Consider the following 57,671-nt stretch of genomic DNA (forward strand, 5'->3'; position numbering starts at 1 on the left):
CACGAATATCCGCGCTCTCTTCCTGCAATGATTTCACTTTTCGGCAAGCGTGCAAGACCGTTGTATGGTCACGTCCGCCAAAGGCATCGCCAATCTCCGGCAAGCTGTGATTGGTTAGCTCCTTAGCAAGCGCCATCGCCACCTGACGAGGCCGAGCAACTGAGCGTGAGCGGCGCTTGGAAAGCAGATCCGCCACCTTGATCTTGTAATATTCGGCCACCGTGCGCTGAATATTATCAACCCCTACCTGCTTATCCTGAAGCGCTAACAGGTCTTTCAGCGATTCACGAATAAAGTCTTGGGTAATGGTTTTACCCATGAAGTGCGAATCAGCGATGACTTTTTTCAATGCGCCTTCCAATTCGCGCACGTTGGAGCGAATTTTCTGAGCAATAAAGAACGCCGCGTCGTGAGGTAAATCGACCTTAGCTTGGTCGGCCTTTTTCATCAAGATAGCCACGCGGGTTTCAAGCTCCGGCGGTTCAATCGCTACCGTGAGGCCCCAACCAAAGCGTGATTTAAGACGCTCCTCTACCCCACTGATCTCTTTTGGATAGCGATCAGAGGTGAGGATCATTTGTTGCCCCCCCTCCAAGAGCGCATTGAACGTATGAAAAAACTCTTCTTGCGAACGCTCTTTTCCAGCAAAGAACTGAATATCATCAATGAGTAACGCGTCGACACTACGATAAAAACGCTTAAAATCGTTTATCGCATTAAGCTGTAGCGCTTTGACCATATCGGCGACAAACCGCTCTGAATGCAAGTACACCACCCGGGCATTTTCACGCCGAGTTGCCAAAGCATTCCCTACCGCATGCATTAAGTGGGTTTTACCAAGACCTACACCACCGTATAAAAACAAAGGGTTATAGGCGCCGCCAGGGTTTTCAGAGACCTGGCGGGAGGCAGCCCGGGCCAATTGGTTCGATTTACCTTCCACGAACGTATCGAAAGTAAAATTAGGGTTTAGCCCACTGCCATGCTTCAAGCTACCCTCTACCTGTACCTGACGTTCGTTATTACGCCGACTCGGCGCCTCATCGCGCAGCCTATCTATTTCGCGCTCATCGGCAATATCACCGCGTGGCGGTGTGTGTACCGCAGGCGATGCTGGTCGCGAAGGTGAAGCCGATACAGGATTGCCCAAATCACGGTGCTGAGGGGCCTGGGTTGCCAAGCGGCGACTTCCCACCGTCAGGCTGACTTTAGGTGGCTTGGCCGGTGCGAGTTCACGCATCAGCTCACTAATCCGCTTGGCATACTTATCGCTCACCCAATCGCGCACAAAGMGATTCGGCGCCAATAAGCGCAGCTCGTTGGACTCTCCTTCTTCTGCCTGCAGCGGGCGTATCCAGGTATTGAACTGCTGTGAATTCAGCTCATCCTGCAGGTTGTCCAGGCACTGTTGCCAAAGCGTCAGTGACACTCATCTCACCATCGGTTGAAAACGGCCGACCATTGTAGCGCCCAAAGCCGCGGTTATCCACACGGGTTTCACCCTCAATATTGGCCTGTGGACAACTTGCAATGAGCCTATGGGAAAACCTTGTGGAGGGATGGGGATAATCGTTAAAAATACACCTTACACAACGCTTAATCACATCTAACCAACACCTTGTTGACCGCTTATACGGGACTTACACACAGATTTTTTATTGTTATATCCTATTGAAAAATCATCAATAAAACTACTTATCCACAAATAGTATCCCCACTATTAATAACAACAGGTTTAGAACTACCTATTAGTAATAATAGTGACTTCATTGATGGCTACCCTGGCTGTATCGAACAAGCTGTAGGTGGTGTGATAAGGCTTTTTATGCAAGGAAAAATTGCACCCAGCAGAGGAAGTCTCTACAATTTCCGGTCTTGAATTGAATCTCCCCGGCTAGTTCCTCACTGGACCGGGCTTTTTGGAATTCACTTTCCGTCCTAAACCACGTGGGAATAACGAGTTATGAAACGCACTTTTCAACCTAGCGTTCTCAAGCGCAAGCGCGCGCATGGCTTCCGTGCTCGTATGGCAACCAAAAACGGTCGCGCCGTCCTCGCACGTCGCCGTGCCAAGGGCCGCAAGCGTCTGAGCGCCTGATCTCGGATTGCGTGTGCCGCAGCAAGGCTTTCCCCGGCAATTACGGTTACTAAATGCTGGGGATTTTAGTCACGTGTTTGAGCAAGCCGACCTGAAAGTGCATGGCAAAGGTATGATGGCGTTAGTCCGCTTGAGTACTCGGGGACATCCCCGCCTTGGACTGGTGGTCAGCAAAAAAAATGTTAAACGCGCCGTAGATCGCAACCGTTTCAAGCGTCTGGTTCGAGAATCCGTTCGCCTTCGTCAACATCACTTACCCTCTGTGGATATAGTGGTGCTTGCTCGACGCGGCGTTCAGGATATCGACAACGACACCTTGCATCGCCAGTTATACGGCATGTGGAAGCGACTTCAGCGTGACGCACAGGCGGTGATCGCAGCACCAACGCCTAAGCGTGACACGTGACCTTTGGTGCACCTCTCGCCGCTCGACCTCGGCCTGCCAACTGGCAGGCTTTCGTGTGTCAAGAGTCGAGTAAATGACACTGCGCCATTAGCATGTTCACCACCCAGCGGGCAGAACCCTCATGGACGTAAAACGACTTTTATTACTGATTCCACTAGCCGTACTCGCCTACTTGCTAGTCGTCCAGTGGAATCAGGATTACGGGCAACCGAATTACGATTCAGTGCCTGAAACAACCCAMCGCAGCAATTCAGCGTCTCCTAGCAATGGTGAAGATCAAGAGGGCGGCTTAGCGGTTCCGAGCACGTCATCACCGCAAAACGCCGTTGATGAAGGTATCCCTGATACCGAAAGCGAGACGTCAAGCCGCGACTTCATTGCGGTTACAACCGATGTTCTCGATGTACGCATTGATCCACACGGGGGCGATATTGTTTATGCAGCGTTACCGCAGCACAAACTATCCCTCGATTCAGACCGTAACTATGTCCTGCTGTCCGATAATAGCAGCCGCAGCTACGTGGCTCGTTCCGGCCTCCAGCTCGACGGTCAAGCCAGTCGTATCACCTTTACGCCAGAAAACTCCGAGTATCGTTTAGGCGATAATGATGACGAGCTAAGCGTTGACCTAACCGCCGATGTTAACGGCGTAGAGGTCATTAAACGGCTTACTTTTGAGCGCGGTAGCTATGCGGTCAACGTCAATCACTACCTGGCCAATAATACCGACGCACCCGTCAGCGCGCGCTTTATTGGCCAGKTGGCACGCGACAATAGCCCTGATCCGTCAAGCGGTGTCTCGATGGGGATGAAATCCTATTTGGGCGCCGCTTACTCAACGCCTGATGCGCGCTATGAGAAGATCGACTTTGAAGATATTCAAGGTAGCAACTTTGAAAATCGTGAAGCACAAGGTGGCTGGATAGCGATTATTCAACACTACTTTGTGTCAGCGTGGGCGCCCCAGCAGGATCAACAAAATCTTTACTACGTCACCACAGACTCCAGTAACCGTAACGTCGTCGCCTTTGCTGGCCCCACAAGTACGGTTGCAGCCGATAGTGAAGCGACGCTGGGCGCTACCCTCTATATGGGGCCAAAAGTGCAGGATTACCTGGAGCAGGTCGCTCCCAATCTGCGCTTAACCGTTGATTACGGTTGGTTATGGTTCATTGCTAACCCGCTGTTTTGGCTGCTGGATCACATCCATGAAATCGTCGGCAACTGGGGTTGGTCGATTGTCCTATTGACCGTACTGGTCAAGACGGTGCTTTTCCCGCTTTCCGCCAAAGCTTACAAATCCATGGGTCGGATGCGTAAACTCGGCCCGGAAATGCAGCGCCTGAAAGAGATGTATGGCGACGATCGGCAAAAAATGTCCCAAGAGATGATGAAGTTCTACCAGAAGGAGAAGATTAATCCACTGGGGGGCTGTTTGCCTATTGTGATCCAGATGCCCGTTTTCATCGCGCTCTACTGGATGCTGCTGGAGTCGGTTGAACTTCGCCACGCACCGTTTATTTTCTGGATTCAGGATCTATCGGTGAAGGATCCCTACTTCATTCTGCCGATTCTGATGGGCATTTCGATGTTCGTTCAGCAGATGCTCAACCCGMCGCCTCCCGATCCTATGCAGGCGAAGATCATGAAGATGCTACCCATCATCTTTACGTTCTTCTTCCTGTGGTTCCCAGCGGGTCTGGTTATCTACTGGGTGGTTAACAACATCATTTCGGTGGCGCAGCAGTACTACATTACGCGCAAAATCGAAAACGACCCAAGCATCGGCAAAGGCATGAAAACCAAATAAGTCCGCCGTTTGAGTAACACCTTCAGACCCCCGCCCTGTGCGGGGGTCTGGCGTTTTAAGGTCGACAAACTCACACTATGACGACTATTCAACTGATACTTCAGCCAATTAACAAAGAGATTCACCATGGCCGAACGCCTTTACACCCCTGACACCATTACGGCACTGGCAACCCCTCCTGGGCGCGGCGGGGTAGGCATTATACGCGTTTCAGGCCCTGCCTGCCGCGAGATCGCTGAAGCCATGGTTGGGCACTGCCCTAACCCGCGATTCGCTCACTACGGCCCTTTTCAGGGCACTGAAGGCAGCATTGATGAAGGTATCGCGCTGTTCTTTAATGGCCCTCACTCGTTTACCGGTGAAGACGTACTGGAACTCCAGGGGCATGGCGGCCCGATTATCATGGACATGCTGCTGGAGCGCTGTGTGGCTCTGGGTGCCCGTTTGGCACGGCCAGGGGAGTTTTCCGAGCGGGCGTTTTTAAACGATAAGCTCGACCTGGCCCAGGCGGAAGCAATTGCCGATCTCATCGATGCCACCTCACGCTCAGCAGCAGAAAACGCCGTACGCTCATTACAGGGCGAATTCTCGAAGCGCGTCTCTGCGCTGGTGGAGCGGCTGATCGAACTACGCGTCTACGTAGAAGCGGCAATCGACTTCCCCGAAGAGGAGATCGACTTTCTAGCCGACGGCCATGTGGCTCAGCATTTAAGCAGCGTCCAGCAAGCGCTGAGTGACGTACGCCAGGCCGCAGGCCAAGGCGCACTGCTTCGTGAAGGGATGAGCGTGGTCATCGCAGGAAGACCTAATGCGGGTAAGTCGAGCCTGCTTAATGCGCTGACCGAACAAGATACCGCCATTGTCACGGATATCGCTGGCACGACCCGGGATGTACTCCGCGAACATATCCATATCGACGGTATGCCGCTGCATATTATCGATACTGCTGGGCTGCGCGATACGCCCGATGCAGTTGAGAAAATAGGTGTCGCCCGGGCATGGGCCGAGATAGAGAAAGCCGATCGGGTACTGCTACTGGTAGATGCCAGCACCACTGCCTCCACCGACCCGATGGCCATCTGGCCAGAGTTCGTTGCTCGCTTGCCTGACCAGGCACGTTTAACCCTGGTGCGGAATAAAATCGATACCAGTGCCGAACCGGCGGGCATTGATTTATCCACAACTCCGCCAACGCTACGCTTATCCGCCAAAACCGGGGTGGGTGTGGATAACTTAAAAACTCACCTGAAAGACGTGATGGGCTTTGCCACCACCACTGAGGGCCGCTTCTCAGCCCGCCGACGGCATCTGGACGCCCTAGATCGCGCCATGGCAGCCCTTGATACCGGTCGTGCTCAGCTCGACGGCTATGGCGCGGGCGAACTGCTCGCGGAGGATTTACGCGACGCACAACAGGCTTTAGGCGAGATCACCGGCGAATTCAGTGCCGATGATTTATTGGGTGAGATCTTTGGCAGTTTTTGTATCGGTAAATAATAGAGCGGCTCAATATCTCTCTACTCCCCCACCCACCAATCCGCCTGGTAGCGGCTATCGGCGCCAAGCAGTGGACAAATCTCCGCCATCGCAGTTGCCAAACGTTGATCCAACCCCCATGGCGGATTAACCACCAGCATACCGCTACCGAACATGCCGTGAGCCTGCTCTCCAGGTTCACGCAACAGCAACTCGCTGCGCCATATCTTACGTATTCCGCTCTCTTTGAGGCTGGTTAATAAGGTGTGATGATGGCCGGCTGGCAACAGCGGATACCAAATCAATACCACTCCGTGGCGCGCTTTCTCCAGCGTATAAGCCACTGTCTCGGCAACTTCCTGATACTCCACTTTCCGCTCGTAACTGGGGTCGATCAGGACACATAGCCGCGGCGATGTAACGGGCAGCATCCCCATTAGCCCCATCAGCCCATCGCCAAACACGCGCTGCGCTTGAGGCGATAACCCTTGACCACTTAGCTGCTCATGCTCACCGGGATGCAGTTCAAATAGCCGCAGATGATCCTGCTCACGCAATGAATGACTGAGCCACCAGGGAGACCCTGGGTAGTGGGTCAGTGTCTCTGGCGTAGGTTGAGCGCTTGTTAGCACTGCTTGCCACCCGCTTAGCAGCCCGTCACTAAACCCCGTGTGGGCTTGCCAGAGCGGCCATACACCCTGTCGATACTCTTGCAAGCGCTGAGTCTCTTGAGCATTCAGAGGATAGAGGCCTCGCCCCGCATGAGTATCGACATATGTAATAGCTGTTTTTTTACGTAATAAGTAATCAATCACCGCGTAAAGCGTTAGATGTTTATGTACATCGGCAAAATTACCGGCATGATAAGCATGTTGATAAGACAGCATGGAAACTCATCGGCAAATGAATGAAAAAAAGCCCGCTACATGAGCATAGCGGGCTTTGAGCAGCAATAGCCAGATTAGTTAGCTTTAGCGCGAATCTTAACCTTGGCCATTGCCAGTGGGGGTTAGGGTAATTTCTACCCGGCGGTTCTGAGCGCGTCCCTGTTCATTATCGTTGCTGGCGACTGGCTGAGTGGCGCCATACCCAGAGGTGTTAAGTCGCGAAGATGAAACTCCATTTTGGGTTAAGTAGTTACCCACGGATTGAGCACGACGCTCAGACAATCGCTGGTTATAGCTCGCATCCCCGGTGCTATCGGTGTGGCCGGCAATATTGACGCGAGTGTCTTGGTACTCGGTGAGTACATTAGCGACTTCGTTAAGAGAGCTGCGTGCTTCGCTGGTAAGATCGGCAGAATCAAAGCCAAAGGTCACGCCGCTGGGCATGTTGAGCACAATATCGTCGCCACGGCGGTCAATTTCAATGCGTGAACCTTGCAGGTTGTCTCGCAGTTGCTGCTCTTGGCGATCCATATAGACACCAATGCCAGCACCCGCTGCTGCGCCCACGGCAGCACCAATTAGTGCACGGTCACGGCGGCTGGTGCTGCCATCACCAGACAGAGCACCTGCAGCAGCCCCCACGGCGGCACCAATCCCGGTGCCCATAGCGGTGCTAGAGCGCTGCGTTTGGCCACCGTAAGGATCCGATGTAGCGCAACCGGCCAGTAGAATAGCAGCCGCCAACGGTGTCAGTAGTCGAGAAATACGCATCACTCACTCCTTGTAAGTCGTCAAGCTTGATGGTTCAAGTCTGTTATTTCAGAAAAAAGAATTTCTGTAGATTGCTGGTCAATCATCGCTGATCAAAGCTAGCAACTCATTCAAGAATAATAGACCTTGAGGCGATGCACGCAGTTTTTCAGGCATTTGCATCAAAAGTCCTTTTTTCTCGGCAGATTGTAAATGCGTGAGTAACATTGCAGGCGCTTCACCGGAGTTAGCACTCCATGTCTCAAGCGACACCCCGTCGGTGAGCCGTAAAGCGTTCATGGCAAACTCCAACGGTAGCTCATCCGATTTTATCGGCTGTTTACCGGCTATAAAGCCACGCAGATCATCTACGCGCTTTAGATAGGCGTCTGGCTGGCGAGTTTTCCAGCGCCGTTCAATGTGCCACTCCCCATTTGAGTCAATACGGCTAAGCTTGCCATGGGCACCAGCGCCAATCCCCAGGTAGTCACCAAACTGCCAGTAGTTAAGGTTATGCCTACTCTGATGATCAACACGGGCGTAAGCCGAAATTTCATAACGCATGAACCCGGCATCTTCCAGGAGTTGATGACCATTGTCCTGGATATCCCAAAGTGCCTCTTCTTCAGGCAACGTGGGTGGGTGGGAGTGAAAGGCCGTATTCGGCTCAAGGGTCAACTGATACCAAGAGAGGTGTTCAGGCGCTAATGCCAGCGCTTGGGCAATATCATCCATCGCTAACTGAGGCGTTTGGCCGGGCAAACCGTGCATAAGGTCAATGTTGATATTGGTAAATCCCGCCTGGCGTGCTTGCGCTACCGCAGTGATCGCTTCATCTCCGCTATGAATACGCCCCAGGGCATGCAGCTGTGCAGGCTGAAAACTTTGAATCCCCAAAGAGAGACGGTTAATGCCCGCGTTGCGGTAACCAATAAAACGCGCTTGCTCAGTGGTACCTGGATTCGCTTCTAAGGTAATTTCTATATCATTCGCAAAGGGTAACCGGGCTTTGATCGCTTTCAATAATTGGTCATAAAACGCGGGCGAGAGCAAGCTAGGTGTCCCACCGCCTATAAAGATAGTCTGGATTTCTCGCCCAGCCGATAAGGCAAGATCTCCATCCAGGTCTTGTAACAACGCATCAAGATAAGCGGCTTCAGGTAAATCCCGTGGCGTAAAACCGTGCGTCCCCGGCTCATGAGAATTGAAATCACAGTACGGGCATTTACGTACACACCACGGCGTGTGGATATAGAGAGATAGCGGCGGCAGCGTATCAGCCATGTGCCMCCTTCAGTAGCTCCACCAAGCCTTGCAGCGCACGTCCACGATGGCTAAGGCGATTTTTACTTTCGCTGGGTAGCTCGGCAACGCTCATGCCCTGATCGGGTAACCAAAAAAGCGGATCATAGCCAAATCCCTCCTTACCCCGAGGATGAGCTAGAATCTCGCCTTCCCAACTGCGTTGCACAATGACCGGCACCGGATCTTTCGGGTGGCGCAAATAAACCAGCACGCACCAGTAACGGCCACTACGTTGCCCCTCAGCACAGTCGCTTAATGCGGCTAACAGCGTCTGATTGTTTTTCTCATCGCTTCTGGGCTCACCGCCATACCGAGCGGAATAGATACCGGGCGCTCCGTTCAGTGCGTCCACTTCAAGCCCAGAATCGTCAGCTAATGCCGGTAATCCACTGACGCGACTCGCTTCACGCGCTTTTAATAGCGCATTTTCAACGAAGGTGAGCCCCGTTTCTTCCACATCAGTGACGCCAAAATCTGCCTGTGGGCGCACATCGAACCCCAAAGGTGAAAGTAATTGGTTGAATTCTCTTAATTTTCCTGTGTTGCCACTGGCAAGAACAAGGGTATTGACGGCGGCCATAGTACGCACTCCAAACAGTAGAGCTGCAGTTTACGCGCTCACTGCTGGTATCAAAAGCCATCAAAATGTTACATAACGTATCTAATGATTAGGTAATTAATTTATTACTTAAATAACAATAAACATTTGTTAAATAACAATATTTTTAATATTAATGAAAATTTTGAAGGGATGAAAAATATTTTTACCATATATTTAATAACAAAACTTTACGAAACGTATCTTATGGTCAACACTTCAGTGGTTACCTGCTCACTCTTTCTTTCCACGAGGGCCACCCAATGTCGCAGGAAAAGTCTACCGGAACGGTGTATGTCGTTACCGAAAAAAGTCCCCAGGTTCAGTTGTTCGCTGAGTACTTGAACAAACACACCGGCTGTCAAATTAGTATCCATTCTCCTCATACAGCGTTACCTATTTCCGCATCGGGCAACTTGCTGATTCTCATTGACAGCGATCATATTGGCATTGATGCACTGCCAGAGTGGCAAGATAAGTTACCCGACACGTTAACTAAAACTCCCCTAGCGGCCTTCAATATTCATGATATGGATCACGCCCTTGAAGCACTTTCGTGCGCTCAGTTAAAAGGCGTTTTTTATCGCAATGAAAGCCTTGAGGTAATTTGTAAAGGCATCCACTCGCTGCTTGAAGGGGAGCTGTGGATGTCACGAGATTTAATGGCGCGTTTGATTCTGTTTTATCGCAAATACCAAAGTAATGCTTTCCGCCCAGCCTGTGGACTGACTAACAGGGAGATGGAGATTATTTCACTGCTTAGTGCAGGCTCTTCTAATCAACAAATTGCCGAAAAGCTGTTTGTTAGTGAACACACCGTTAAGTCTCACCTTTACAACATTTTTCGCAAAATTAACGTCCACAACCGCATTCAGGCCCTCAACTGGATTCATCAAAACTTGGGGCCAATTCTGCCCAATATTGAAACCGCGCGTAGCCTGCAACGCCACCGTTAAAGCCAAAACGCAAGGGTAGCTGTCATGCCATCAATACGCCGTTTGACCATCGGCTCTTTAACCATAGCGATGTGGATCATGTCGTCTTTAGTACTGGCCAACGAGCCAGTTCCTTCGGACGAAGCGTTGCCCGCTAACGAACAAGCGGCCATCGACGCGATTAATCAGCTCTCAAGCCCTGATGGGCCTGAAGTGCGCGGCAACGCTAACGGGGGAAGTGAGCTGACTGGCGTCATGGTAGACCGCACGATCACCATGGCCGGTAAAACCTTTTATCGTGCCTTTAGCCAACGGGCGATGGATAACCTGATTATTGGCAATGCCACCATCACCATTAAAGAGCGCCCAGATGCCCGCTGGGGTAGCCAAATATGGGTAATGGAAGGCAATCGTATGTATTTCCGCACACAGCTCTCCCCAAGAATAAATGAAGCCGATAGGGCGGCTGGGGAAGCCGTGCAGACCGTCGAAAGAGCACTGATTGAACGGCAAATATCCGCAGCGGTGTCTTCCGACAAAGACTTGGGAAAAGAGGAGATTTTCTAATGCAACCCATAAACAGAAATGGCTTAGTCGTAATGGGATTGGCCTTGGTGCTATCCGCAACAGTTCAAGCGGGTGATTTGATATACAAGCCACTGAACCCATCGTTTGGGGGTGATCCCTTTGTGGGCAGCTATCTATTAGGCAAAGCTCAAGCGCAGGATACAAATACCGATTCCAGAAATAGCCGAGCAACGCCCACTTCCGCTACCGAAAGATTACTACAAAGTTTAGAGAGTCGGCTCATCTCTCAATTAATAGCGGATGTCAGTTCGGGCGATGTTAGCGAAGGAAGKTTTGATAGTGATGAGTTCGGCGTGGTGGTTAGCGACAATGGCGGACAATTAGTAGTGAGGGTAGTCGATAAGTTAACAGGGGATGTAACCGAAATAAGCGTGGGTGGCCTGTTCAACCCTTAAAACAAAAAAATAACTCACAAAATATTTTTCGTCATCTCAGGGGAACACCATGAAAATTATCGCATCACTTATCGTCGCTAGTTTACTAAGCGGCTGCGCCGGCATGGKCGCTACATCGGAAAATTTAGAAGGTGCAGACGCAACGCTTACCCCCCGTGGAGCTACCTACCAAGATTTAATTTCACTCCCCCCCACAGCTGGGCAAATTTTTGTGTCTGTTTATGACTTTCGCGATCAAACAGGCCAATACCGCCCTGCGCCTGCAAGTACTTTTTCAACCGCTGTCACCCAAGGTGCGGCAGCAATGCTGACCGGTGCGCTGGCGGATTCAGGCTGGTTTATACCGCTTGAGCGTGTCGGTTTACAAAACCTGCTTACCGAAAGACGCATTATACGCGCTGAATTTGAACGCTTTGGCCAGCCCGATACGTTGCCATCGCTGCGTGCTGCCTCGGTGATGCTGGAAGGCGGTATTATCGCCTACGAATCCAACGTGCGCACTGGCGGCGCTGGCGCTGAGTATTTTGGTATTGGTGCTTCAGGGCAGTACCAAGTTGACCAGGTAACGGTCAATTTACGCGCGGTTGAAATATCCACCGGCGAAGTACTGGCTAACGTAACCACAACGAAAACGATCTACTCGAAAGAGATGCGAGCGGGTGTCTATCGTTTTATTGATTTTCGTCGTTTGCTAGAGGCCGAAGTAGGTCTTACCACGAATGAGCCTGTACAGTTGGCGGTCATGTCAGCGATTGAGTCGGCGGTTATTCATCTTATCGCCAGAGGCGTTGAAAACCGACTGTGGAACCTCGCACCAGGTACGAATATTCAAGATACTGTACTTAATGACTACCTAAATTCCCCAACACCCATGCTTTAATATTTCTTATATAAAAAAGTAACAACGGCCACATTAAAAGTGGCCGTTGCATACGTAAGCAATACCTAAAGTGACTAAAAAACTAATTCTCTTATGGCGATTTTAATAGTTATTATTGTTTTAATAATTGTTAAAAAAACAATAGTCATCTCAAAAAAATTCGCTATGGTTAATTTCTAAAAACAAGCCAAACTCAACGCATGAATACAAACTGATACGAAAAGTTTCAAAAGGCAAAATATGAAAACGTTCAGTTACCATAAGCACATGCGAATCTATTTTACTGCGTTAGTGGCCGCTATTTCTTTAACCAACGCTTCCACCTTATTAGCCGCTGGTAATGACTTTACACGTTTGTCTGAAGAAAACGCACGAATAACTCAATATGCAGCAGGTACATACCATAACAATCTATTAAAAAGTAACGTTAGCATTATTAGTCAAAATGGCAATGACAACCAAGCTAATGTTACACAGTCTCGCTCAGCGAGTTATCAAATGGGTAACATCGCCTATATCTATCAAAATGGATATAACAATCAAGCCAGTATTTCTCAAAATAATGGCGCTAACATTGGTTTAGTGAAACAGGTAGGTTCAAATCACGTCGCGAATATAAGTCAAACTGGCGGCCAATTTGAAATTAAAGCGCAAGTAACTCAATTTGGACAAAATAGTGATATTGCTCTTTCTCAATCGGGCAGTGGCCTTCGCAGCATAAGTGTCGAACAACAAAATTATTCGGGCTATGCGCGGCCGGTCACTATCGATACCAACTGAGTCGCATCCAGCTTCTCAGTTAAAACCAAAGCAAGTAGATCGAAACCAAGGGGAAACACCATGAAAACTCAAATTACTACTATCGCTGCCGCCATTGCTCTAGTCAGCGCGTTCTCAGCTTCTGCTGATCCACGAGACTACCAAGACTCAACTACAACGCCTAATGCGAACACTACGACTGAGCCCGTGTTCGATGCGCAATTGGATATTCGCTCTGGATTAAATGGGTTTGACCGTGATCAGACACGTACCTCATTAATCGTTCAAGCTGGTAATGATAACGCAGCTGAAACTACCCAAGGCGGTAGCCAACAATACTCACGTGTTGGACAGGTGGGTGATGATAACACTTCGTCGGTATACCAAACCGGTGCACAGCATGAATCAATTGTTTACCAAATTGGTACTGGCAATGATGCATCTGTCACCCAATTAAGAGGGGAGTTAAATGATTCTTATATTTCTCAAGAAGGCCATAACAATAGCGCTAAAGTGCTGCAAGTAAAGAACTCCAATTTCAGCGACTCTATCATTGAGCAAACTGGTGATGGCAACTCAGCTGATGTTTACCAAGCATTTAGCACCGATGAAACCTGGAGTTTAGTAAGCCAAAACGGATATGACAACGAGGCGAATGTAATCCAGCTCAATGCTGACCTAAGCGCATCTTACATTTATCAAGAAGACGATGGCCATGTGGCTACTGTGGGTCAGTATGGTATGGAGAACGTATCTACTATCCGTCAAAATGCGAGTGCCGCATCAGCAACACATCTGCAATATGGCAACGGCAACTCTGCTATCTCCACTCAGTGGTAACTCACTGAGTACAAGCAAACCGCCCCAACGGGGGCGGTTTTTTATTGCTGAAAGAGAGCAAAAAATTAACGAATCATCAACGTCAGTGTTCCCCCTGCCCCCTGAGTCGATGAACGCGACCGGTTACTGCCTTTTTGAATATCGACTTCCAGCCGCTCATCATCACTTAACAGTTTTACCGTGCCTTCCAGCTCCGTGCCAGTAAAGGTGTACTCAGCAGGTACTGTTCCGCTCTCTTCAACGTGCTCGGTGGTTTCTCCTTCGTGGGTAATCCGCCAGTGGGCGGAAAACTCAGCGCCCGGTGAACCGCTCATAGTGATGTGGATCTGAGTCATGTCCTGCTCCTGAGGCGACTGTGCAGCCAGCGGGAAGCAGGTTAGCAGCCCCGCTGCGCAGATCACGTATCGCCAAGCCGTTGGTCGTGTCATGAGTGTAGCTCTCTAACATAAGAGCCGCTCAAGGTGAGCGGCTCTTGCAGTATAGCGGGCTTTTAGTTACTTGCCGTTACATAACGGCAAAGGCTTTTTCTGCAGCGTCCAGGGTGAACTGAATATCTTCTGGAGTGTGGGCGCTGGACATAAAACCTGCCTCGTAGGCAGAAGGCGCCAAGTAAACGCCATGATCAAGCATCGCACCAAAAAAGCGCCGGAAGGCATCCGGGTTACAGGCGGTGGCTTGAGCAAAGTTATCCACACGGCTTTGCGAAGTAAAGAAGAGCCCAAACATGCCACCTGCCGACTGCGTCATCATCGGCACCCGTGCCGCATTGGCTCGCTCCTGAAGCCCCGTACACAGGGTGTTAACCCGCTGGGTGAGCGCATCGTGGAAGCCTGGTACCTGCAGTTTGGTCAGCAGCGCCACACCCGCCGCCATGGCCAGCGGATTACCCGACAATGTGCCCGCTTGATAAACCGGTCCCAGGGGCGAAATATTTTGCATTATCTCGCGCTTGCCGCCGAAGGCGCCCACGGGCATGCCACCGCCAACTATTTTTCCCAAGCAGGTTAGGTCGGGCACTATGCCGTAGTGGGCCTGGGCACCGCCCAATGCCACGCGAAAACCGGTCATCACTTCGTCAAAAATCAGCACGCTACCGTGCTCGTTACATACCCGGCGCAGGGTTTCCAAAAAGCCCGGCTGAGGCGGAATACAGTTCATATTGCCAGCAACGGGTTCAACGATAATGCAGGCAATTTGATCGCCAATCTCGCTAAAACACGCTTCTACCCCTTCAGGGTCGTTAAACGACAGGGTAATGGTGTGTTCAGCCAGCGAGGCGGGTACACCCGGTGAGCTGGGCTCGCCGTGGGTGAGGGCGCCAGACCCCGCTTTTACCAGCAATGAATCGGAGTGGCCGTGGTAGTTGCCTTCAAATTTAACGATCTTATCCCGGCCGGTGGTACCCCGTGCCAGGCGTATCGCCGACATGGTGGCTTCGGTGCCAGAACTGGTCATGCGCACCATATCCATGGAGGGGATCATCTCGCAGATCAAATCCGCCATGGTGGTTTCGACAGCGGTAGGGGTACCAAAAGACAAGCCGTTATCTAATCGCGCACGCACGGCTGCCAGTACGTCCTGATCAGCATGCCCGGTGATCATTGGCCCCCAGGAGCCGACATAATCCACGTAACGATTGCCTTCCACGTCAAACAGAAAGGCACCCTGGGCGCGCTCCATAAAGACCGGCGGACGGTGTAACCCTTTAAACGCTCGGACAGGTGAGTTCACCCCGCCCGGTATATGGCGACTGGCAAGATCAAACAGTTCAGCTGATGTAGTCATGGCATCCTCTCGGTCAATGGCATACAGAAGATAGGATTAAAAACGGACAGCCCGTGATAAACGATGCGGCAAACACTGTCCACTGGGCGGTTGAAAGCCGTGAGACAAACTTTGCCAAGTAAAGTGCTGCGCCTGCTCACAAGCAGTTGGTAAGCGCTCACCAACTGCAAGACGTGCAGTAAGCGCCGATGCCAGCGTGCAGCCAGAACCATGAAAGCGTTCAGGCAAACGTGGCCACTGCCACTGGCGAGTGGTATCGGGCGAGTGCAGGGTGTGCACTACCTGCTGATCGTTACCGGGCAGCGGCTCATCTGTAGCGGTTACCAGGATTGCTTGGCACCCCTGTGACATCAGTACCACCGCGCGCGCGGTATCATCAAAAGGAGTAATGATATCGGGGGTAAGTTGGGCCAACTCAGCGCGATTGGGGGTTAAGATATCCACAAGCGGTAGCAAGCGATCAATAAACAATTGACGCAAAGCGGGTGTGGATAACTCAGTTCCGCCACCGGCCTTAAAGACCGGATCGGCCACCACGGGAATACCTGGAAAACGGCGAATGATTTGCTCCGCAGCGCGCAGAGTATCTTCGTCAGCGAGTAGACCAATCTTAATCGCCGCGATCTGCATCTCGCTAATTGCCTCGGCCATTTGGCGCATCGCGGTCGGCTCAGCAGGAATCACGCGGGTCACATTATGACAATTCTGTACCGTCAGCGCAGTGGGAATTGTTACCGCCCAACCACCACAGGCCGCAATGGCTTCACTGTCGGCAATTAACCCTGCGCCACCAGTCGGGTCATGCCCGGCAAGTACCAACACCACGGGAGGAAGCGGTTGGCGCATCAAAAGGGCTTCACAACGGCAAGCAGAATAATTGCCACCAGCGCAATCACCGGCGCTTCGTTAAACCAGCGGAAAAACACATGGCCTTTGGTACAGCGATCCTGGGCAAACTGCTTCAAATAGATCAAACAAACGTGATGATAGGCGATCAGCAACACCACTAACGCCAGCTTGGCGTGCATCCAACCCTGGCTAAACCATTCGGGCACCAGATAGAGCATCCAGCCACCAAAAATAAGCACCGCTATCATCGACGGCGTCATGATGCCACGGTAAAGCTTACGCTCCATGGTTTTGAAATAGCTAATGGCCTGTTCGTCGCCGTTATCCCGCGCAGTGGCGTGATACACATACAGCCTTGGTAAATAGAACAACGCGGCAAACCAGGTCACTACGGCCATTAAGTGAATAGCCTTCACCCATAGATACATTGTCGCTCCTTAATGTGATGAATCCTTCTCACGTGCATCATTCTCTTGCAGATCATTGTCAGGAAGGTCGGCGCTACGGGGATCTGTGTAATGATAATAACGCTCAATGGCGCCACGGGTGATAATACCTGAAATACGCCGCTGCTTCGGGCGATAACCGTGCACAACGTAGAGCGCTCCCAGGGCGCCATCCTGAAGTTTTAGAAACGCTTCGGAAAGCGTCGCCTGTAAACCAATCGGCGCCAGCTCCAAACGCTGCCCAGGGATTTCCAGTAGGTCAATCAGCTCATCCGCAGGCGGCTCTTCTCCCTCTAGCGCCTCATCGTGTTCCAGCAGCCAGCGCGCCAACTCAGCAGCTTTGAGCCCCAGCACCGGTTTTTGTTCGCTCGAGCGTTCAATCACCAGCCAGACAGGGTTAGTTTCGAGTAGCTGCCGGGCCTTTTCAGGGGTAATCATTCGCTCAGTACGCACCAGTTGCCGCTCCATCACCGCCGGCACCGAAACCCGTGAGAGTGCCTGCATCAACGGTTGTTGAAGCGGATGCAGCCCGTAGCGTACCGTGCTGATAAAAAACCCTTCACAGCCGGTCAATTGACGCGAGGTCAAACACGCCACCACCACCGCCAACATTCCAGGCAGCATGATACTCGGCGTGTGGGTTAACTCCAAAAGCGCCATTAGCGCAGCCAGAGGCGCTTGTAGCACCGCCCCCATCATCGCGGCCATACCTAGCATTGCGTATATACCTGGGTCGGCGGCTTTAGCTGGCCAAAGCCACCCCCCCAGCAAACCAAACAGCGCGCCCGTGGCAGCCCCCACTACCAGTACCGGGCCAATAATACCGATGGGAACGCCCCCGGCAACGGTCAACGCGGTAATCAGCAGTTTGGCAATCATCAGCGCCAGCAGTACTTTAATTTCCAACTGATTATTGAGTGCCGCCGCCACGCTGTCATAGCCGATGCCTTGAATCTGAGGGAACCACCAGGCCACCGCGCCCGTTGCCACGCCCACTAATCCAAGCCGCACCCAAAGCGGCCACTGAATAATCCGCTGACTGCGTGAAATATGGATAAACAGACCGGCGAGTAAGCCAATTACCAGCCCTGTGACCACAATCCAGGGCAAGTTAACAAGCGAGCCAAGCGCTATCTCAGGAATGCGGAAGGCAGGTTCATTACCGTAGGCCAACTGCGCCACCAGCGCCCCCATGGTCGAGGCCAAGATGACAGGCATAAAGCTCATCAAGGTGTACTCCATCATCACCACTTCCATGGCGAAGATCACCCCCGCAATAGGCGTATTAAAGGAGGCAGAAATGCCCGCTGCGGTACCGCACGCCACGAGAACTCTCAGGCTATTATTAGGTAACCGCATTTGCTGGCCGAGTCCGCTGGACGCCGCTGCTCCCAAGTGAATCGCCGGACCTTCACGACCCGCGGAGAGACCACCTAGCACCACGAGCACCCCAACCCACCACTGATTTAGCCAGTTGCGTAACGGAAAACGGCCTTGATGGTAGGTCAGCCGCTCAATGACATGGCCAACCCCCAGCTTGCGCGCTGCCGGTTTTTGCCGGTAAAGCAGTACACCCACTAACGTAACCGCCAATATGGGTAGCAGCGCGCGCAGCCAAGGCGCCATACTTTCAAACGCCTCGGGGTCACCATTCGTCATATAGAGGGCGGCGCCCGCTTCCAGCAGTAGTCGAAACGCCACCATCACAGCACCGGTAATAATCCCCGAGACAAGGCCCAGCAAACAAAGTTGCGGCAAGGCGTCGACGTTGGCCAACTGGCGACGAAAACTCTCTAAGGWAAAATCCGATCGGGAAAAACGCGCCACAGCGACCTTCCTGGTTATCAGTTCTAGTGTTCTTATCTCTACACTCCCTTGTGTATCATAGACCGCTAAGCTTCGACAGCGCGCAGCAATCCGCTTAGGCTGTAATAACTGAAGCTAATGTGAAAACCGTTCTGCGGAACCCGCAAGGAGTGATTTGTGATTAAGGTCGGCATTGTTGGCGGTACCGGTTACACCGGCGTTGAATTACTGCGGCTACTCGCCCAACACCCCCACGTCAACGTCGCCATGATTACCTCGCGCTCGGAAACGGGCGTCAAAGTGTGCGATATGTACCCCAACCTACGCGGCCATTACGACACCCTGGCGTTTAGCGAGCCGGATGCAAAACAGCTAGGCGCCATGGACGCGGTATTTTTTGCCACCCCCCACGGCGTTGCCCACGCTCTGGCGGGGGAGCTACTCGAAAATGGCACTCGGGTGATTGATCTATCGGCCGACTTCCGGCTACGCGATGCCGACGAGTGGAGCCGCTGGTACGGTCAGGCCCATGGCGCCCCGGAATTGTTGCAAGAGGCGGTCTACGGGCTGCCGGAAATGCACCGGGAGAAAATCAAAAACGCACGTTTAATTGCGGTTCCCGGTTGCTACCCCACCAGCGTTCAGTTGGGCTACCTGCCGCTTCTGGAAGCGGGTTTGATCGACCCAAGCCAACTCATTGCTGACTGTAAATCCGGCGTTACCGGCGCAGGCCGCGGCGCTAAAGTGGGTTCACTGCTTGCCGAAGCCAGCGAGTCGATGAAGGCCTACGGCGCCTCGGGCCACCGCCACCTGCCGGAAATTAGCCAGGGGCTTAGGGATATCCAGCAATCTGCGGTTGGTTTAACCTTTGTGCCCCACTTAACGCCGATGATTCGCGGTATTCACTCCACCCTTTACGGCCAGCTAACTGCTGACCCCGGTGATCTGCAGGCACTCTTTGAGCAGCGCTATGCCAACGAACCCTTTGTCGATGTAATGCCTGCGGGAAGCCACCCTGAAACGCGCAGTGTCAAAGGCATCAACACCTGCCGCTTGGCAGTGCACCGACCTAACAATGGCAACACGGTTGTCGTGCTATCGGTGATTGATAACCTAGTCAAAGGCGCTTCCGGCCAGGCGATTCAAAACCTCAACCTGATGTTCGGTTTTGACGAGAACACCGGCCTAACTGCACCGGCCCTGATGCCTTAGGAGGATGTGCTTAAGCCAATCACATGGTGCGAGGACAGGTTGAAGCGAGGGTCTTTTTCCAGGGCCGGAATAATGTTCCCGGCATTTCCGCCATCCATGGCGGTCAGATGTCGAAAGTAGCGCCCATGGACGGGTTCACAGCGCCCTCGCGCAAACCTGTCCTCGCCACCGAGGGGATCGGTAGTTAACCTAGACATTCCTAACTAATTCCCAGCAATAGTTGACCAATTTGCTGGGAATTACCCATAATCACCCCCCAATGCCGATTTATTCGTTCTTTAAGCTCGCGGGAGGTACCCATGAGCGGTGCAGAAGCCTTTATTCCTACCCCACTACTGCTCTCTGATAGCGCACGTAAACGTATTAATGCGCTGATTGCAGAAGAAAATAATCCATCCCTTAAATTACGGGTCTACGTGACCGGTGGTGGCTGTTCAGGTTTTCAGTACGGTTTCGACTTTGCTGATAACGTCGCCGACGACGACACCGTGATTGAGTTCGGCAACGCTGCCTTAGTGGTGGATCCGCTCTCTTACCAATATTTAGTAGGTTCCACCGTCGACTACGAAGAGGGCCTGGCGGGCGCGCGTTTTCGCGTGCAAAACCCCAATGCCACCACCACCTGCGGCTGCGGCGCCTCCTTTATGGTCTAAACAGCGTTGGCCCGCAGCGCTCCCCGTGACTTGACGCCCTGACGGTTTCTCGCCAAGGTTAATAGGTCAACAACGGCTTAAATAACGGTTTATAAAGAGCATCAAACGGTAAAAACCGCTTTGTAACCCGCCATTAGCCACATAAAGCACGGGGAAACTTATGAAAGTAGTACTACCACTCAGCCTTACTAAAACCACGCTGGCTCTCGCACTGGGATTGGGCAGCGCCACTGCCGCCATGGCACAGACGCCATCGGTGAACGTGGCCACTGACCCAAGCTTTGTGCCGTTTGAAATGATGGATCAGGAGACCGGCGAAATGGTCGGCTTCGATATGGATATCATTAACGAAGTCGCCGAACGCGCAGGTTTTGAAGTCAACCTCACCACCATGGAGTTCTCCGGCATTATTCCCGCCGTGCAAACCGGCAGCCAAGAGATTGCCATCGCCGGTACCACCATTACCGAAGAGCGTGCCGAAATTGTCGATTTTTCTGACCCCTACTACGATTCAGGTCTGCGCATTATTGTCCGCGCCGATAATGACAGCGTCGAAACACTAGAAGATCTTCAAGACCTCGCCGTCGGCACCAAAATTGGTTCCACCAGCTATGACTACCTACAGCAAGAACTCGGCGAAGATGCAGAAATTACCCCCTTCCCGGGCACTGCTGATATGTACATGGCGCTGTTAGGCCGCAACGTCGACGCCGTGCTCTACGACGCACCCAACGTTTCCTATTTCTCGCAAACCCGCGGTGAAGGCCGTACTAAGGTTGTCGGGCCCCTGTATGAAGGCCAGCAGTATGGCATCGTGTTCCATAAGGGCAGTGAGTGGGTAGAACCCACCAACGAAGCACTGGCTGCGATGAAGGAAGACGGCACTTACGATGAGATCTACACCAAGTGGTTTGGTGAAGCGCCTAGCGAAGAGTGAGTGTAAACACTCAATAATAGCGTAACGCCGTTACAGGGCCGGGTGGCCACAACCCCCGGCCCTGCTGCGTTTCTTATCTACTTTTTGTCAGCTGTTTGCTGTTTCAGGAGTCTACGCGTGGACGTCAATTTTCAGTTTGATTGGTCGGCGGCGTTTGGGTCTATCCCTTACCTGCTGCCGGGTATTCCCTGGACGCTACTTATTTCGTTTGGCGGCTTGGCTATCGGTTTTTTTATCGGCATATTCTTTGGTCTGTTACGCATTAGCCGTCTGCGTTGGCTACGCTGGCCAGCCATCGTTTACGTTGAGGTGTTTCGCGGCACACCTATTCTGGTGCAAGTGCTGTTTATCTTTTACGGCTTACCGCAGCTCTTAGGTAGCCCAATTAACGCTCTGGTTGCCGGTATTGCCGCCATTGCGGTCAACTCCGGCGCCTACATCTCAGAAATCGTCCGCGGCGGCGTACAGTCCATTGAACGCGGCCAAGGTGAAGCTTCCCTCTCCCTGGGGCTCTCGCGCACCCAGGCGTTTCGCTACGTTATCTGGCCCCAGGCGTTTCGGCGCATGATTCCACCTCTCGGCAACCAGGGTATTATCAGTATCAAAGACACCTCCTTATTCTCAGTGATTGGCGTCGGCGAACTGGTGCGCCAGGGGCAAATCTATATCGCCACCACCTTCACGGCTCTTGAGGTCTACTTTATGGTCGCGCTGATGTATCTAGCGATCACCTGGACCCTATCCATCATCCTACGCCAGCTTGAGATCAGAGGTTTGGCCGGACAATAAGGACACGCGCAATGAACAACACAACGCAACCAATTGTGCGTATGCAGCAGCTCAATAAACACTTTGGCAGCCTGCACGTGCTCAACAGTATTGACCTCGAAATAGTGCCCGGTGAAGTGGTGGTGATTATAGGTGCCAGTGGCTCAGGAAAATCGACGCTGATTCGCTGTATTAACGGCTTGGAAGAGTTCCAATCGGGTAGCTTGGTGGTCGACAGCAACGAGCTTCTGCCCCATGGCAAGAGCCCCCAAGCGCTGCAAACTATCCGCACCGAAGTCGGCATGGTATTTCAGCAGTTCAATCTTTTTCCCCATCTCAGCGTCATCGATAACGTCACCCTGGCGCCGATGAAAGTGCGCGGTTTAAGCCGTGACGACGCGGTCAGCAATGCCAAACGTTTGCTTGACCGGGTGGGWATCGCCGACCAGGCCGATAAGTACCCCAGCCAGCTCTCAGGCGGCCAGCAGCAGCGTGTGGCGCTCGCTCGTGCCTTGGCCATGGAACCCCGGCTGATGCTATTTGACGAGCCCACATCGGCGCTTGACCCGGAAATGATCGGTGAAGTGCTCGATGCCATGCGTGAACTGGCCAAAGAGGGCATGACCATGGTGATTGTGACCCATGAAATGGGCTTTGCCCGTGAGGTTGCCGACCGGGTGATTTTTATCCATAAAGGCGAGATTACCGAGCAGGGACACCCGGAAAAACTGTTTGATTCACCGCAGCATGAACGTACTCAATCCTTCCTTGCGAGGGTGCTTAAACACTAGATGTGATCACTCAATTCCCTCGCGTAGACCTGCGCTTGGCACCTAAATAACTCGTTCGCTAATGCGAAATAGCGCTTTTTTTACCGGCCTGTCGMCACGACAGGCCATTTTTTTGCCTGTGGATAAACTTTTTTTTACATTGATCGTTTTTATCTCCGCAAGGCCTACCATGGGCATCTTTCAGCGTTAGCTCCACACCCAACGGTGGTTGTTCACAGCTGCGGTAACAACCCAGGTACTGGCCGGTGGATAAGCCGTGGCCAATTACATCGGTGGATAAGGCGCTATTTCATCCACAGGCTTAACACCCTTTCTGCCCAGGCACTCCCGCCTTCAAGCATGTAGAAGTCAACAATATAAGCTGATGAAATAATTAATGATTAATCGCTTATGCACAGAAATTGTCCACACTAGTAGTTACAACATTTACAGAACTTCTCTTATTTTATATTTATGTTGTTATTAATAGAGGCTGTTTGGCGATTTGGGGTGTGGAAAAACCTGACGGTTACCCACAGGGGGTTTATACTTGCCGCCTCATTGATCTAAGGTGGCTGCGTCTAGAATCGACTGCACTGGCCACATCATCCGTGCCAATAGGCACAAGACGAGGTGTCTCTTGAATTACCCCGACCGCTTTGACGTGATTGTCATCGGCGGTGGCCATGCGGGAACTGAAGCCGCATTGGCCTCTGCTCGCATGGGCTGTCAGACCCTGCTGCTCACCCACAACATCGAAACCCTGGGCCAAATGTCGTGTAATCCCGCCATTGGCGGCATCGGCAAAAGTCACTTGGTCAAGGAAATTGATGCACTGGGCGGCGCCATGGGGCTTGCCACGGACTTGGGTGGTATCCAGTTTCGCGTGCTCAATGCCAGCAAAGGGCCTGCGGTTCGGGCCACCCGTGCCCAGGCTGATCGCATCCGCTATAAATCAGCGATCCGCGGAATGCTGGAAAACCAGCCCAACTTGACGATTTTCCAGCAAGCCGCTGGCGATCTGATTGTGGATAACGACACCGTCCGCGGAGTCGTCACTGAAACCGGTATCCGTTTTCATGCCGAAAGCGTCGTGCTGTGTACAGGAACGTTTTTGGGTGGCGTAATCCACATTGGTTTGGATCAAAGCAAGGGCGGCCGCGCCGGTGATCCGCCTTCCAATGCGCTGGCCGAACGGCTACGCGCACTGCCATTTCGCGTTGATCGTCTGAAAACCGGCACTCCACCGCGGATTGATGCCAAAACAGTGGATTTTTCTCAGCTGGAAGAGCAACCCGGTGACAGCCCGACGCCAGTGATGTCTTACCTGGGGTCACGGGAAATGCACCCGCAGCAGGTGAGCTGCCACATTGCCCACACCAATCAGCAGACTCACGATCTGATTCTGGCCAATCTTGATCGCTCGCCGATGTACTCTGGCGTGATCGAAGGTATTGGGCCGCGTTACTGCCCATCGATCGAAGACAAGGTTCATCGCTTTGCTGATAAATCCAGCCATCAGGTGTTTATCGAACCCGAAGGCTTGGATACCCACGAGCTGTATCCCAACGGTATTTCGACCTCGCTGCCGTTTGACGTACAGATTCAGGTGGTGCGTTCGATCAAAGGCCTGGAAAACGCCCATATCACAAGGCCTGGCTACGCCATTGAGTATGATTTTTTTGATCCACGGGACTTAAAACACTCGTTGGAAACCAAATTTATCCACAACCTGTTTTTTGCCGGTCAAATTAACGGCACTACCGGCTACGAAGAAGCCGGTGCTCAAGGTTTGCTAGCAGGCTTGAATGCCGCTCGCCGYGCCCAGGAGCTGGACGCCTGGTATCCCCGCCGCGATGAAGCCTATCTCGGTGTACTAGTCGACGACCTGATTACCATGGGTACCAAAGAGCCTTACCGCATGTTTACTTCCCGTGCGGAGTACCGCTTGCTGCTACGGGAAGACAACGCCGATTTGCGCTTGACCGAAACCGGTCGTGAACTGGGTCTGGTTAACGACACCCGCTGGGCCGCGTTTAGTCAAAAACGCGAAGCCATTGAGCAAGAAACCGCAAGGCTGAGCACACTTTGGATTCAGCCGGGCAGCCCGGCGGCTAAACAAGTAGCCGAAAAAACCGGTGCTCCGCTGTCGCGAGAATATTGCCTGAGTGATCTACTTAAACGGCCCGAGCTGAACTATAGCGATTTAGCTAATCTGCCTGGTATCGAGGGTACTCTGGTTACCGATCCCGCGGTGGCTGAGCAGGTGCAAATTCAGGCCAAGTACCAAGGCTATATTGACCGCCAGCAACATGAGATTGACAAGCTCAAACGCCACGAAGCCACGCCACTGCCAGCGGAGTTGGATTATTTAAAAGTGGAAGGTCTGTCTAACGAAATTCGCCAAAAGCTGGCTGAAGCGCGGCCAGAAACGCTTGCCCATGCGGCGCGAATTTCAGGCGTCACCCCGGCGGCCGTCTCTATTTTGCTGGTGCATCTGAAAAAGCGCCGGTTGGTAGCCGCAGCAGAGGTGGTTAACGGATGAGTTCGTTGAACCCACTGTTGAAAACGTTACCTGCAAGCGTTGCGCCGCGGCTCGATCAAGGGCTTAGCCAGCTATCCATCGTCGTTGACGAACATCAACGCGAACAGCTGCTAGGCTTATTGGCACTATTGCACAAGTGGAACCGGGCTTATAACCTCACAGCGGTACGCGAGGTGGATGACATGGTGTCGCGCCACCTGTTGGATAGCGCCGCTGTGTTGCCCTATGTCCAGGGACCGCGGCTACTGGATGTAGGCGCGGGCCCCGGGCTTCCTGGCATCGTTTTAGCGATATTAGCCCCCCAGCTTGATGTGACACTGCTGGATAGCAATGGCAAAAAGGTGCGCTTTCAGCGCCAGGCGGTAATGGAGCTAGGGCTAGAAAACGTAACTCCCGTACAGGCGCGGGTGGAACAGTTTGAAGCCGCCGCTTTTGATCAGGTGATTTCCCGAGCATTTGCCAGCTTGGTCGATTTTGTCACCTTGACCCGCMAGCTACCCAGCGCCGMCGGCCAGTGGTTAGCCATGAAAGGCCCGGGGGCGGATGATGAACTGCGCGACCTGCCCGCCGGTATACGTTTACACCAGCGTCATTTGTTGGAAGTCCCCTTTGAAGCAGCCCAGCGGCAGCTGCTGATCTTGAATGTTGATTGAAAGCTGAACGTTGATTCTGACCCCCAGAAGGAGTTGAGTAAGTGAGCCAGATCATTGCCCTGACCAACCAAAAAGGCGGCGTGGGCAAGACCACCTCGGCCGTTAACCTGGCGGCCAGTCTCGCTGCGCTCGACCGTCGCGTACTGCTGGTGGATCTTGACCCCCAAGGCCATGCCAGCATGGGCAGCGGCATCGATAAATACGAGCTCGATAAAAGCGTGCTTGACGTTCTGCTGGGTGAAGCAACGGCCGCTGAAGCAATTGTCAAAAAGCTGGCGGTCAAATACGACGTACTGCCGGGTAACGGTGATCTCACCGCCGCCGAAGTCGAGCTGCTGGATCGCGATAAAAGCGAGAGCTGCTTAACCACCGCGCTTGCTTCGGTTTCGGATGCGTATGACGTAGTGCTGATCGACTGTCCGCCCTCTTTGAACATGCTGACGGTCAATGCGTTAACCGCTTCCGATAGCGTGCTGATCCCTCTACAGTGTGAGTTTTACGCGCTAGAAGGGTTATCGGCACTGCTCGATACGGTTGAGCAGATTAAGCAAAATGTGAATCCTGATCTGGCAATTGCGGGCATTTTGCGCACCATGTACGACAAGCGCACCAGCTTAACCCGGGAAGTAGACAAACAGCTGCGTGACTATTTTGGCGACATGCTGTTAAAAACGACCATTCCGCGCAACGTAAAAGTCGCCGAAGCGCCGAGCCACGGATTACCCGTGACTCAATATGCCCGGTTCTCCCGGGGTAGCCAGGCCTATCGTGTGTTGGCGAAAGAGATGATTCGTCGCCTAGCGTTATAAAATGAGGAAAAGCGAATGACGCGTAAACCCGCGCTGGGACGTGGCCTGGATGCCCTGATTGGTGCCGGTGCCCGTCGCCGTGACAGCTTAGAACTTGCCGGTAGCGGCACGCCTTTGGAGCTTACTGACGCAGCGCGTAGTGCCGCGGCCGATGAAGTGACCGAGGATCGCCTTGAACGCCTGCCGTTAGGGCAACTCACTCGAGGTAAATATCAGCCGCGCCGGGATATTCAACCCGAAGCATTAGAGGAGTTGGCGGACTCCATTCGCGCCCAGGGCGTGATGCAGCCCATCGTTGTGCGCCCCATTGGCGTAGATCGCTACGAAATCATTGCTGGTGAGCGCCGCTGGCGGGCCGCTCAGCTTGCTGAGCTGGACGTCATTCCGGCAGTGATCCGCGAAGTCAGCGATGAAGTCGCCTTGGCACTGGCGTTAATCGAAAATATTCAGCGTGAAAACCTCAACGCTATCGAAGAAGCCATGGCGCTCAAGCGGCTGGGCGACGAGTTTGAGCTTACCCAGCAGCAGATTGCCGACGCGGTGGGTAAATCGCGCACCCAGGTGGCTAATCTATTGCGCCTGCTAGCGCTGGACCCTGAAGTACAAACCCTGCTTGAACGGGGCGACCTGGATATGGGCCATGCGCGAGCGCTGTTAACGCTGAACAGTAGCCAACAGCGCCAAGTCGCCCATGAAGTAGTTAACAACGATATGACCGTGCGCGCCACCGAAGCGCTGGTAAAAAAAGTCCAAACCAGCCAAGCGCCGACCAAAATGCCTAGCCGTCAAAGCAAACAGCCTGATGTGGCAAAGTTGGAAACCCATCTTGGCGAGTTGCTCGGTGCACCTGTCTCCATTGATCATGGACAAAAAGGCAAAGGTAAATTAACAATACGTTATACCAGCCTTGAAGAATTGGATGGCATCTTAAATCATATTAAATAGCAGGCTATTCAATATCGCGTAAGAAGTGGACACGTTTTCCCCCTTTGGTCGCAAATCAGCCCTTAAGCGGGCAAAATCGGTGCGACTTCGGTTGAAGGTGTGATAGCGCTTCCCTATAATCGCGCAAGATTTGTGCAAGTAGACTTGGTTTGTCGAATTATTCGTTTATGAGCTAACGGTTTTCATTAGCGAGGCTGGGCGGTATGCAGCGATACGAAACCCAGCGGCGAAAAGCCTATATTGTTCGGCTCACGATCGCGCAGCTGATAATTACGTTAATGGGCATGCTGGTAGCCTATTTGGTCGCAGATATGGAAGGCATAACATCGGTTTTTAAAGGAGCGTTAATAGCTTTATTAGCGAATGCTTTTTTTATCAAACGAATGGGTGTTTTGCGCGCTAGTAGTCCTTCAAAGGTCGCGATGCGTCTATTTCGCGCCGAAGCAGGCAAGTTTGGTTTGACGGTGGCACTGTTTGTGGCAGTGTTCGTGGCAGCGCCCCCCTCAAACCCTGCTTTCTTTTTTTATGCTTATGTTGCGGTTGTTCTAACGCATTGGCTTACGCCTTGGTTAATGCCAAAAAACGCTAATGCCTAGAAAATTGCACAACTTATTGAGGTGACACATCCATGGCCGCAGGAAACGAAGTCTCAACGACTTACTATATCCAGCACCACTTGCAGAACCTGACCTTTGGCAACCACCCTGAAAATGGCTGGTCGCTGGCGCACTCTGCGGAAGAAGCAAGTGAAATGGGCTTCTGGGCTATTCACTTGGACACCATGGGTTGGTCCATCGCTATGGGGCTGCTGTTTATCTGGGTTTTCCGCAAAGCAGGCAAAATGGCCACTACTGGTGTGCCGTCGGGACTGCAAAATGCGGTTGAAATGGTGTTTGAATTTATCGAAAACATGATTCAAGGAACATTTAAAGGGCATAACCCGATCATTGCCCCTTTGGCCTTAACGCTGTTCGTGTGGATTCTGTTCATGAACACGCTCAAAATTATTCCGGTCGACTATTTCCCTGTGCTGTTTAGTAAGTTGGGCGTGGACTATATGAAAATTGTCCCCACCACCGATGTCAACGCCACGCTAGGTTTGGCGTTAGGGGTGTTCGGACTGATTCTCTACTACAGCTTTAAGGTTAAAGGCGTGGGTGGTTTCGCCAAGGAGCTGTCACTGACTCCGTTTAATCACTGGGCATTGATTCCCTTCAACCTTGTGTTGGAAATCGTCGCGCTGTTGGTTAAACCGTTTAGTTTGGCGATGCGTCTGTTCGGCAACATGTTTGCCGGCGAAGTGATCTTTATCTTGATCGCCATGCTGCCGTTCTGGGCTATCTGGGTACTGGATGTGCCGTGGGCCATTTTCCATATTTTGATCGTCGTACTCCAAGCTTTCATCTTTACAGTGCTGTCCGTGGTGTATCTAAGCGCTGCACACGAGCATCACTAATCCGAGCAATGCTTGAAACACATTAACCCTTAACCTCAACCCTCGACCTTTAACTTGAAAAACTAGGAGCATTACCATGGAACTTATCTACATTGCCGCTTCCATCATGATCGGTCTCGGCGCGCTAGGTACCGGCATTGGCTTCGCCATTTTGGGTGGCAAACTGTTGGAATCTACAGCGCGTCAGCCAGAGCTGGGTGACCAACTGCAAACCAAAACCTTCCTAATGGCAGGTCTGTTGGATGCTGTTCCGATGATCGGTGTTGGTATCGCAATGTACCTGATCTTCGTTGTTGCCGGTTAATGACAGCTGAGCCGAGCGTTAAACGCTCGGTTTTGTTTCACTCCGGTCGCCACGAACTTGTCAGAGGTACATTCCTGTGAATATCAACATGACGCTAATCGGGCAGACGATCGCCTTCGCGATCTTTGTCTGGTTTTGCACAAAGKATGTGTGGCCTCCGATCAGCAACGCGCTTCACGAGCGTCAAAAGAAAATTGCTGATGGCTTAGACGCAGCCAGCCGTGCGAACCGCGATCTTGAGCTTGCTCAGGAACGTGCAGAGCAGATGCTGCGTGAAAGCAAGGAGCAAGCTTCGCAAATTCTTGAGCAGGCCAATAAGCGCTCTGCCCAAATAGTTGAAGAAGCCCGCGAACAGGCCCGAGCTGAAGGCGAACGCCTAGTTGCCAGCGCACGTTCAGAGATTGAGCAAGAAGTGAATCGTGCAAAAGACGAACTTCGTGCCCAGGTCTCTTATCTCGCCGTTATGGGTGCCGAGCGTGTTCTTGAAGCGTCGGTCGACGAACAAGCCCATCGCAAGTTACTCGATGAGCTGGCTGCTGAACTGTAAGGAGGTGAATCATGGCGGAATTACTGACCGTCGCTCGTCCTTACGCTAAGGCAGCGTTTGAATACGCGCGTGATCATGAGGCGCTTGACAGTTGGTCACAAGCGCTGAGTTTTTTAAGTGTTGCGGTAGCAGACGACAACGTCCGCCATCGGTTAAACAGTCCAAAATTAGCCAGCGAGCAAAAAGTGTCGCTGCTTGTCGAGCTGATTCCAGAGCAACAGGATGAAGCTTTACAGCGGTTTTTGACTGTGCTGGCGGVCCAAGGTCGTTTAATGGCGCTGACATCAATCGCTGACCAGTTTGAGCACTTACGTGCCGAACACGAGCAGCGCGTTGATGTAGCAGTAACGTCTGCTTATAAGCTGACAGCTGCGCAGAAGACCAAGCTAGCGAATGCGCTTAAGAAACGTCTGAATCGCGAAATCTCCATTACTACTCAGGTGGATAAGTCGCTTATTGGCGGTGTCATCCTACGTGCTGGGGATACCGTTATTGACGGATCCGTACGTGGTCGATTGAACCGTCTATCCGAAGCACTAACCGCTTGAGTCTGAGGGACATGGCATGCAGCAACTGAATCCTTCCGAGATCAGCGACATCATCAAGCAGCGAATAGAGAAGCTTGACGTCGCATCCGAAGCCCATAATCAGGGCACCATTGTGACCGTTTCCGACGGTATCGTGAAAATTCACGGCCTCGAAGACGCGATGTTTGGTGAAATGATTGAATTTCCCAACAGCATTTTTGGAATGGTACTCAACCTGGAGCGTGACTCCGTGGGTGCCGTAGTGCTGGGTGACTACCTGCAGCTCGAAGAGGGCATGACCGCCAAGTGTACCGGTCGTATTCTCGAAGTGCCGGTAGGCCCAGAGCTGATTGGTCGCGTTGTCGATGCGCTGGGTAACCCTATCGACGGCAAAGGCGAGATTAACGCTAAAATGACCGACGCCGTTGAGAAAGTGGCGCCGGGCGTTATTACCCGTCAATCCGTTGATGAGCCGATCCAAACAGGTCTGAAGTCGATCGACGCCATGGTGCCGATTGGCCGTGGTCAGCGTGAGCKGATTATCGGTGACCGTCAGATCGGTAAGTCCGCCATTGCCATCGATGCGATCATCAACCAAAAAGGCAAGGGCGKGACCTGTGTCTACGTGGCGATTGGCCAGAAGCAGTCGACCATTGCCAACGTGGTGCGCAAGCTCGAAGAGCATGGCGCCATGGAGCACACTATCATCGTCGCTGCTGGCGCTGCCGACCCGGCACCGATGCAGTTCCTAGCAGCGTACTCTGGCTGCACCATGGGCGAATACTTCCGCGACCGCGGCGAGAATGCGCTGATTGTGTACGACGATCTTTCCAAGCAGGCCGTTGCTTACCGTCAGGTATCGCTACTGCTGCGTCGTCCGCCCGGTCGKGAAGCTTACCCCGGTGACGTTTTCTACCTCCACTCGCGTCTACTTGAGCGTGCTGCGCGGGTTAACGTCGACTACGTTGAGAAGTTCACCAACGGCGAAGTGAAAGGCAAAACCGGTTCCTTGACCGCGCTGCCGATCATCGAAACCCAGGGTGGCGACGTCTCCGCGTTTGTACCGACCAACGTGATCTCAATCACCGACGGTCAGATCTTCCTGGAAACCAACCTGTTTAACTCCGGTATTCGTCCGGCGATTAACGCAGGTCTGTCGGTTTCTCGTGTGGGTGGTTCGGCGCAAACCAAAATCATCAAAAAGCTCGGCGGTAGTGTACGTCTAGCGCTGGCTCAGTACCGTGAACTGGCGGCCTTCTCGCAGTTTGCTTCTGATCTTGATGAAGCCACGCGTAAGCAGCTTGAGCACGGTCAACGTGTCACCGAGTTGATGAAACAGAACCAGTACTCGCCAATGTCGGTTGCTGAAATGGCGCTGTCGCTGTATGCCGCCAACGAAGGCTACCTGGACGACGTCGACGTGAACAAGGTGCTGGACTTCGAGCGTGCGTTGCACGACTACATGAAGTCTGAGCACGGTGATCTACTCGACAAGATCAACCAGAGCGGCGACTACAACGGTGAGATTCAAGACAGCTTGAAGTCGGGTCTCGAGAAGTTCAAGGCGACTCAGAGCTGGTAATGTCTGGCCCGCCTACGGGCGGGTTTGCATGCTTTCTGAGAGCCACGAACGAAGGGTAGATCGCTATGGCAGCTGCAAAAGAGATACGCACCCAGATCGGGAGCATTAAAAATACGCAGAAGATTACCAGCGCCATGGAAATGGTGGCTGCATCGAAAATGCGTAAAGCGCAAGATCTGATGAGAGCCAGTCAGCCTTACGCTAAGCAGATCCGTAATGTGGTCGGCCACATTGCCGACGCCAACCCCGAATACAAGCACGACTATATGGTCGAGCGTAGCGAGGTTAAGCGCGTTGGTTATATTGTGGTCTCTACAGACCGTGGTCTGTGCGGTGGTTTGAACCACAACCTCTTCAAAGCCTTACTCAAACAGGCCAGTGAGTGGAAAAAGCAGGGCGCTGAGCAGGATTTCTGCGCCCTGGGCGCCAAGGCCAGCACCTTTTTCCGCAATTACGGTGGCAATTTGGTGGCGGCGAAGAGCGGTTTAGGTGAAGCCCCGACCGTTGAGGGTTTGATTGGCAGTATTAAGGTCATGCTCGAAGCGTACGATGAAGGACGTCTCGACCGGCTTTACGTGGTGCACAACGAGTTTGTGAACACCATGACGCAACAGCCAGTGGTTCGTCAGCTTCTTCCGCTGTCGCCTGATATGGGCGCAGACGCTGAGCAAGACGACGAAAACGCCCGTCCCGGAAGCTGGGACTACCTGTATGAACCGGATGCCAAGGCGTTGCTCGATAGCCTGCTGGTTCGTTTCATCGAATCGCAGGTGTATCAGGCGGTAGTGGAAAACGGCGCTTGTGAACAAGCTGCCCGAATGATCGCTATGAAAAGTGCCACTGACAACGCAGGCGGCCTTATCGACGATCTGGAGATGGTCTACAACAAGGCCCGTCAGGCCGCCATCACCCAGGAAATTTCTGAGATCGTCGGCGGCGCTGCTGCCGTATAACGCCTAGGGAGCTGACACTTTTAGCGGCTCCCGGCAGACAGGTTTCATTTGCAGGTTTTAGAGAGGAACCAAGATGAGCGGACGTATCGTACAAATCATCGGCGCGGTGATTGACGTAGAGTTTCCGCGGGACTCTGTGCCCAAGGTCTACGACGCGCTGAAGGTCTCCGATGTTGAGACCATCCTCGAAGTCCAGCAGCAGCTGGGCGACGGCGTGGTGCGCACCATCGCCATGGGCTCCACTGAGGGCTTGAAGCGTGGCATGGATGTGACCAGCACAGGTGCCGCGATTTCCGTACCGGTAGGTAAGGAAACGCTGGGCCGCATTATGAACGTACTCGGCGAGCCGATTGACGAAGCGGGACCGATCGGCGAGCAAGAGCGGATGCCGATCCACCGTAAAGCACCGGGCTATGCTGACCAGGCAGCCTCTAACGAGCTGCTGGAAACCGGTATCAAGGTAATCGACTTGGTCTGCCCGTTTGCCAAGGGTGGTAAGGTCGGCCTGTTCGGCGGCGCCGGTGTGGGTAAAACCGTTAACATGATGGAGCTTATCCGCAACATCGCCACCGAGCACAGCGGCTACTCTGTATTCGCCGGTGTCGGTGAGCGTACCCGTGAGGGTAACGACTTCTATCATGAAATGACCGAATCCAACGTTATCGATAAGGTATCGCTGGTTTATGGTCAGATGAACGAGCCTCCGGGTAACCGTCTACGCGTGGCGCTGACTGGCCTGACTATCGCTGAGAAATTCCGTGATGAAGGCCGCGACGTTCTACTGTTCGTCGATAACATCTACCGTTACACCCTGGCGGGTACCGAAGTATCGGCACTGTTGGGTCGTATGCCATCAGCGGTAGGTTATCAGCCGACGTTGGCCGAAGAGATGGGCGTTCTGCAGGAGCGTATTACCTCGACGAAAACCGGTTCAATCACTTCCGTACAGGCCGTTTACGTGCCTGCGGATGACTTGACCGATCCGTCGCCAGCGACCACCTTCTCGCACCTGGACGCCACCGTGGTACTGGCGCGTTCTATCGCCGAACTGGGTATCTACCCGGCGATCGATCCGTTGGACTCCACCTCGCGCCAGTTGGATCCGCTGGTTGTCGGTGAAGAGCACTACGCCACCGCCCGCGGTGTGCAGAACGTTCTTCAGCGCTACAAAGAGCTCAAGGATATTATCGCCATTCTGGGTATGGACGAGCTGTCTGATGAAGACAAGCTGGCCGTTTCCCGGGCGCGTAAAATCCAGCGCTTCTTATCGCAACCGTTCTTCGTGGCCGAAGTATTTACCGGTTCACCAGGCAAGTATGTTTCTCTGAAAGACACCATCAGTGGCTTCCAGGGCATTCTTGCTGGCGAGTACGACGAACTGCCGGAACAGGCCTTCTACATGGTCGGCTCTATCGACGAAGCCGTCGAGAAAGCCAACCAGATGAAGAAGTAATCCCGTCCATTAGGGGGATTCGCTATGGCGAATAGCTTTACTTGCAATATCGTCAGCGCTGAAGCATCGATCTACTCAGGTACCGTTGAGCAGGTGATTGCTTCCGGGATTATGGGCGACCTGGGCGTTTTGCCGGGTCATGCTCCGCTGCTGACCGAGCTTCAGCCGGGTCCGGTTCGCGTGATTCACGATGATGGCAAGGAGGAGAACTTCTTTGTCTCGGGTGGCTTCATGGAAGTTCAGCCGGATGTGGTGACGATTCTGGCTGATTCTGCATCACGAGCCAGCGACCTCAATGAAGCCGCTGCCGAAGAAGCGCGTCAGCAGGCGCTGAAAGCCTTTAATGAGAAGTCATCGGAGCTCGATTATACTCGCGCTGCCGCTGAACTTGCCGAAGCCGTTGCTCAGCTGCGAACGATTCAGCAGTTGCGTAAAAAGGCGGGTAAAGGCTAACACCCACGCATTTAGCGTGTGTCCAACGCCCCTTAAACCCGTACCAGGGTTTAAGGGGCGTTTTTTTGTTGGGCAGTATGCTAGTAAGTAGGTGGAATTAAGCCGTATGAGAAATTAACTCGGTAGCATAACGTGGGTAAGTGTGAAGGGGAGAGCCATGGCACTGAATGATGAAAGCCTGCAGGAATTAAAAGCCGAACTGCTCGACGAGCTGGCCAAGGAAGCCCCGAGTAAAACGGTGCTCTCTTTGCGTTTGGCCGAAACCCGCTCCGCGGATATCGGTGAAGTGCTCGAAGAGATGATTGAAGATGACGAAGAGCTGTCTGCTGCGCTCTTGCTGTTGGATATCCTCTCTGCCGAACGTGCCGCCAACGTGCTGGGCTATTTGCCCGGTGAGAGCCAGCTTGAGGTGGTCGGGCAACTTGATGACAGCCAGGTACTTAAACTGCTGGAGGAGATGGGCTCGGACGAACGCGCTGACCTGTTTAATCTACTCAGTGAAGACCGCCGTGAAGCGCTGCTGCGTCGCATGGCCCACCGCGAGCGGGAAGACCTGAAGCGGCTTGCCAGTTACGAAGAGGGTACCGCCGGCGCCATCATGACCTCTGACTATGTCTCCATAGCCAGTGGCATGACGGTGTCGCAAGCGATGATGCGAGTTCGCCAAACCGCCCCTGATGCGGAAACGGTTTACCAACTATATATCCTCGATAGTGACGGCCAACTGATCGGTACCATGTCGCTGCGTCAGCTTATGGTGGCACGCCCCGGTGCCATTGTTGATGACATTATGATCAAGGATGTCATCAGTACACGGGTTGATAATGCCCAGGAAGATGTTGCCCGTATTGTGGCGAAGTACGACCTGTTAGCCCTGCCGGTGATCGATGCCGATGACCGGATGGTAGGTATTGTGACCCACGATGACGCCATGGACGTAGCCGAATCCGAGGCCACCGAGGATTTCCACAAGGGGATGTCGATCGGCCAGTTGGAAGACGGAGTTAGCCGTGTAAAACTCTGGAGTCTCTACCGTAAGCGGGTGTTTTGGCTGGTACTGCTGGTATTCGCAAACCTGTTTTCTGGCGCCGGGATTGCCTATTTCGAAGAGACCATTGCCGCCCAGGTGGCGCTGGTGTTCTTTTTGCCGCTGCTGATCGGTAGTGGCGGTAACGCCGGGGCGCAGGCCGCCACACTGATGGTGCGGGGTATGGCGACTGGCGACGTAGGGGTTAAAGATTGGGGCAAACTACTCGGCCGCGAGCTACTTGTCGCCGGGTCACTGGGTATCACCATGGCCATCGCGGTAACGCCTATTGGCATCATGCGCGGTGGGGAAGCGCTGGCCATGGTGGTCGCCTTTAGCATGGTGGTTATTGTACTGTTCGGCAGCCTGTTGGGGATGTGTCTGCCGTTTGTGCTGGAGCGCTTTAATGTCGACCCGGCAACCGCCTCGGCACCGCTAGTGACCACGCTGATTGATGCCTCTGGGGTAGTGATCTACTTCAGTATCGCCACCCTCATGCTATCCGGGTTGTAACAAGCGGTTAACCTAGCGCATTGAACTGCTGGCGGCGCGGGTAATAAACAGCACCTCTACGTGTCCAAGCCACTCAATATCGCTCGCCAGCGCTTTTAGCTGGCTGGCAAGGCACTGAGGAGGCTGATGCACAGCGTCATCGATGATCAGCGATACCGAGACCTTATCGTCCAGGTAGTGCAACTGAAGCTCGTTTAGCGTGCGCCACACCGGGTGCTTATACCAGCGTGCATCCAGCGCGGCCTCGACTTCAGGGCGTAGTGGTAGGCCGGGTAGGCGGCTCGGGTCACCCGCACCGGCGTCGTCTTCGGGGTCAACGTGGAAGATCACATCGGTAAGCGCGGGGAATTCATGGCGTAGGCGGCGGCTTACTTCGTTACCGATTTCGTGGGCTTCCGAGACGGTAATTTTAGGCCCAACCACCACGTGTAGATCGACCATCACCCAGCCTGCCGATTGGCGCGTGCGCAGGTCGTGGACGCTATCCACACCCGGCACGCTGCAGGCAACGTCGTGCATCTGATTTTGTACATCCACCGGTAGCGCAGTATCCACCAGCTCCCGCGCCGACTCCCACAGCAAGTCCAAACCAACCTTACCGACCAATAAGCCCACGATAATGGCGGCCACGGCGTCCAACCATCCCAAACCAAACTGGGCGCCCACCAATGCCACCAACACCACGGCGGTAGATAACGCATCGCTGCGTGAATGCCAGGCATTGGCTTCGAGTAATTTCGACTTTACCCGCTTGGCGACCCGCATGGTGTAGCGAAAAATCCACTCTTTGCTAAACAGTGCAATGACGGTAATAACGATCGCCACCGCGCCAGGAGCGTTAACATCGGCACCGCTAAACAAGCGATCCAGGCTCGACCAGGCAATCGCGCCCGCCACAAAAATCAGCACGCTACCCAGCAACAGCGTCGTCAGGGTTTCGATTCGGCCGTGGCCGTAGTGGTGGTCTTTATCGGGCTCCTGGCGGCCGTAATGGATCGCTGCCAGGACAAAGCCGTCGGTGACTAAATCAGACAGTGAGTGAATGCCGTCGGCGATCAGCGCCGCTGAGCCGACCATAAAACCGATGGTGACTTTGACGATGCTCAACAGGGCATCCAACCACGCACCAATGTAGGTAACACGCTTGGCATCTTGGCTAAGTCGCGCTTGGTCGTGAACCACTGGCGTTTCGATGGTCTGAGTCATGGGTACCTTGCAAGGACGCACGCATTCAATAGACGCCTATTGTAGCGCACTCCTTATATCCTCTATAGCCTCCACTGCGTTCAAACTGTGAAACGGCATTTTTGCGTGTCGGTGGCGGGCAGTGTCAGTAAAAGCGTGTCAGCAAAAGCAGTGGCGGACAACGAATTAGCGGATGTGTATCCTTAAGCGCCATTGCAAACCATCAAATTGTTTCTACACACAGGGTGTTTTTATGGATTGGCTTCAGGTGGTGGTATTAGCGATTGTTCAGGGAATTTCAGAATTTTTACCCGTATCAAGCTCTGCCCACCTGATTTTGGTGCCCGTTCTTACAGATTGGGAAGACCAAGGCTTAGCCTTTGATGTGGCACTACATTTAGGCAGTCTCTCCGCGGTCATCATCTATTTCAGGCACGAAATCTGGCAAATGATCACCAGCAGCCTGGCCGCCATCGGGGGGAAAGGCGTCAACGAGGATGCGCGGCTCGCCTTCTGGGTGACATTGGCCACTATCCCCGTGGGTATTATTGGCTTACTGCTGCACGATGTTATTTCTCACTATATGCGCTCTACGCTGATTATCGGCTTCAGTTTAATTGGTTTCGGTCTATTGTTGGGGTATGCCGACTGGCGCAAGCAGGGTACGCGAAGCGAGTACCAGCTGCGTTTAAAGGATGTGCTGATTATTGGCGGCGCTCAAGCGTTGGCGCTGATCCCTGGTACGTCGCGCTCGGGGATTACTATTACGGCGGCGCTAATGGTGGGCATGAGCCGGGAAGGTGCTGCGCGTTTCTCTTTCTTGTTGTCGATTCCGGTGATTGTGTTGGCCGGTGGTTTGGAAGCCATCGGTCTTGTTAACGCGCCGCAGTCTATCGATTGGGTCGCCATGCTAGTGGGTACGCTACTATCAGGAGTAAGCGCTTACTTGTGCATCCACTATTTCCTGGTAATTATAAAAAAATTGGGAATGCAGCCCTTTGTGATTTACCGCGTGCTGTTCGGCGCCTGGCTGCTGTGGTTCTTTCATTTTTAGGCAAGGCAACGATGCAAAAAATTAAACAGAAATTGTGTGTTGAACGCAGTACAAGGTGGCGACGTGCACTGACCGTGATGGGCCTTCTGTTGAGCTTAGTGATCAGCGTGGCCGGTTGCTCAGAGAGCGATCGGCCGCTGGAGCCTCCGGTACGCTTTGAAGGCAATATTTTTGGCACCTTCTATCAGGTGACTATCATGGATCCGCTTACACAAGGCGAATCCCTTGAGTTGGAAGCGGGTTTCAAAGCCGAGCTGGAGAGTGTTGACCAGGCGATGTCCACCTATCGGGATGACTCTGAGCTGATCGCGTTTAACGAGGCCCCGTTGGAAGAGTGGCAGCCGCTCTCCAATGAGCTCATTGAGGTGTTGGCGATCAGCCTGTCGGTGGCCGAAGCCAGCCACGGCGCCTTTGATATTACCGTCGGCGATCTGGTTAATTTGTGGAGCTTTGGCCCTGGCGCACGGCCTGAAGAAGTGCCCGCCGATGATGTCCTGGCCGAGCAGCTTGCCCAGGTAGGCTTTGATGCGGTGGAGGTCGATACGCAAAATATGCAGGCACGGCGTACCCGCGATGTGTTTGTCGACCTGTCTGGGGBGGCCAAAGGCCACGCTACTGACCGGGTAGCCGCTTACCTGAATCAGCAGGGTATAGAGCACTACTTAGTCAATTTAGGCGGTGACCTAATTGCGCGTGGAGTGCGTGATGAAGACGAACAGACACCGTGGCGAATTGGCATTGAGGTACCTGAAGATGGCCAGCAGCGTGCCCAGCACATCATTCCGTTAGAGAGCATGTCGGTGGCTACCTCCGGCGATTACCGCAACTATTTTGAAGTCGATGGCCAGCGCTATTCCCACACCATTGACCCACGTACGGGCCGGCCGGTAACCCATCAGCTTGCATCGGTGTCGGTGTTCCATCCTTCCAATGCCTGGGCGGATGCCTGGGCGACAGCGCTACTGGTGGTGGGCGAACAGGACGCTATGCAACTGGCCATTGAGAACAATCTCAAGGTACTCCTGCTGGTGCGTGATGGAGAGCAGTGGCGTAGCATTGCTAGCCCTGAATTTGTTAACTACTTTGGCGAAACACTGGTTGATGAGCTGGGCATTGAACAATTTTCAACCCCTCCATTACCAGCCACCGAGGCAGTGCCCGCTAGCCAATCGGGAACAGGTGAATAACATGCAAGAACTGGATATTGTCATTCTCGCCGCGGGTAAAGGCACGCGGATGCATTCGCAAATGCCTAAGGKGCTTCACCCCTTGGCGGGCAAGCCTATGGTGCAGCATGTGCTGGACACAGCCTCTGGGTTACAGCCTGACCGGACGCATGTAGTGATTGGTCATGGCGCTGAACAGCTGCGTGAGGCGCTGGCAGGCAATGCTGTGCAGTTTGCCGTGCAGGCTGAGCAGAAGGGGACCGGGCACGCGGTAGCTCAAGCGCTGGAGCAGTTGGGGAGCGGCAAGGTATTAATCCTTTACGGCGATGTCCCCTTGCTGCAGCGGGAATCGCTGAGCGAACTGTTAGCCTATGTGGATGAGCAGCACATAGGGCTATTAACGGTGACGCTAGCTGACCCCACCGGCTATGGGCGGATCGAGCGTAATGACGCAGGCGATGCCGTGGCAATTGTTGAGCAAAAAGATGCCAGCAGTGCCCAGCTTGCCATCACCGAATGCAATACCGGCATTATGGCCATGACCAGCGCCCAGCTGAAACGCTGGTTACCGCAGCTTTCATCAAATAATGCCCAGGGTGAGTATTACCTGACCGATGTGATTGCCATGGCAGCAGCGGAAGGTACCAAGGTATGCACTGTCCAGCCAGCCAACGCCGTCGAAGTGGAAGGCGTCAACAACCGGGCGCAAATGGCCCGCCTGGAACGTGTTTATCAACGCCAACTGGCCGACAAGTTAATGGCGCAGGGGGTGGCTCTTGCCGMCCCTGAACGACTCGATGTGCGTGGGCGCCTAACCTGTGGCCACGATGTGTTTATCGACGTGGGCTGCGTGTTTGAAGGCGAGGTTGAGCTAGGCGAAGGCGTGCGGGTTGGCCCTTACTGTGTGATTAAAAACAGCACCATTGGTGCGCAGAGCGGGGTAGATACCCATAGTGTGATAGAGGGCACCGTGGCAGCGGGGCTAAACCAGATTGGCCCCTTTGCGCGTTTACGCCCCGGCACGCGGCTAGCGGTAAAAGCCAAGGTAGGCAATTTTGTCGAAACCAAAAATGCTGATGTGGGTGAAGGTAGCAAGATTAATCATCTAAGCTACGTTGGTGATGCTCGCTTAGGACGTGGCGTGAATGTGGGAGCAGGCACCATTACCTGCAATTACGACGGGGCTAACAAGCACCTCACAGAAATTGGTGATAACGCCTTCATCGGCTCTAACACCGCCTTGGTAGCGCCGGTAACGGTAGGCAAAGGTGCCACTGTCGGGGCTGGCTCCACGATTGCCAAAGATGTCACCGATTACGCCTTKGCAGTCACCCGTGGCCGCCAGTTAGAAAAAATTGATTGGCTGCGCCCCAGCAAACGCATAGAGCCATAGCTCTAAACATAGCCCTAAACATGGTGCTAAGAATCATTAAAAAGCCGTATTTCTATCTCACCGCCAAGGTAATACCGTTTTAGGTGTTTGATAGATTCGTAAAACTCAGGAGAGTCGTTATGTGTGGCATTGTGGCCGCCGTTGCCCAGCGCAACGTCCAAGAAATTCTATTAGAAGGACTAAGGCGCCTGGAGTATCGCGGCTATGATTCAGCCGGTATGACGGTGTTCAGTGATGGCGTATTAACTCGCCACCGGGCGCTTGGTAAAGTCGCGGCGCTGGCTGCACAGCTGGATGCAGCCGCGCTACCGGGTTTTTCAGGGATCGCCCACACTCGCTGGGCCACTCACGGTAAACCCTCTGAAGCCAATGCGCACCCACATCACAGTGGTAGCCATCTCGATCAAAACCAGGTTGCCGTGGTTCACAACGGCATTATTGAGAACTACGAGGCGATAAAAGAGAGCCTGCAGCGCAATGGTCACGGGTTTAGCTCCGAAACTGATACCGAGGTGATTGCTCACTTACTTTCCGAAAAATTGGCTGATGGCCTAACGCTATTTGCTGCCACGCAGCAGATCGTAAACGGCTTAGGCGGTGCCTACGCGCTAGGGGTAATGTGCGCTCAAGAGCCGGGCGTGGTGGTTGGCGCTCGCCAGGGCAGTCCGCTGGTGGKCGGTGTGGGCATTAACGAGGCTTTTTTAGCCTCTGACCCGCTGGCGCTGCTGCCGGTGACGGATCGCTTTATTTACCTTGAAGAGGGTGATCTGGTTGAACTGCGCGAGCAGGGTGCGATTCGTATTGTGGATCGCCACGGTAACGACGTGGAGCGCGCTATTCATACCTTTGAGCATGGCGATGGTGCGGCCAGTAAGGGCGAGTACCGCCATTATATGCTTAAGGAGATTTTTGAGCAGCCGACGGTTATTGAGGCAGCATTAGAGGGACGGCTGAGCGCAAATAGCGTGTTGGTGGAGAGCTTTGGTCCAGATGCCCAGGCACTTTTCCAGCGTACCCGACAGGTACATATTATCGCCTGCGGCACTAGCTACCATGCGGGGCTGGTGGCGCGCTATTGGCTAGAACGCTACGCGGGCGTACCGGTACAGGTCGAGGTTGCCTCTGAGTACCGCTACCGCCACCCGGTCGTGCCTGACGGCACGCTGTTTATCAGCCTCTCCCAGTCGGGAGAGACCGCTGATACGTTGGCCGCGCTACGCTTTGCTAAAACCCTCAACTATGTGGGCTCACTGGCGATCTGTAACGTGCCGGGTAGTTCGCTGGTGCGTGAGTCTGACATTACCCTGATGACCCGCGCAGGCCCTGAAATTGGCGTCGCCTCGACCAAAGCGTTTACCACTCAGCTGGTAGCGCTAATGCTGCTAACGCTTTCGGTCAGTAAAGCCAAAGATCAGGCCGAATACCCGGATATTATCGCCGCGCTGCGCACGCTGCCCGAGGTGTGCCAGCGGGTGCTGGCGCTAGACAGCCAGATCGAAACGCTTTCCCAAGCGTTTGCAGAAAAACATCATGCACTCTTCTTGGGGCGCGGTGCCCACTACCCGATTGCTCTGGAAGGCGCGCTTAAGCTTAAAGAGATCTCCTATATTCATGCCGAGGCGTACCCCGCAGGAGAGTTAAAGCATGGCCCGCTGGCGCTGGTGGACAGCGAAATGCCGGTGATCTCGGTAGCACCCAACGATGACCTACTGGAAAAGCTAAAATCCAACCTTCAGGAAGTCCGTGCCCGCGGCGGCCAGCTGTTTGTATTTGCTGATGAGAGCGTGGGTATCGATACTCAGGAAGATATTCGCGTACTAACCCTGCCCCATGTGCACGAAGCGCTAGCACCGCTGCTGTATACCCTGCCGTTACAGTTGTTGAGTTACCATGTAGCGGTGCTCAAAGGTACCGATGTCGACCAACCTCGCAACCTGGCTAAAAGTGTCACGGTGGAGTGATTGAGGCGTCAGACTTTAGATTGAGTTAAACCCATAAAAACGCTTTACAAGATGCGGCAATCAGTCGCATCTTATGCGCAACCGTTGCGTTGCAGCATGTGGTTAGGGTGCTTATGATCGTGGCGGTCTTTCCTCCCTTCTAATTGGATAACATTGCTATGAAACCACCAAACGTCCTCGTAACCCGGCATTATGCTAGCCGGGTCGCTTGGCTGTTGCTTGCCTGCTGTCTTTTTGTTTTCCCCTCCCTCTCTTATGCCGCCGCCGGGCCGCTCGATCTTACTCTTTCGCTTGCCGGTATCTCTTCTGTCGTGATCTTCGTGCTCGCTTATGCGTTGGTGATGAGTGAAGAGCTACTGCATATGCGTAAGTCTAAGCCGGTACTGGTCGCGGCAGGTCTTATCTGGGGGCTAGTGGCCTGGGTCTATGTACAAGCGGGGATGCCGGAAGAGGCGGAAACCGCCTTCCGTGAAACGCTGCTTGAGTACGCCGAGCTGTTGCTGTTTTTGCTGGTCGCGATGACCTATATCAACGCCATGGAAGAGCGCCGGGTATTTGATGCGCTGCGTTCCTGGCTAGTGCGCAAAGGCTTCAGCTACCGCACGCTGTTCTGGATTACCGGGGTGATGGCCTTCGGTATTTCGGCGATCGCCAACAATATGACCACTGCCATGTTGATGTGCGCCGTGGTGCTCAAAGTGGCCGAGGGGGATAATAAGTTTATCGGCCTTTGCTGCGTCAACGTGGTGGTCGCCTCTAACGCGGGCGGTGCCTTCAGTCCGTTTGGCGATATCACCACGCTAATGGTGTGGCAGGCAGGGCAAGTGCCGTTCGAAGGCTTCTTCGCGCTGTTACTTCCCGCGGTGGTTAATTTCATGGTACCTGCGGTCATCATGAACTTCTTTATCGTCAATCGTCAGCCTGCCTCGCTTAAAGAGAACGTTTGGCTTAAGCGTGGTGCGCGGCGCATTATCGTGCTGTTTTTAATCACCGTGGCCATCTCGGTACTGTGTCMCTCAGTGCTGTATTTACCGCCTGCCATGGGCATGATGTTTGGTTTGGGCCTACTGCAGTTCTTTGGCTACTACCTGCGCCGCAGCCTGCCTCGTTCGCTTGAACGCAAGCGCGAGCGCTACTCCCGCCGGGGTGACTGGAAGAAGTTGGAACAGCTCGGCAGTGTCGTTCCCTTTGATATTTTTAGCCGTATTGCGCGCTCCGAGTGGGATACGCTGCTGTTCTTCTACGGGGTGGTGATGTGCGTCGGTGGCCTTGGCTTTATGGGCTATCTCAGCCTGCTTTCCGAAACCCTCTACGGCAGTTGGAATCCGGTGTGGGCGAACGTAGTGCTGGGGCTTATCTCTGCGGTCGTCGACAACATACCGGTCATGTTTGCGGTGCTTTCCATGGCGCCGGATATGTCGGAAGGTAACTGGCTACTGATTACCCTAACCGCCGGTGTGGGGGGTAGTTTGCTTTCGATGGGCTCTGCTGCGGGGGTTGCCCTTATGGGCCAGGCACGCGGCATCTATACCTTTGCCGTTCACCTGCGCTGGGTGCCCGCGATTTTATTAGGCTATGTTGCCAGCATTGCCGTGCATCTATGGATCAACGCCGCTCTGTTCTAGGCGGACTGTTCCGATTAGAAGTTAGTACGCTAACATCGAAAACGCCCTTCACCGAGTAATCAGTGAAGGGCGTTTACTTTTTATGAGTTCAGGATTTAAAGGCGGTTAACTTAACGATATTTTCGCTGGGCCGTTAGAGGTCGTGGCCGGTAATGACCTGGCAAATCTCCGCAAAGCTCTTCGCCCTGGGCACTGGGTTAATCTCTTTATCCACCGCACTCTGTATATCGCTGGCTGAAATAATGCCGCGAATTCTAAGCTCATGGTTATCGTTTTGCTCGGTGATTAACAGGTGTTGCTCGGTAAAGGCTTCCATCGACATCACCAAATCTTCGATTGTCAGCGAGCCCAGTTGGGCGACGGGCATGGCGCTAAGCTTGTGCCACGGGGTCATAATCATTTCCGCCGTTATATCTTCACGCGAGAGATTGCGCTGCTGCATGGCTAAATTAATACGCCGAGTGCCAATCATCTCTTTTGAAGTAATAATGCCGATACAGTGCGCTTGGTGATCCATGACGAATAGCAGCCTTACACCGCTATAACGCATCTTAAGGTGCGTCTCGTCGATGGGGGTATCGGCATCAACCGATTGGGGCGCTACTTGGGAAAAATCGGTCAGCACGGTCATGGCAGGGCTAGTGGGCTGTAGCCGACGTGTTGCAGGCTTGGTCAGCAGTGGTGCTGAGCCTAGTTGAATTAAGGGTTTAGCTGAAAAGGTGACTTGGTTCATCAGGGTACCTCCATGTGGAGAAAAGGGTGAGTCGTTGATATCTGGCTCACCATGCAACTCCACAGTTGCATGCAATTCTTATCGCAACCTTAAGAGATCCATAAATAGCGTTATCATGCCGACAGCAGCTACGGCTGCTTACTGAGAGGCGGTAGAACAATCAGTACGCGCAACCCTCCGCTGGGAGCGTCATCAAGCTGCAGGGTGCCGCCGTGACGTGTGACCAGCCGCTCGACGATGGAAAGCCCTAATCCTGAACCGGCGCTGGGGCCTGCGCGCTGAAAACGCTCAACGACCTTTTTACGCTCATTGATGGGGATACCGGACCCCTGATCATCCACTATTAACTGAAAGCCTGATGGTGTCGTCGCCAGTGTGATACTGATCACACTCTGGTTAGGCGAGTGCTGGATGGCATTACCGACCAAGTTTTGCACCAGCGTTTCAATGGCACCGGGCTCTTCTAGCATTAACCAATCCGCCGGCTCATCGGCGTTGAGCAGCAGCTGCTGTTTGCGCTCAGCGGCCAGTGGTGAAAGTTTGGCCAGGGTCTCACGCACTTCGCTAAGCAGATGGCTAGTGCGGTACTCGGGGRGTGCCTCCTCTTCGGGTTCCAGGCGAGCCAGCGTCAATAGCTGGGTGACCAAACGGGTAGCTCTTGATACGCCATCGCGCAGGTGGGKGAGTGCCTCCTGACGGTCTTCGCGGCTGTCGGTAGTCAGGGCGTTCTGAGCGTGTAGGTCGAGTACCGCTAAGGGCGTTCGCAGCTCATGGGCGGCGTCGGCAATAAAGCGCTTTTCGCGTACGCGCATTATGCGGATTCGCTCTAACAGCCGGTTGAGCGCGCCGGCAATGGTATCTAACTCTTGGGGCAGAGGGCTAAGCGTTAAGGGCTGCAAATTATGTGGATCGCGACTGCGGATTTGCTCGGCCATGCGCGATAGCGGTGCCAAGCCCCAGCCAATTGACCACCACAGCAGGGCGGTGAGCAGTGGCAGGCCGATTAAGTCGGGCAACAGGGTGCGTAGCGCTACCGCCCTGATCAGTTCGCCGCGCACGTCTTCCCGCTCACTCACTACAATCCGCTGGGTGGCGTTGGCTATTTCGAGTACATAAATGCGCCATTCCACCTCATCGATAGACCGACTGGTGAAACCCGAGGGGATCTCGGCCAGCGGCGACTCGGGGGCATTGGCCGAGCGCAGCAGGAGGCGGTCCTCTTCCCAGAGTTGAAAACCCAACTGGCTATCCGCACGGTATCCTGCAAAGCGCCGATTGGATCTCGCCGCACCCCCGAGGGCATTTTCTAGGCTGCTGAGCAGCTCGCCGCGCGTCTCTTCCGGCAGTGGGGTTTGCAGCAAGCCTGCTAATAAGCGCCCGTCTTGCTCAAGACTGGCGTCGTACAACGCTTCAATTTCATGGGCAGCGTAGCGGTAGCTGATAAAGCCAATCGCCAGCATGCTAATACCAAACACCAGCAGCGCTAGCCCCAGGGTACGTTGGCGAATAGAGCTCATGGGGAGTCATCCTGATCGGCTTTATCCATGACGTAACCAATGCCGCGCAGGGTGCGAATCAGGTGAGGAAAGAATTTACGCCGCAGATGGTGCACATGGACTTCAATGGCGTTGCTCTCTACATCTTCATCCCAGCCATAGACCAAGCGCGTTAGCGTATCGCGGGTGAACACGCGCCCAGGGTGGCTCATAAACTCTTGTAGTAGGGTCAATTCACGCCGTGATAACAGCACAAGCTTCCCCTGGTAGCTAACCTGCATGGTCAAAGGATCCAGGCGAATACCTCGGCACTCCAAGGCACTGTTGACTTGGTCGCTGCTACGCCGCAACAGGGCGCGCAGGCGTGCTTTTAATTCAGCGACTTCAAACGGCTTGGTTAAATAGTCATCGGCACCCGCATCTAATCCCGCGATGCGTTCGTCAACGGCGTCCCGGGCGGTTAACACCAAAATGGGGACGCGATTGCCCTGCCGCCGCACGGCTTCCAGTACCTGCATACCATCCATGCGCGGCAGCCCCAGATCGAGAATGACCACATCAAAGGGTTCGCCTTCCTTTAATGCAGCCAGGGCGGTAACCCCATCGCTAAGATGATCCACCGTGAAGTTCTCGGGCTTTAATGCCAAGCGAATGCCCGAGGCTAAGCTCGGATCGTCTTCAACCAACAATATACGCATGGCGGGTTGCTTACTCCTTCAAATCAATTCCTTCAAAACAATCGCCATCATGAAACCTTGAAATAAGCACTGATAAGGGTGGCGTGCAAAGGCTTAGGCAGTCAGGATGAGGTTATAAATTATAGGTTAATAACGTAGCACGCTTTACACCTCCTTCGGAGCTTTGCATTTGATTGATCAGCCATGACGCATTCCCCCTCAAGCACCCCAGATGTCATGCTTTGCCCACCCGATAAGCGACGCGAAGCACTACTGCAGTTGGCTGCTGCTCATGACCCTGAGCAGCAGGCGGCGCTCAGCACTGCTTTAAAGAGTATGTCGACGGCCTCAGACGAAGAGTGGCAGGGGCTATTGGTAAACTATCAGGAAGGGCAAATAAAAGGCGCGATCTGGGTACAGCCTCTGCCAGAAAACATGGCGCAGCTGTGGTTACCATTGCCCGGTGTGGAAGCAGAGCAAATCCACGCGCTGTTGCGTGCCGCCCACGCATGGGTAAAAACGCACAATATTCGCCTGTGCCACTTGGAGCTTCCACCCCAGGCATGCGTATCAGAAGCGCTGTTAGTTGAGCATGGCATGCTGCGTTTGGCCTGCTTGGAGCATTTAACCGGCAACAGTCACCGCCGCTTAGCGATGAATGAAGCGATGCCGCTGTCTTTGCAGCCGTTTGGAGAACTTCCAGAACCAGAACAGTTGGCCCTGCTGGCCGCGGTGGGGCAGGATTCACTGGATAGCCGCCCCCTGCGCGACGTACTCTCCATTAAGGAGCTACTGGCGGGGTTTTATCAGCAGGATCCCCAGGCACCGCAGCATTGGTACGCCGTTGGTTATCAAGGCGGTGTGGTGGGCGTGCTATTGCTGGCGCCGCGCCCGGCGCTAGGCCGTTGGGAGCTAATGCTCATGGGACTAATACCGGGTTGGCGTGGCCAAGGTTTGGGCCGTTCGCTATTAAATAAAGCCCTTGAACTTGCCCAGCAGGCAGGTGTGCAGGCGGTTATGCTGGCAGTCGATAACGTCAATTTACCGGCCAAACGTCTTTATCAGCAGGCCGGKTTTGTGCGCTACGCACAACAGCGTTTATTAGCGTGGAAAGGCGATGGCGAGAAGGGCGAAGCGCCAAAATAAAGCCTAGATAGTACCTATGGATCATATAAGCGCGCTTAGTAGCATTTTCTTGCGCTTTACGTTGCCGGTATACTAGTTCTATAGGCACGTCTTGGCGTCTCTGCGGTGCATCGTTGATGTTGGCGCTGCCACACATAGGGTTTGAGACAGTGTTTGAGAGAGCGTTTGAGATAGCTTGAGACAGAGATTAAGAAAAAAACGATTTATGACAATACTCAAGAGGTGGTGAGAGTGAAAGCTAAGCTGATCATGAGCGGGCTGGCGGCCCTCGGCGTCATGGCGGGCACATCAGGTGCTTACGCTCAAGACGCCGCACGTGATGSGATTGCCGAGCGTTTGGCGCCGGTAGGGCAACTCTGTTTACAAGGCCAGGACTGTGGCACTGCGGCTGCGCCTGCTAGCGATAGCGGCAGTGATGGCGATATCGATGGTGAGGGTATCTACGGCAACGTATGTAGCGCCTGCCACGAATCCGGCGCTGCGGGTGCCCCTATCCGTGGCGATGAAGAGGCCTGGGCGGAACGCACTGAGCAAGGCTTTGCCACGCTGCTAGAGCACTCGATTAACGGTATTGGTGCAATGCCTGCTCGTGGTGGTAACCCCAATCTCTCTGATGAAGAGATGGAAGCAGCAACTGCCTACATGGTTGAGCCAGTCATGGAAGTGCCTGAACTAGGCGGTGGCGACGAGGCGGCTTCTGAAGATGAAGAAACCACAGACGAAGCCGCTACTGAAGAGACAGCGGCTTCCGAAGATGAATCGGCTAGCGAAGCAGAAACCGCCGCTAATGATGACGCGGCAAGTGAAGAAGACGCGGCGGCAAGCGAAGGCGAGAGTGGTGGTAGCGACTTAGACGGTGCAGCACTTTATGCGAGCTCTGGCTGTGCCGCTTGCCACGACAGCGGCGTTGCAGGAGCACCGGCGATAGGCGATGCGGATGCCTGGGCTGAGCGTTTAGAAAAAGGTGCTGACGAGCTTTATGCCAGCGCGATTAACGGTATTGGTGCCATGCCAGCCAAAGGCGGCAACCCCAATCTTTCTGATGAAGAAGTCATGGCGATTGTCGATCACATGATCGCTGGAGCCGAGTAAGTCTAAAAATCTTATTCGCGCAGTTAATTGAGACGTTGAGCTATCTTATCCACAGGGTGTTTTTGCTAACGCCCTGTGGATATTTTTTATAACCTCAGGTTCATTATTCACCCCAGTAGCGAACGCAGCCCGGCAATGGCGTCTTTGCCGCGGGCCTGTTTCTTATCCGGATCCTCTTTATCCGCGCGACCTTCCCACTCTAGATCCTCCCCAGGTAACTCGTCTAAAAAGCGGCTGGGCGCACAGTCCATCAGCTCACCGTAGGCTTTGCGCTGGCGGGCAAGGGTCAAGGTTAGCGTGCGCCGCGCCCGGGTAATGCCCACATAGGCGAGCCGCCTCTCCTCCTCCACTGTGCCTACTTCGATGGCGTTACGGTGGGGTAGCAGGTCTTCCTCGAGTCCCATCAAATAAACGTGGGGGAACTCCAGCCCTTTGGAGGCGTGCATAGTGAGTAGCTGCACGCGATCAGAGTCATCCTCTTCCGCCTGCTGCTCCAGAATATCGCGCAGTACCAAGCGTGAAATCGCCGCTTCCACGCCGTCGGTTTCCGTATCGGTGGAGTCAGTATCGTCTTCTGGTTCGCGGTTAAGCGATTTTTCCAACTGATCAATTAGAATCCACACATTGGCCATACGCCGTTCAGCAACGGTGGGCGCGCTGGCGTTTTGGTACAGCCAGGCCTCGTAATCCATATCCCGCAGCATATCGCGGATGGCGGCAATCGCATCGCCTTGATCCATGCGCTTACGTACGCCGTCGAGAAAGTGGGTGAATCGGCTTAAGCGCTCTACGGCCCGAGTCGGCAGCACCTGCTCCAAGCCCAGTTCGTGGCAAGCGGCAAATAGTGATATCGAGCGCTCGGKGGCGTAGTTGGCAAGCTTCTCTACCGTTCCAGGGCCTACTTCACGGCGGGGTACGTTCACGATACGTAAAAAGGCGTTATCGTCGGCGGGATTAATCAATAACCGCAGATAAGCCATGGTGTCTTTAATCTCATTGCGGGAGAAAAACGACGTACCACCGGAGAGCTTGTAAGGAATTTGGTAGTGCTGCAGCTTAAGCTCCAGCAAACGGGCCTGGAAGTTACCGCGATACAGCACCGCAAAGTCACGCCATTCGGCTTTCTCTTTGATGCGCCGAGTGAGCATTTCGCTGGCGACCCGCTCAGACTCCGCTTCTTCATGGCGGTTCACGATCACCCGAATAGGCGCGCCGTCGCCCATATCCGACCACAGCGTCTTCTCATAAACGTGGGGGTTATTGGCGATCAGTGTGTTGGCGGCGCGCAGTATCGTGGCGGTAGAGCGGTAGTTTTGCTCCAGTTTGATCACTTTCAGGCGCGGGAAATCTTCCCCTAGGGTAATCAGGTTCTCAGGCCGTGCGCCGCGCCAGGCGTAAATCGACTGGTCATCGTCGCCTACTACGGTAAAGGTGGAGCGCTCCGCCATTAGCAGTTTCACCAACAGGTACTGGGAGACGTTGGTGTCCTGGTACTCATCCACCAGCATGTAATGGATTTTGCGCCGCCAGCGCTCGAGCGCTTCCGGATCGTTCTTGAGCAATACCACCGGCAGCAGAATCAGGTCGTCGAAATCCACCGCGTTGTAGGCTTTTAAATGGCGTACGTAGGCTTCATACACCCGTGCGGCAAAATGCTCATCGTCATCAGCCGCGAACGAGAGCGCATCGCTGGGCAGCACCAAGTCGTTCTTCCAGGTGGAGATTTTGCTCTGCACGGCGTTGATTTGTTCGGCATCCACCTGGGCATCTTTGTTCATCAAATCGCGCAGCAGCGCCTTGGCGTCTTCCGGGTCGAAAAGTGAAAAGCCCGGCTTGTAGCCCAGGGTTTTCAGCTCGCCGCGGATAATATTCAGCCCCAGGGTGTGAAAGGTGGAGACCGTCAGCCCGTGGCCCTCTTTGCCGTGGAGCATCTGGCCCACGCGCTCTTTCATCTCCCGGGCGGCTTTATTGGTAAAGGTCACCGCCGCGATTCTGCGCGCGCTCATCCCGCACTCTTGCACCAAATAGGCAATCTTGGTGGTAATCACGCTGGTTTTACCCGAACCTGCGCCCGCTAATACCAAGCAGGGGCCATCGATATAACGCACCGCTTCCTGCTGGCGCGGGTTTAGCCCTTTAATGCGGCTAAGGATGCTCTTGGGCGTGGCAGGCGTCATGGCGTCGGTGGTCCTCTACGAGTGTTGCTAGGCGTTTTCGATTACAATCGGCGAATGCATGATAAACAGGCAGGTGGAGATGTTTGAAGTAGCGCTTTTTGAACCGCGTATGGCGCCCAATACGGGCAATATCATGCGCTTGGTGGCCAATAATGGTTGCCGGTTACACCTGATTGAGCCGCTGGGCTTCGACCTGGAAGAGAAAAAGCTGCGTCGCGCTGGGCTAGATTACCGCGACCTGGCAAATGTCACTCGCCACGCGGATTTTAGCGCCTTTCAGCAAACCATGCAGGGGCGGCGCATCTGGGCGATCACTACCAAAGGCACGCGCAGCTACAGCGATGCGGACTTTGCCCCAGGCGATGTACTGCTGTTTGGCTCGGAAACCGCTGGCCTCTCACCCCAGGTGCATGAAGCGCTCACTGCCGAGCATAAACTGCGCCTGCCCATGCAACCCAATAACCGTAGCCTGAACCTTTCCAACGCCGTCGCTATTGTGAGCTACGAAGCGTGGCGCCAGCAAGGGTTTGCTGGCGCAGGTTCGGTCTAATCAGTTAGCAATTCCGTAGCGGTCACGGTACGCCCTGATCGCTTCGGCGTAGGCGAGCATTTCACCACCAGCATGCTCTTCAAGGTAAGTGAGTACTTGCTCTAAGGTGACGATACTGACCACAGCCATGCCATACTGGGCCTGCACTTCCTGAATGGCGCTCTGCTCGCCCTGGCCGCGCTCCTGGCGATCAAGGGCAATGATCACTCCAGCGACATGGGCACCGCTCTGCTCAATCAACGTCATTACTTCGCGAATCGCGGTGCCTGCAGTAATCACGTCATCAATGATTAATATATCCCCGGCAAGCTCTGCGCCAACAATATTGCCGCCTTCACCGTGGGTTTTGGCCTCTTTGCGATTAAAGGCATAGGGCATATCCCGGTCGTGATGGTCGGCCAGCGCCGCGGCCGTGACCGCTGCCAGCGGGATGCCCTTATAGGCGGGGCCAAACAGTACATCGGCGTTTAAGCCGCTATCGACAATCGCCTGGGCGTAAAAGCGCCCTAGCTTGGCCAGTGCCCGACCGGTTTGAAATAGCCCGGCGTTGAAAAAGTAGGGGCTAACGCGGCCAGATTTCAGCGTAAACTCGCCAAACTTAAGCACGCCTTGCTCAATGGCAAAGGCAATGAAATCGCGCTGGTAGGGTTGTAGAGTGGTGGCCACGGCATTCCTCACTAGGCGTTAGGTTTAAATCGGCACGAAAGCAACAATATAAGTAGGGTAAATGGCAAGTTTTACTCGCTGCCTTTACCCAAACGTCTAAACGTCGGGTATCATACAGCAGCGACGCAAAAGGGACGATTTATGAAAATTGCCAGCATCAATGTCAATGGTATTCGTGATGCCGTCGATCGTGGCTTCCTGGACTGGCTGGCTCAGCAGGATGTCGACGTGGTCTGCGTGCAGAACATCAAGGCAAAAAGTTTTGAACTGGGTGATCATATTCTGTATCCGGAAGGCTATGAAGGCTACTTCCTGGATGCCGAAGAAGATGGTTTCTCCGGTGTGGCACTCTATTGCCGCAAAATCCCCAAGGCGATTATGTATGGCCTTGGGTTTCCTCAGTGTGACCATGAAGGACGTTTTCTGCAGGCGGATTATGAACGCTTCAGTATCGTTTCTTTCTTGATGCCTGATGGAAGTGACCAAAAAGCCAAACAGGCGTTTATGGAGCAGTACCAAGAGTACCTGACCAAGATGTCGCGCAAACGGCGTGAATACATCCTCTGCGGTACCTGGCATATTGCCCATAAAACCGTCGATTTGGCTAATTGGTCGGATAACCAACTGACCTCAGGTTTCCGCCCGGAAGAGCGCGCCTGGATGGATCAGGTGCTTGGCCCCACCGGGTTTATCGACACCTTCCGCGAAATTAACCGTGATGCAGGTGAATATACCTGGTGGCCGAAGCTTGACCAAGACGTGCCCCGTGAGCGCCAGGAAGGCTGGCGGATCGACTATCAGTTAGTCGGCCCCAACTTCCGCCGCCACGTGGTCGACGCGTGGATTGATTACGATGCGACCTTCTCCGAGTTCGCACCGCTAATCATTGAGTACGACCTAGCGCTCTAAGCGCTAGACAACGCACTTTTCCCGCGTCGCCAGTCACCCTTGCTGATTAGCAGGGGTGATAAACAACAGGCCAGCTAAATGCTGGCCTGTTGTTTTTTTACGCCTCACACCTCACTTTCATTACCCTCGAATACCCAGCGCTTCGCGCTGCTTCTCGCGCAGCTCATCACCGGCTTTTTCGGCTAAATCCAGCATCGCGTTCAACTCGGCACGGGTAAACGCACCCGCCTCGGCGGTACCCTGCACTTCGATCAGTTCGCCGCTTTCGGTCATTACCACGTTCAAATCGGTATCGGCTTTGCTGTCTTCCGGGTAGTCCAGATCCAGCACCGGCACGCCTTTATAAATGCCTACGGAAATGGCGCTGACCAACTGCTTGAAGGGGTCGCTTTTAATCTTCTTTTCACGCTGCAGATAGCGAACGGCATCCATCAGCGCCACGCAGCCACCGGTAATCGCCGCGGTGCGGGTGCCGCCATCGGCCTGGATTACATCGCAATCCACGGTAATGGTGAACTCACCGAGCTTCTTCAAATTCACCGCGGCGCGCAGGCTGCGACCAATCAATCGCTGAATTTCCAGCGTGCGGCCGCCTTGCTTACCCTGAGTCGCTTCGCGGTTGCTGCGCGAGTGCGTCGCGCGGGGCAGCATGCCGTACTCAGCGGTTACCCAGCCCTGATTCTTGCCGCGCAGCCAGCGCGGTACAGTGGCTTCTACGCTGGCATTGCACAGCACTTTGGTATCACCAAACTCCACCAGCACCGAGCCTTCCGCATGGCGGGTGTAGTCGCGGGTTAAGCGAATGTCGCGGAGCTGGTCGGCCTCGCGGCCGCTGGGGCGCACAACATCAGGACGCTTAGCACTGCTCACAAATAGTACCTCTCAATAAACGCGTAACAAGGAAAAGCCCTTCATTGTACACGTCTGGGAGTGCGCTGATTGTCTTAACGCCCAGCTAGCGTCAAGGCATTACTTTATTTATGTCAATTGAGGCGTCCAGTGTAGAGCGCTTTGAAGGCAGTATAGCGAGCCGCATGCAGTTCATATGTACCTGAATCAGGCTCTAATACCTGCTCGCCCGGGGATAGGTCGTTCGCAACGCTCAAGACGTCGCCATTGGTCCTTGCCGCCATCGCCGCCACGGCTGCCCCAAGCAGCACGGGTTCGGGCGCATCAGAAAGGATAACTCGGCAGCCGGTACCGTCGGCATAGAGCTTGCGTAGCAAGGCCGAGCGGCCATGACCACCGCTTAAGTGCAAGGTATCAATGGCGTAACCATGCGCGTTCAGCCGCTCGATAATCGCACGGGTGCCATACACCAGCGCGGTGGCGGCAGCCCAGTAGACCTTAATAAAGCTCTCCCGCGGCGTATCTAGCGTGAGCCCGGTAATCGCGCCGCGAATGTCCGGATCTGCTAGCGGAGAGCGGTTACCGATAAAGTCAGGGCAGACGTGGGTATGTGGCGCAGGGTCGCCGTTTTCCAGGCGTTCAAGCAGCAACTCGGAGAGCGCTCCGTGAATATCCTCGCCAAACTCATTGCCTGCCGAAAACAGCGCTGCCAGGKGATCTAGCAGCGCGCCGGTAATACTCTGCCCGCCTTCGTTGGCGACAAAACCGCTGCACAACGCGCCGGGATAAGGGCCCCACACGCCGGGCACCTCGCGCCGTTCGGGCTGGGCGCCGATATGGCAGGTGGAGGTGCCGCCTATCACGGCAAGACGACGCTCGGGAGCATCAGAGAGGCTTCTTCCTAACGTGCCGAGCGCTCCGGCATAGGCATCAATCATGCCCACTGCAAAGGTGCAGCCGGTGGTTAGACCCAGCTCTGCCGCCGCTGCTTCTGTCAATTGCCCCAGTGTTACCCCAACGGGCCGCGCTTGGTCAGGCAGCCGTGCGCGCTCAAGAACATCCTGCATATCTATCTGAGCTAGAAAATCTTTATCCCAGCCATGACCAGGGCGAGGATCAAACGTCCACTTGCAGGCGAGCATGCACACCGAACGCTCGGTGGAATCCGTGCATTTAAAGCCCAGCCAGTCGCCAAGATCACCGGCGTAGCCAATCTGGGCATAAAGCTCTGGACGGTGGCGCTTGAGCCACATCAGTTTGGGCATCTGCATCTCGGGGGACATGAAGCCACCCAAGTTAGCCAGTGGCGCGGCGTGGGTGGCCGTGCACTCAGCGGCTTCGGCGGTTGCACGGTGATCCATCCAGACAATGATATTCCACGCTTCATCACCGGGTGAGAGCTCAAGCGGTTGACCCTGCTGATCCAGAAGGACGAGCGAGCAGGTGGCGCTTACCGACATGCTGGTGATGGAATCGGGCGCTACACCGGCAGCCTCGCGGGCGCGCCGGGTCGCGCTGCATACCGCGCGCCAGATATCCGTGGAGCTTTGCTCAACGTGGTGCTCGGCAGGGCGATGCATCGCAATAGGGGTTTTCGCTTCGGCCAGCATCACGCCATCAAGCGTGAAAATGCCCGCCCGGGCGCTGCCAGTGCCGATATCGATGCCTAKAACATGTTCTTGATGACTCATGGAAAACCTTACTCAAGACTGTTTAATAAATGGCATACGCACTGCCATTACAATAATTAGAAAAGCTCCCCACACCGCTGTGGACAAATGCTGGCTGGCGCCCATCAGGTTCATACCCGAGGCGATTACCTGCAGGCTCATCAAACCCAGCACCAGGGGGAGTACGCGGCCAAAGCCGCCAAATGGGTTCGCCCCGGCCAGAAAACAGGCCAGCACGGTAATCAGTAGGTAGCTCTCGCCGTGGCCTACGCGTACGGAGTTAAAGCGGGCGAGCATCACCATACCTGCGAGGCCGGMGAGCAGACCGGAAATCGTGTAGACGGTGATCAGCACGCGCTTGACGTTAATACCCGAGTACTCGGTAGCGCGGGGATTGGAGCCGAGCATATAGATCGAGAACCCGGTGCGGGTAAAGTGCATCACGTACATCAGCCCAGCGGCGGCGGCGAGAAAGATCAGCATGGGAATTGGCACGCCCAGAAAGCTTCCGCTACCGATGGTTTGAAATACCTCAGGCATACCTGAAATACCGCCGCCGCGAGTTAAAAACTCGCCCACACCCTGGAGAAAAATCATCGCAC

At 53.9% G+C, this 57,671-nt stretch carries 57 protein-coding genes (2 of these 57 running past the window's edge); 38 read left to right on the plus strand and 19 right to left on the minus strand.

Features of this window, described 5'->3' with window-relative positions:
- Positions 1–1,429, minus strand: partial view of a chromosomal replication initiator protein DnaA gene (dnaA, locus tag HALO_RS22635; RefSeq protein WP_050714072.1) — the 5' portion only. Its footprint begins 38 nt before the window's first position; only the first 1,429 of its 1,467 coding nucleotides appear in the window; it begins with the start codon at positions 1,427–1,429; its stop codon lies beyond the left edge, outside the window.
- Positions 1,430–1,963: 534 nt separating this feature from the next.
- On the opposite strand from dnaA, the gene rpmH reads away from it, so the two are divergent.
- The 4 genes from rpmH (at position 1,964) to mnmE (ending at position 5,811) form a co-directional block, all read left to right on the plus strand.
- Positions 1,964–2,098, plus strand: a complete 135-nt coding sequence (rpmH, locus tag HALO_RS22640) for a 50S ribosomal protein L34 (RefSeq protein ID WP_008959105.1) — start codon at positions 1,964–1,966, stop codon at positions 2,096–2,098.
- Between the two features lie 13 nt (positions 2,099–2,111).
- Complete coding sequence (rnpA, locus tag HALO_RS22645) at positions 2,112–2,504, plus strand: ribonuclease P protein component (protein ID WP_081899120.1); 393 nt, start codon at positions 2,112–2,114, stop codon at positions 2,502–2,504.
- Between the two features lie 121 nt (positions 2,505–2,625).
- Complete coding sequence (yidC, locus tag HALO_RS22650; protein WP_050714073.1) at positions 2,626–4,314, plus strand: membrane protein insertase YidC; 1,689 nt, start codon at positions 2,626–2,628, stop codon at positions 4,312–4,314.
- A gap of 126 nt (positions 4,315–4,440) precedes the next feature.
- Positions 4,441–5,811 (plus strand): tRNA uridine-5-carboxymethylaminomethyl(34) synthesis GTPase MnmE, encoded by a 1,371-nt coding sequence (mnmE, locus tag HALO_RS22655; protein WP_035582414.1) that lies wholly within the window; start codon positions 4,441–4,443, stop codon positions 5,809–5,811.
- A 20-nt stretch (positions 5,812–5,831) separates the two neighbouring features.
- Here the strand turns inward: mnmE and HALO_RS22660 are convergent, their stop codons facing one another.
- The 4 genes from HALO_RS22660 to rdgB form a co-directional block, all read right to left on the minus strand.
- Positions 5,832–6,677, minus strand: coding sequence for a 23S rRNA (adenine(2030)-N(6))-methyltransferase RlmJ (locus HALO_RS22660; RefSeq protein ID WP_035582412.1), 846 nt, complete (start codon positions 6,675–6,677; stop codon positions 5,832–5,834).
- A gap of 96 nt (positions 6,678–6,773) precedes the next feature.
- Positions 6,774–7,448 carry an OmpA family protein gene (locus tag HALO_RS22665; RefSeq protein WP_035582409.1) on the minus strand — a complete coding sequence of 225 codons (675 nt, stop codon included), beginning with the start codon at positions 7,446–7,448 and terminating at the stop codon, positions 6,774–6,776.
- Between the two features lie 78 nt (positions 7,449–7,526).
- Entirely contained in the window at positions 7,527–8,711 is a 1,185-nt protein-coding gene (hemW, locus tag HALO_RS22670; RefSeq protein ID WP_035582407.1) for a radical SAM family heme chaperone HemW, read from the minus strand.
- Entirely contained in the window at positions 8,704–9,312 is a 609-nt protein-coding gene (gene rdgB, locus HALO_RS22675) for an RdgB/HAM1 family non-canonical purine NTP pyrophosphatase (protein WP_050714074.1), read from the minus strand. The genes hemW and rdgB overlap by 8 nt, the downstream gene beginning before the upstream one ends.
- A gap of 281 nt (positions 9,313–9,593) precedes the next feature.
- Between rdgB and HALO_RS22680 the strand changes: the two genes are divergently transcribed.
- From HALO_RS22680 to HALO_RS22705, 6 genes are all read left to right on the plus strand, one after another.
- Entirely contained in the window at positions 9,594–10,286 is a 693-nt protein-coding gene (locus HALO_RS22680) for a response regulator transcription factor (protein ID WP_027958498.1), read from the plus strand.
- Between the two features lie 24 nt (positions 10,287–10,310).
- A complete protein-coding gene (locus HALO_RS22685; RefSeq protein WP_035582405.1) occupies positions 10,311–10,832 on the plus strand; it encodes a CsgE family curli-type amyloid fiber assembly protein in 522 nt (173 codons plus the stop codon).
- The gene (locus tag HALO_RS22690) at positions 10,832–11,248 is read left to right on the plus strand and encodes a curli assembly protein CsgF (protein WP_050714075.1); all 417 of its coding nucleotides are present in this window, start codon (positions 10,832–10,834) and stop codon (positions 11,246–11,248) included. Before HALO_RS22685 ends, HALO_RS22690 begins: the two co-directional genes overlap by 1 nt.
- A gap of 49 nt (positions 11,249–11,297) precedes the next feature.
- Positions 11,298–12,128 carry a CsgG/HfaB family protein gene (locus HALO_RS22695; protein ID WP_050714076.1) on the plus strand — a complete coding sequence of 277 codons (831 nt, stop codon included), beginning with the start codon at positions 11,298–11,300 and terminating at the stop codon, positions 12,126–12,128.
- A 240-nt stretch (positions 12,129–12,368) separates the two neighbouring features.
- Positions 12,369–12,908, plus strand: a complete 540-nt coding sequence (locus tag HALO_RS22700; protein WP_152561146.1) for a hypothetical protein — start codon at positions 12,369–12,371, stop codon at positions 12,906–12,908.
- 60 nt (positions 12,909–12,968) lie between these two features.
- On the plus strand, positions 12,969–13,727 hold the full coding sequence (locus tag HALO_RS22705) for a hypothetical protein (protein WP_035582400.1): 759 nt from the start codon (positions 12,969–12,971) through the stop codon (positions 13,725–13,727).
- Positions 13,728–13,792: 65 nt separating this feature from the next.
- Here HALO_RS22705 and HALO_RS22710 read toward each other — a convergent pair whose 3' ends face one another.
- From HALO_RS22710 to HALO_RS22730, 5 genes are all read right to left on the minus strand, one after another.
- Complete coding sequence (locus tag HALO_RS22710) at positions 13,793–14,155, minus strand: hypothetical protein (RefSeq protein ID WP_050714077.1); 363 nt, start codon at positions 14,153–14,155, stop codon at positions 13,793–13,795.
- A 76-nt stretch (positions 14,156–14,231) separates the two neighbouring features.
- Positions 14,232–15,512: a glutamate-1-semialdehyde 2,1-aminomutase gene (gene hemL, locus HALO_RS22715; protein WP_035582399.1), complete on the minus strand. Its 1,281-nt coding sequence runs from the start codon at positions 15,510–15,512 to the stop codon at positions 14,232–14,234.
- A 36-nt stretch (positions 15,513–15,548) separates the two neighbouring features.
- Positions 15,549–16,358 (minus strand): bifunctional hydroxymethylpyrimidine kinase/phosphomethylpyrimidine kinase, encoded by an 810-nt coding sequence (gene thiD, locus HALO_RS22720; RefSeq protein WP_035582397.1) that lies wholly within the window; start codon positions 16,356–16,358, stop codon positions 15,549–15,551.
- Entirely contained in the window at positions 16,358–16,789 is a 432-nt protein-coding gene (hemJ, locus tag HALO_RS22725) for a protoporphyrinogen oxidase HemJ (RefSeq protein WP_022521043.1), read from the minus strand. Before hemJ ends, thiD begins: the two co-directional genes overlap by 1 nt.
- A gap of 9 nt (positions 16,790–16,798) precedes the next feature.
- Entirely contained in the window at positions 16,799–18,634 is a 1,836-nt protein-coding gene (locus HALO_RS22730) for a chloride channel protein (RefSeq protein ID WP_050714078.1), read from the minus strand.
- 156 nt (positions 18,635–18,790) lie between these two features.
- Between HALO_RS22730 and argC the strand changes: the two genes are divergently transcribed.
- The 19 genes from argC to mgtE all read left to right on the plus strand — a co-directional run bounded on the left by argC (position 18,791) and on the right by mgtE (position 36,720).
- On the plus strand, positions 18,791–19,825 hold the full coding sequence (argC, locus tag HALO_RS22735; RefSeq protein ID WP_035582393.1) for an N-acetyl-gamma-glutamyl-phosphate reductase: 1,035 nt from the start codon (positions 18,791–18,793) through the stop codon (positions 19,823–19,825).
- 299 nt (positions 19,826–20,124) lie between these two features.
- Complete coding sequence (erpA, locus tag HALO_RS22740; RefSeq protein WP_035582391.1) at positions 20,125–20,478, plus strand: iron-sulfur cluster insertion protein ErpA; 354 nt, start codon at positions 20,125–20,127, stop codon at positions 20,476–20,478.
- 160 nt (positions 20,479–20,638) lie between these two features.
- On the plus strand, positions 20,639–21,415 hold the full coding sequence (locus HALO_RS22745) for a transporter substrate-binding domain-containing protein (protein WP_035582390.1): 777 nt from the start codon (positions 20,639–20,641) through the stop codon (positions 21,413–21,415).
- Between the two features lie 117 nt (positions 21,416–21,532).
- A complete protein-coding gene (locus HALO_RS22750) occupies positions 21,533–22,204 on the plus strand; it encodes an amino acid ABC transporter permease (protein WP_035582387.1) in 672 nt (223 codons plus the stop codon).
- 11 nt (positions 22,205–22,215) lie between these two features.
- Positions 22,216–22,974 carry an amino acid ABC transporter ATP-binding protein gene (locus HALO_RS22755; protein WP_035582386.1) on the plus strand — a complete coding sequence of 253 codons (759 nt, stop codon included), beginning with the start codon at positions 22,216–22,218 and terminating at the stop codon, positions 22,972–22,974.
- Between the two features lie 619 nt (positions 22,975–23,593).
- On the plus strand, positions 23,594–25,498 hold the full coding sequence (gene mnmG / locus HALO_RS22760; protein ID WP_035582382.1) for a tRNA uridine-5-carboxymethylaminomethyl(34) synthesis enzyme MnmG: 1,905 nt from the start codon (positions 23,594–23,596) through the stop codon (positions 25,496–25,498).
- On the plus strand, positions 25,495–26,151 hold the full coding sequence (gene rsmG / locus HALO_RS22765; protein ID WP_050714079.1) for a 16S rRNA (guanine(527)-N(7))-methyltransferase RsmG: 657 nt from the start codon (positions 25,495–25,497) through the stop codon (positions 26,149–26,151). The genes mnmG and rsmG overlap by 4 nt, the downstream gene beginning before the upstream one ends.
- A gap of 41 nt (positions 26,152–26,192) precedes the next feature.
- Positions 26,193–26,960 carry a ParA family protein gene (locus tag HALO_RS22770; protein WP_035582377.1) on the plus strand — a complete coding sequence of 256 codons (768 nt, stop codon included), beginning with the start codon at positions 26,193–26,195 and terminating at the stop codon, positions 26,958–26,960.
- Positions 26,961–26,975: 15 nt separating this feature from the next.
- Complete coding sequence (locus tag HALO_RS22775) at positions 26,976–27,905, plus strand: ParB/RepB/Spo0J family partition protein (RefSeq protein ID WP_035582374.1); 930 nt, start codon at positions 26,976–26,978, stop codon at positions 27,903–27,905.
- Positions 27,906–28,108: 203 nt separating this feature from the next.
- The gene (locus HALO_RS22780) at positions 28,109–28,501 is read left to right on the plus strand and encodes an ATP synthase subunit I (protein ID WP_035582373.1); all 393 of its coding nucleotides are present in this window, start codon (positions 28,109–28,111) and stop codon (positions 28,499–28,501) included.
- Positions 28,502–28,533: 32 nt separating this feature from the next.
- Positions 28,534–29,361, plus strand: coding sequence for a F0F1 ATP synthase subunit A (gene atpB / locus HALO_RS22785; protein ID WP_035582371.1), 828 nt, complete (start codon positions 28,534–28,536; stop codon positions 29,359–29,361).
- A gap of 76 nt (positions 29,362–29,437) precedes the next feature.
- Positions 29,438–29,665 carry a F0F1 ATP synthase subunit C gene (gene atpE / locus HALO_RS22790; protein WP_022521051.1) on the plus strand — a complete coding sequence of 76 codons (228 nt, stop codon included), beginning with the start codon at positions 29,438–29,440 and terminating at the stop codon, positions 29,663–29,665.
- A gap of 76 nt (positions 29,666–29,741) precedes the next feature.
- On the plus strand, positions 29,742–30,212 hold the full coding sequence (locus HALO_RS22795; protein WP_050714080.1) for a F0F1 ATP synthase subunit B: 471 nt from the start codon (positions 29,742–29,744) through the stop codon (positions 30,210–30,212).
- 11 nt (positions 30,213–30,223) lie between these two features.
- On the plus strand, positions 30,224–30,760 hold the full coding sequence (locus tag HALO_RS22800) for a F0F1 ATP synthase subunit delta (protein WP_050714081.1): 537 nt from the start codon (positions 30,224–30,226) through the stop codon (positions 30,758–30,760).
- 16 nt (positions 30,761–30,776) lie between these two features.
- Positions 30,777–32,321, plus strand: coding sequence for a F0F1 ATP synthase subunit alpha (gene atpA / locus HALO_RS22805; RefSeq protein WP_050714082.1), 1,545 nt, complete (start codon positions 30,777–30,779; stop codon positions 32,319–32,321).
- Positions 32,322–32,386: 65 nt separating this feature from the next.
- On the plus strand, positions 32,387–33,274 hold the full coding sequence (gene atpG, locus HALO_RS22810; protein ID WP_035582363.1) for a F0F1 ATP synthase subunit gamma: 888 nt from the start codon (positions 32,387–32,389) through the stop codon (positions 33,272–33,274).
- A 73-nt stretch (positions 33,275–33,347) separates the two neighbouring features.
- A complete protein-coding gene (atpD, locus tag HALO_RS22815) occupies positions 33,348–34,727 on the plus strand; it encodes a F0F1 ATP synthase subunit beta (protein WP_035582360.1) in 1,380 nt (459 codons plus the stop codon).
- A 24-nt stretch (positions 34,728–34,751) separates the two neighbouring features.
- Entirely contained in the window at positions 34,752–35,180 is a 429-nt protein-coding gene (locus tag HALO_RS22820) for a F0F1 ATP synthase subunit epsilon (protein WP_035582357.1), read from the plus strand.
- Between the two features lie 157 nt (positions 35,181–35,337).
- A complete protein-coding gene (mgtE, locus tag HALO_RS22825) occupies positions 35,338–36,720 on the plus strand; it encodes a magnesium transporter (protein ID WP_035582355.1) in 1,383 nt (460 codons plus the stop codon).
- A gap of 12 nt (positions 36,721–36,732) precedes the next feature.
- Here the strand turns inward: mgtE and HALO_RS22830 are convergent, their stop codons facing one another.
- Positions 36,733–37,926 (minus strand): cation diffusion facilitator family transporter, encoded by a 1,194-nt coding sequence (locus HALO_RS22830; RefSeq protein ID WP_035582353.1) that lies wholly within the window; start codon positions 37,924–37,926, stop codon positions 36,733–36,735.
- A gap of 232 nt (positions 37,927–38,158) precedes the next feature.
- Here HALO_RS22830 and HALO_RS22835 point away from each other — a divergent pair, with 232 nt between their 5' ends.
- The 5 genes from HALO_RS22835 to nhaD all read left to right on the plus strand — a co-directional run bounded on the left by HALO_RS22835 (position 38,159) and on the right by nhaD (position 45,104).
- Positions 38,159–38,959 (plus strand): undecaprenyl-diphosphate phosphatase, encoded by an 801-nt coding sequence (locus HALO_RS22835; RefSeq protein ID WP_035582351.1) that lies wholly within the window; start codon positions 38,159–38,161, stop codon positions 38,957–38,959.
- A gap of 77 nt (positions 38,960–39,036) precedes the next feature.
- On the plus strand, positions 39,037–40,146 hold the full coding sequence (locus tag HALO_RS22840; protein WP_050714083.1) for an FAD:protein FMN transferase: 1,110 nt from the start codon (positions 39,037–39,039) through the stop codon (positions 40,144–40,146).
- Position 40,147: 1 nt separating this feature from the next.
- Positions 40,148–41,518: a bifunctional UDP-N-acetylglucosamine diphosphorylase/glucosamine-1-phosphate N-acetyltransferase GlmU gene (glmU, locus tag HALO_RS22845; RefSeq protein ID WP_050714084.1), complete on the plus strand. Its 1,371-nt coding sequence runs from the start codon at positions 40,148–40,150 to the stop codon at positions 41,516–41,518.
- A 119-nt stretch (positions 41,519–41,637) separates the two neighbouring features.
- Positions 41,638–43,479, plus strand: coding sequence for a glutamine--fructose-6-phosphate transaminase (isomerizing) (gene glmS / locus HALO_RS22850; RefSeq protein ID WP_050714085.1), 1,842 nt, complete (start codon positions 41,638–41,640; stop codon positions 43,477–43,479).
- Positions 43,480–43,637: 158 nt separating this feature from the next.
- Positions 43,638–45,104 carry a sodium:proton antiporter NhaD gene (gene nhaD / locus HALO_RS22855; RefSeq protein WP_050714086.1) on the plus strand — a complete coding sequence of 489 codons (1,467 nt, stop codon included), beginning with the start codon at positions 43,638–43,640 and terminating at the stop codon, positions 45,102–45,104.
- Between the two features lie 133 nt (positions 45,105–45,237).
- On the opposite strand, the gene HALO_RS22860 is transcribed toward nhaD, so the two are convergent.
- The 3 genes from HALO_RS22860 to HALO_RS22870 all read right to left on the minus strand — a co-directional run bounded on the left by HALO_RS22860 (position 45,238) and on the right by HALO_RS22870 (position 48,031).
- Complete coding sequence (locus HALO_RS22860) at positions 45,238–45,837, minus strand: CBS domain-containing protein (protein ID WP_035582343.1); 600 nt, start codon at positions 45,835–45,837, stop codon at positions 45,238–45,240.
- Between the two features lie 128 nt (positions 45,838–45,965).
- Complete coding sequence (locus tag HALO_RS22865) at positions 45,966–47,354, minus strand: ATP-binding protein (RefSeq protein ID WP_050714087.1); 1,389 nt, start codon at positions 47,352–47,354, stop codon at positions 45,966–45,968.
- Entirely contained in the window at positions 47,351–48,031 is a 681-nt protein-coding gene (locus HALO_RS22870; RefSeq protein ID WP_035582338.1) for a response regulator transcription factor, read from the minus strand. The genes HALO_RS22865 and HALO_RS22870 overlap by 4 nt, the downstream gene beginning before the upstream one ends.
- Before the next feature lie 183 nt (positions 48,032–48,214).
- Between HALO_RS22870 and HALO_RS22875 the strand changes: the two genes are divergently transcribed.
- Together HALO_RS22875 and HALO_RS22880 are read left to right on the plus strand one after the other, a co-directional pair.
- Complete coding sequence (locus HALO_RS22875) at positions 48,215–49,156, plus strand: GNAT family N-acetyltransferase (protein WP_035582337.1); 942 nt, start codon at positions 48,215–48,217, stop codon at positions 49,154–49,156.
- A gap of 231 nt (positions 49,157–49,387) precedes the next feature.
- Positions 49,388–50,248, plus strand: a complete 861-nt coding sequence (locus HALO_RS22880) for a c-type cytochrome (RefSeq protein ID WP_050714088.1) — start codon at positions 49,388–49,390, stop codon at positions 50,246–50,248.
- A 107-nt stretch (positions 50,249–50,355) separates the two neighbouring features.
- On the opposite strand, the gene rep is transcribed toward HALO_RS22880, so the two are convergent.
- Positions 50,356–52,425, minus strand: coding sequence for a DNA helicase Rep (gene rep, locus HALO_RS22885; protein ID WP_050714089.1), 2,070 nt, complete (start codon positions 52,423–52,425; stop codon positions 50,356–50,358).
- 79 nt (positions 52,426–52,504) lie between these two features.
- Between rep and HALO_RS22890 the strand changes: the two genes are divergently transcribed.
- The gene (locus tag HALO_RS22890; protein WP_035582331.1) at positions 52,505–52,975 is read left to right on the plus strand and encodes a tRNA (cytidine(34)-2'-O)-methyltransferase; all 471 of its coding nucleotides are present in this window, start codon (positions 52,505–52,507) and stop codon (positions 52,973–52,975) included.
- Here the strand turns inward: HALO_RS22890 and pyrE are convergent, their stop codons facing one another.
- Positions 52,976–53,641, minus strand: coding sequence for an orotate phosphoribosyltransferase (pyrE, locus tag HALO_RS22895; RefSeq protein ID WP_035582329.1), 666 nt, complete (start codon positions 53,639–53,641; stop codon positions 52,976–52,978).
- Between the two features lie 141 nt (positions 53,642–53,782).
- On the opposite strand from pyrE, the gene HALO_RS22900 reads away from it, so the two are divergent.
- Positions 53,783–54,550, plus strand: coding sequence for an exodeoxyribonuclease III (locus tag HALO_RS22900; protein ID WP_007112246.1), 768 nt, complete (start codon positions 53,783–53,785; stop codon positions 54,548–54,550).
- A 120-nt stretch (positions 54,551–54,670) separates the two neighbouring features.
- Here HALO_RS22900 and rph read toward each other — a convergent pair whose 3' ends face one another.
- The 3 genes from rph to HALO_RS22915 all read right to left on the minus strand — a co-directional run.
- On the minus strand, positions 54,671–55,393 hold the full coding sequence (gene rph / locus HALO_RS22905) for a ribonuclease PH (protein ID WP_172821725.1): 723 nt from the start codon (positions 55,391–55,393) through the stop codon (positions 54,671–54,673).
- 140 nt (positions 55,394–55,533) lie between these two features.
- A complete protein-coding gene (locus HALO_RS22910; RefSeq protein ID WP_050714090.1) occupies positions 55,534–57,090 on the minus strand; it encodes an FGGY family pentulose kinase in 1,557 nt (518 codons plus the stop codon).
- A gap of 12 nt (positions 57,091–57,102) precedes the next feature.
- Positions 57,103–57,671: the 3' portion of an ABC transporter permease gene (locus HALO_RS22915; protein ID WP_050714091.1), read on the minus strand. The gene runs 421 nt beyond the window's last position; 569 of the gene's 990 nt are visible here — the last part of the coding sequence; its start codon lies off the right edge, out of view; it ends in the stop codon at positions 57,103–57,105.

Source organism: Halomonas sp. R57-5 (assembly GCF_900070345.1).
GTDB lineage: Bacteria > Pseudomonadota > Gammaproteobacteria > Pseudomonadales > Halomonadaceae > Vreelandella > Vreelandella ventosae_B.

Excerpts from the sequence above, each read along its gene's own strand:
- HALO_RS22860 (WP_035582343.1), bottom strand. The coding sequence starts at position 45,837 with ATGAACCAAGTCACCTTTTCAGCTAAACCCTTAATTCAACTAGGCTCA.
- hemW (WP_035582407.1), bottom strand. The coding sequence starts at position 8,711 with ATGGCTGATACGCTGCCGCCGCTATCTCTCTATATCCACACGCCGTGG.
- HALO_RS22665 (WP_035582409.1), bottom strand. The coding sequence starts at position 7,448 with ATGCGTATTTCTCGACTACTGACACCGTTGGCGGCTGCTATTCTACTG.
- HALO_RS22700 (WP_152561146.1), top strand. The coding sequence starts at position 12,369 with ATGAAAACGTTCAGTTACCATAAGCACATGCGAATCTATTTTACTGCG.
- HALO_RS22745 (WP_035582390.1), top strand. The coding sequence starts at position 20,639 with ATGAAAGTAGTACTACCACTCAGCCTTACTAAAACCACGCTGGCTCTC.
- HALO_RS22870 (WP_035582338.1), bottom strand. The coding sequence starts at position 48,031 with ATGCGTATATTGTTGGTTGAAGACGATCCGAGCTTAGCCTCGGGCATT.
- atpG (WP_035582363.1), top strand. The coding sequence starts at position 32,387 with ATGGCAGCTGCAAAAGAGATACGCACCCAGATCGGGAGCATTAAAAAT.
- atpD (WP_035582360.1), top strand. The coding sequence starts at position 33,348 with ATGAGCGGACGTATCGTACAAATCATCGGCGCGGTGATTGACGTAGAG.
- atpE (WP_022521051.1), top strand. The coding sequence starts at position 29,438 with ATGGAACTTATCTACATTGCCGCTTCCATCATGATCGGTCTCGGCGCG.
- HALO_RS22820 (WP_035582357.1), top strand. The coding sequence starts at position 34,752 with ATGGCGAATAGCTTTACTTGCAATATCGTCAGCGCTGAAGCATCGATC.
- atpB (WP_035582371.1), top strand. The coding sequence starts at position 28,534 with ATGGCCGCAGGAAACGAAGTCTCAACGACTTACTATATCCAGCACCAC.
- HALO_RS22775 (WP_035582374.1), top strand. The coding sequence starts at position 26,976 with ATGACGCGTAAACCCGCGCTGGGACGTGGCCTGGATGCCCTGATTGGT.
- HALO_RS22685 (WP_035582405.1), top strand. The coding sequence starts at position 10,311 with ATGCCATCAATACGCCGTTTGACCATCGGCTCTTTAACCATAGCGATG.
- hemJ (WP_022521043.1), bottom strand. The coding sequence starts at position 16,789 with ATGTATCTATGGGTGAAGGCTATTCACTTAATGGCCGTAGTGACCTGG.
- thiD (WP_035582397.1), bottom strand. The coding sequence starts at position 16,358 with ATGCGCCAACCGCTTCCTCCCGTGGTGTTGGTACTTGCCGGGCATGAC.
- HALO_RS22705 (WP_035582400.1), top strand. The coding sequence starts at position 12,969 with ATGAAAACTCAAATTACTACTATCGCTGCCGCCATTGCTCTAGTCAGC.
- rpmH (WP_008959105.1), top strand. The coding sequence starts at position 1,964 with ATGAAACGCACTTTTCAACCTAGCGTTCTCAAGCGCAAGCGCGCGCAT.
- HALO_RS22890 (WP_035582331.1), top strand. The coding sequence starts at position 52,505 with ATGTTTGAAGTAGCGCTTTTTGAACCGCGTATGGCGCCCAATACGGGC.
- erpA (WP_035582391.1), top strand. The coding sequence starts at position 20,125 with ATGAGCGGTGCAGAAGCCTTTATTCCTACCCCACTACTGCTCTCTGAT.
- HALO_RS22710 (WP_050714077.1), bottom strand. The coding sequence starts at position 14,155 with ATGACACGACCAACGGCTTGGCGATACGTGATCTGCGCAGCGGGGCTG.
- HALO_RS22660 (WP_035582412.1), bottom strand. The coding sequence starts at position 6,677 with ATGCTGTCTTATCAACATGCTTATCATGCCGGTAATTTTGCCGATGTA.
- mnmE (WP_035582414.1), top strand. The coding sequence starts at position 4,441 with ATGGCCGAACGCCTTTACACCCCTGACACCATTACGGCACTGGCAACC.
- HALO_RS22830 (WP_035582353.1), bottom strand. The coding sequence starts at position 37,926 with ATGACTCAGACCATCGAAACGCCAGTGGTTCACGACCAAGCGCGACTT.
- mgtE (WP_035582355.1), top strand. The coding sequence starts at position 35,338 with ATGGCACTGAATGATGAAAGCCTGCAGGAATTAAAAGCCGAACTGCTC.
- HALO_RS22900 (WP_007112246.1), top strand. The coding sequence starts at position 53,783 with ATGAAAATTGCCAGCATCAATGTCAATGGTATTCGTGATGCCGTCGAT.
- HALO_RS22835 (WP_035582351.1), top strand. The coding sequence starts at position 38,159 with ATGGATTGGCTTCAGGTGGTGGTATTAGCGATTGTTCAGGGAATTTCA.
- HALO_RS22680 (WP_027958498.1), top strand. The coding sequence starts at position 9,594 with ATGTCGCAGGAAAAGTCTACCGGAACGGTGTATGTCGTTACCGAAAAA.
- hemL (WP_035582399.1), bottom strand. The coding sequence starts at position 15,512 with ATGACTACATCAGCTGAACTGTTTGATCTTGCCAGTCGCCATATACCG.
- HALO_RS22780 (WP_035582373.1), top strand. The coding sequence starts at position 28,109 with ATGCAGCGATACGAAACCCAGCGGCGAAAAGCCTATATTGTTCGGCTC.